Here is a 57,671-nt window from a genome sequence, read left to right as displayed (position 1 = left end):
GGAGATATTTGCTTTAATGTGAGTATAAAATTTTGATTTTGGCTTCTAGCTCAAATTTGTGTGAAATTCGAGCTAGATTAAGACTTTAGCCCTCAATGTAGTTTTTGAGTTTTCTACCAACTTTTGGGTGTTTTAGTTTTTTGATAGCTGAGCTTTCTATCTGGCGAACACGCTCGCGAGTGACATTTAGAGCCTTACCGATCTCTTCAAGTGTGCGGTCGCTCTCATCCTCAAGCAAGCCAAATCTCATCGAAATAACTGCTTTTTCGCGCTCATTTAGCTGTGAAAGCACATCGTCGATCTGCTCTCTAAGGTCACTTTTTAAAATTTGCTCTATCGGAGAAAGTGAGCTTTTATCCTCGACAAAATCTCCAAATTTTCCATCCTCTTCGTTTGCGATCGGAGCTTCGAGGCTGATAGGCTCTTTTGTGATCTTGATGACTTGTTTTACCTTATCAACACTTAGTCCAACCTCTTTTGCGATAACGCTCACATCAGGCTCTTTTCCCTCTTCTTGGAGGTATTTGCGGTTTATTTTGTTGATACGATTTATCGTCTCTATCATGTGGATAGGTATCCTAATCGTCCTTGCTTGATCGGCGATCGCACGCGAAATAGCCTGGCGGATCCACCATGTGGCGTAGGTTGAAAATTTATAACCTTTTCTGTATTCAAATTTATCAACCGCCTTCATAAGGCCGATGTTGCCCTCTTGGATGAGATCCAAAAATGGCAAGCCCCTATTTGTATAGCGTTTCGCAATACTTACAACTAGACGGAGATTTGACTTAGCCATTCTAGCTTTTGCCTCATCAGAAATTTTCTTTCCACGTTTGATCTGCTCTAAAATTTCTTTTAGCCTTGTTGGCTCAAGATCAAAGCCTTGCTTGCTCGCCTCTTTTGTAGTAAATAATTTTTTGATCTCGACGTAAGTTGAAACCATTGTAGCTTCTGGCACACGAGCTGCGATCTCTTCTTTGCTAAGCTTGATGATATCTTTTAGTATGCTTTTATGATTTTTCTTAAGCTCGTCACTAAACATTGGCAAGCGATACTCCAAGCGTTTTAGCTCTCTGTCAAATTCGTCGTCGCTTTTTAGTGCTGTTTCCATTGATTTTACGATCTCGCTAATTAACTTGCTTGTTGGGCCAAGATCCATTAGCTTCTCTTTTAAAATTTTCTTTTTAAATGCAAGAGTCATCTTTGAAGCTGTATCGTCGCTCTCAACTTTATCTTGTTTGTTTGCAGTCTTTAGCCACTCTTTTTTAGCTTTTTCAAGGGCTTTAAAGCTCTCTATGACCTTTTCAGCACGTTTATCGTTTTTAGCTGATTTTTTAGGAGTTTCGTTCTCTTCGTTCTCTTCATCTTCCTCGTCTACATCGTCTTCGCTATCTTCATTTTCTTCGTTTTCACTCTCGTCCTCAAAGCTCTTAAAAAGCTCTTTTACACGGCGTTCTCTGTTGATGAGTGGCTCTTTATAGTCAAGTATGAAATCGATCAAAAATGGTACAGAACAAAATGCGTCGATAATGATATCTTCGCCAAGTTCGATCCTTTTGCTGATCTCTACCTCTTCATCTTTTGTAAGAAGCGCGATCTGACCCATCTCTCTTAGATACATCCTGACAGGACTATCTGATCTTGACCACTCCAAAAGGTCGCTCTCGCCAGAAAGATCGAGATCCTCGTCGATATCTTGATCACTTTTTTGAGCATTTTCTTGACGTTTTTTAGCATCAGCTAAATTTCTAAGCTTTGCAGCCTCAGCAGATGTGATGAGCTGGACTTTATTTGTTTTTGCTAGTTGTTCTATCTTTTTTACTATCGTAGCAGTCGGAGCTTTGTCTAATAATTTTACTAATTTTTCGTATGTCAAAAAGCCTTTTGCATTTTCAGCGAAAAGCTCTTCTATCTGAGAAAAAGAGTCTTTTGCGGCGCTCATAAATTTCCTTTCGAATCGTCTAATTGTGATTTAAGTGTTGTTTAAAAGAAAGTGGATTATACCCAAATTTTTTAAAAAGTGCATCAAAACAGTGAAATTTTATCTATACAAAGCTACCGCAAAAGTCTAAAATTGCGGTAGCTATAAAATTATTAAAACGTCATTTCAAATGTTAGCTTGAAATTTCTGCCAGGTGAGTAAAATCTAGCAAGGCCCCTGCCAGTTTCTTTATTTACCATATTATTTGTGCCAAAAGTCCTTATACTTCTTGCACTATCCCAGCTTGTGTATTTTTTATCTGTGATGTTATACACACCTGCCGTAAATGTGAAATTTTTCATCGGTCTGTAAAATGCTACAAAATCAAATAGACTGTATGTATTACTGACATATCTAACATACGTATTTTTTGCATCCGGATCGTCTTTGGCATAGATATTGTAAGTATCTTCTGGACGTTTTGCTTTTACGTGTGTCATATATAGATTTGCTCCAAATTTATTATTTTTGGTGTGATATCCGACGTTATAGACAAATTTTGCTGGCTGAATGGCATTCATTGGAGCGTCTAGCTTGCCACTTTCATCTACTGACATTCTACCTTTTTGGTATAGGTATTTATAGCCGACATTAAAGCCACTTAGCCCACTATAAACTTGCTCTAGGTCTAGATTTGCACTCAGTTCAACACCTCTTACGCGAGCCTTTGCTCTATTTACGTTTTGGTATTTTTCTACTGGCATTCTACTACCAGCATTTCCGTATGTTAGCGTGCCACGACCGATATACTTTAGATCGATGAAATTTTTATAGTCTGTTTGAAAGAGATTTATCGTAAAAAAGCTAGGTGAGTTATGAAGAGTTACGGCAAATTCTTTTGTTTTTGCGATCTCAGGCTGAAGGGCTAAATTTGGAAATATCGTAAAATCAGGATGCTGAAAAGTAAAATAAATTTCATCAGATGTTGGAGCTCTAAAGCCATTTGCATATTTTGCCTGAAGTCTTATATGCTCAAATGGGTCAAAATTTGTTGAAAGTGAATACGAATGATGTGTAAAATCCCTCTTTTGGCTTGCTAGATAACGTGCATTTTCTTCAGCATTTTTAGTTTTTATCCTTTTTACTTCTTCTGCACTAGAGCCAGGCGGTATAGTAAAAGGTATAAAAACACCAGCAAAAAGATCAGTTGGTAGCTTTGGTGTCTTACCTGGTATGTAGTTTGGATTGTGTGTTATTTTGTCAAACCTATAATTTGCATCTACGCTTAAAATTTCAGTTAAAGATATATCATCACCCAGATAAAATGCCTTTGTCTTAGTATTAACAGGTATTAAAAAGCTAAATTTATTATCTTCATGTCTGCAAAGTGTACTGTAATCATTTCCACCGTGAGGCATGCACTTGTCTGGTTGAAAATTTGGTAGCAAGCCTGTGCCTTTGTTTGCCATGCCAAAGAAATATTTCGCCCACCATTCCTTATTGTGTGCCTCATAGCCTTGCCTATTTACCATACTTTTATCTGTTTGGTTATAAAGTCCACCGTATTTTAAAGTATGATCCATTTTAAATAGGCTAAATTCCTTTGTCGCATCTAAATTTAGCTGTTTTGTATCGGTATTTAGATCCCTATCTTTCCAGTTATTTTCAAGATATCCTGGACTACTTGGCAAAAATAGTTCCTCCCAACTAGTTTTTGGAGTAAGCTCCGCATATTTTCCATTGCCATCTGGCATGTTTTGCGGAGTTAGATTGTAGGTTTCATATCGTTTGGTTGTCTTATTGAAAAGTGTTAAAGGCTTAGAGCAGTCATATTGGTTACAATCAACAAGAAGTTTATCTACTCCACGATTTGACCTTCCATAGAATATTTCATCTACTTCGTTTCCATGACTGTCAAATACAATATCTTTAGGAATAGTAAAACCAGCTCCAGGCCAGGCTTCTTTTTCTACTTGTCTCATTTGCAACTCTCCACCATATTTATCCACCAGTTTACCTTCGTTGTTTAACTTTAATCCTGATGGATTTAGTAGACCTTGACAGTCGTTTTTATCACAGTACTCATCAGTCCTTGCTTTTAGCTGAATCTTTTGTTTTGAGTAGGTTAGTTTCATGCTATCCCAAAGTGGGTTTTCATCGTAGTTTTCATATGTATAAAAGATATTTTCACGTTTGTTTTGATCATTTACGTGCCTTACATCGGTGCTGTAACGTACGTTATTTAACATACCGCCAGTATAAAGAGCAAATTTATACGACCAGTCAGTACCTACTGTCTCTTTTGTGCTTCTATCGATTCCTACGCTAAAGCGGTTCGTTTCATTAAAATTTACACCAAATTTAAATAGCCTGCTATCTGTATTTATGGTATAAGGATCTGGTTTTTCTCTCTCTTTGCCAAGCACGCTATCATCGTATGTGTTGTAACCCCAGTTTTTCATCTCATGACCATCTCTTTTTGTAGTGATAAAGAGTATGTCAAACCATTTTGCTCGTGCGGCCATCGTATGAGAAAATAGTTTTTCATCGTTGGCTGATGATTTTTGTGCTTTAAAGCCGTAGAACCAGTCTTTTTCTGTAAGATAGTCTCTGGCGTCTTTTGTTTCAAACATTACAGAGCCACCAAGTGCACCTGAGCCCGTTTTTATACTATCTGCTCCTTTTGTAATATTTACTTGCTGGATGTTTTCTATCTCTACGCCATTTCTTGTGTTGTTGAAATTTCCATATCCTTCAAAGAGATCCTTAAAACCCTGTGATGAAAGTGTTTCAGCTTGATTAAGTCCATCGATACTGATAGCCACACGGTTTTCGTCAACGCCTCTTATAGCATATCCGCTAGAGCCAAAGCGACCAGTCTCAACTACGCTTACACCAGTGTCATAGCGCACCATATCTCTAGTATCGCTTACTTGTTGTTTGGTAAGCTCACTTGCTGTCTTTTTTACTTCACTAATCTTTTTATTCTTTACGTTTTCTTCTTCCGCAGTTACCTCTACTCCGCCAAGTTCAACTTCTTTTATATTCTCACTTTCTTGGGCCAACAAATTTAAGCCAGCACAAAGTAAAACAACTAGTGAAGTCTTTTTCATAATAATATGTATCCTTTTTTGTATTTTTATTGTTTTTAATAGTCATTATCTATATTGAAGTCGCGAATCTTAACATTAAATAAATAAATTATTTATTAAACTTTATGAAATATTTAATAATTAAAAAATTAAAATTTTGGAACAGCTATTGCTTTAAAAACCGTGACAATAATTAATTTTAGGAAAATGCATGCAAAATGGTTATTATCAAGCCACTGCTGGCATGGTAACGCAGTTTAACAGACTAAATGTGATCTCAAACAATCTTGCAAATGTAAATACGATTGGCTACAAGCGAAATGACGTAGTTATCGGTGACTTTGCGAGAATTTTTAAAGAGACGCAAGATGAGCTCCCACTTAAAAATCACACAAAAGATGGAGCTAAATTTTTAAATAGAACGCTTGACCGCGTACCACAAATAAGTGAAGAATACACTGACTTTAGCGCCGGAGGCTTTAAATACAGCTCAAACACGCTTGATTTTGCGATAAAAAGAGATGACGCATTCTTCTTGGTCGATACTCCAAATGGCGTAAAACTTAGCAAAAATGGCTCTTTTAGCCTTGATGGTGATGGTTATATCGTCACAAAGGAGGGCTATAAGGTGCTGCCAAGTGGTTACGAGGCACAAAATCCTGGCCAAAGAGGTATCCAAGTGCCACAAGGCGAGGTGCTAACTGCTGATAAAAATGGAAATTTATACTCAAATAATAATCAATTTTCTAAATTTTTTATCGCTCAGCCAAGAGAGATAAGAGATCTTAAAAAGGTCGGAGATAATCTCTTTGAGAGTAGAAATTTTGACGACATCACAGAGCTTGACGAAGCTGATAGCGTGATGCAAGGATATGCTCAGATGTCAAACGTAAACCCAGTTTTAGAAATGGTTGGTCTAATAGAAACCCAGCGCTTAGTTGATATGTATCAAAAGGTTATGACAAGCCACATGAACGATCTTAACCAAGATGCTGTTCAAAAACTAGCCCTAAAAGCTTAATAAAAGGATAAAACTATGATGAGATCACTTTACACTGCGGCCACTGGTATGATAGCTCAGCAGACGCAGATAGACGTAACCTCACACAACATCGCAAACGTAAATACTTATGGATACAAGAAAAATAGGGCTGAATTTGCTGATCTTATGTATCAAGTCATGGAGTATGCAGGTACGGCTACGAGTCAGACTACCACAAGCCCAACAGGCATCGAAGTGGGCCTTGGTGTGCGTCCAACGGCGATAAATAAAATTTTCTCTCAGGGTTATTTTAAAGAGACTAGCAACAACCTAGATATGGTAATAGCTGGCAATGGATTTTTTCAGATTCAACTTCCTGACGGCACGACAGCCTATACTAGAAATGGCGCATTTAAGCTTGATGCAAACGGCACTATTGTAAATAGCGATGGCTATCAGCTAATCCCTCAGATTACCGTGCCTGCGAATGCGACGCAAATTTCTATCGGCACAGATGGCACCGTATCAGTGCTCCAAGCAGGTGAGAGAGAGATGGCTCAGATAGGTCAGATCGAGCTAGCAAATTTCATAAACCCAGCCGGCCTTCACTCAATGGGTGATAATAACTACCTAGAAACAAGTGCTAGCGGTAACGTGGTGGTGGGTGTGGCAGGACTTGACGGACTTGGTACGATCAGACAAGGATTTGTCGAGATGAGTAACGTCCAGCTTGTCGAAGAGATGACTGATCTTATCACTGGTCAGCGCGCATACGAGGCAAACTCAAAGGCGATAACTACGAGTGATTCGATGCTTGAAATAGTAAATGGACTTAAAAGGTAGGTAGTATGAACGCGACTTTAGCTATCGTTGGGCTTATACTGCTTTCTTTCATGCTTGAGGTATTTTGCTTTTTAAACAAAACGCCAAAAGGCAAGGACTCGATAAAATAGACTCATTAATTTGGGCGAAATTAAAATTTGGCACATCTCGTCTAAAATTTCTGTTTTTAGGAGCAAGAATGAAAGTTACTGAGAAATTTTTAAGCTACTGCAAGCTTCACCCAAATCAAGCTCGCAGGCTTTTTTATAGTAGTTTTTTGCTCTATTTTTATCTTTTGGTATACCAGTATCTCCGGTTTCGTAGATAAGTGCAAGGGTGTAGCAAGCAAATGCATTTTTTAGTTCGCAAGCCTTATTATAAAGCTTAAGCCCTTCTTCTTTTTCTTGTGCTAGGCTGTCTCTTTGTAGATATGTATTTCCTAAAAATAGACAGCTATGTGGATTGCCTAGCTCACAGGCCTTGTTTGCCATAGCTGCCATTTTATCGCGCTCATTTTTGTCAAGGTAGATATATATAAGATCGGTGCAGCTTTCTACGTTATTTAAAGCGCACTCACTTTCAAGCTTAGTCGTATCAAAATTTTTACCCCAAGAAAAAAGAACACAAAATAAAATTAAAATTATCTTTTTCATCTTTTAACTCCAAAAATTTCTATCATTTTATAAAATTTAACTCTATTTTTACTCTAAATTTTTCAAATTTTGCTAACATTTCGGCTTTTATCAAGGTAAAAATTTGACATTTAAATATGTTTTTAAACTATCCATTCCTATCTTTATGGGCTATTTTCCGCTTGGTGTCGCCTTTGGGATTTTGGCTAAAAGCATGGGCGTTAGCGCGTTTATCGCCGTCGCTCTTAGCACTCTTGCCTACGGCGGCGCGGCTCAGTTTATGATGCTCTCGCTCTTTAGTGTTGGCACGAGCTATGTTGAGGTTTTTATCGTGAGCTACCTTGTAAATTTACGCCATACTTTTTATGGAATTTCACTTTTAAAAGAGTATAGCGGGATCAAATTTAGGCTTTTAAGCATCGCTTTGCTAACGGATGAGACCTTTGCGATATTTAAAAATTTAGGGCTAAAAGATGCAAGTGATCGAAGTTTTGTCTTTGCCTGGCTAAATCTACTTTCGTGGTCATACTGGGCGGCTGGGACGCTGCTTGGAGCACTTCTTGGAGATCTTATAAAGGCCGATACAAAAGGGCTTGAGTTTAGCTTAACGGCACTTTTTATAGTTATTGTGATTGAAATGTTTAAAAATGACAAAAACTACCGCGTGCTCTTTGCTGCAGTCTTTTTTGGCGTGCTTGGAGTGAGCCTCTTTCCAGCTAAATTTGTGCTGGTTGGCTCGATGGCACTTTGTTTTGTATTTTTGCTTTTGTTTAAGGATAAAATTTGATAAGTGCAAGCTCAAGTGAAATGGTGCTTTTTGTGGCAGTGCTTTTAAGCGCCTTGGCTACTTTTATAACGAGGGCGACGCCGTTTTATGCGTTAAGAAACTATAAGCCAAACCCTTATTTAGACGCCATTGAGAAGCATATGGGTATGATGATAATGGTCGTTTTGGTCTGCTACGGTTTAAAAGATACGAAATTTAGCGAGTTTCCTTATGGCTTAAGCGAGATAGTGGCGGTATTTACGGCTATTTTGATGCATTTAAAATTTAAAAATACCCTTCTTAGCATAGTTATTTCAACCGGAATTTATATGTTTTTGATAAGAATTTTTTAAATAAATATAAAATTTGGAAGTTAATAATTTTTTTAAATAAATGGCATTATAATGACTTTGCAAATTTTAATGCAAAGGAGCTAAAATGCGTTTAATCTTTAAGGCGGTGTTACTCATGATTTTAGGTGCTACTTTAGCGGTTGCAAAGCCAACCATCTACATACTAGCTACTGGTGGAACGATAGCAGGAAGCGGCTCAGGATCGCTTGATTCGAGCTATACTTCTGGAACTGTTACGGTCGATAAACTAATCGCAGCCGTGCCAGATATCAACAAAATCGCTACCATAAAAGGCGAGCAAATTTCAAATATCGGCTCACAGGATATGAACAATGAAGTTTGGCTAAAGCTTGCAAATAGAATCAACGAGCTTCTAAATAGCGGCAAAGCTGATGGCATCGTCGTTACTCACGGAACGGATACTATGGAAGAGACGGCGTACTTTCTAAATTTAGTCGTTAAAAGCGACAAACCAGTCGTCCTTGTAGGTGCGATGAGAAATAGCGGCTCACTAAGCGCAGACGGTCCACTAAATTTATTTAACGCTGTAAACGTAGCTATCAGCAAAGATAGCGTAGGCAAGGGCGTTGTGGTTACTATGAATGATGAAATTCACGCTGCTAGAGAGGTGACAAAGACCAACACCACAGGCGTTGATACATTTAAATCACCAAATAGCGGTAAGATCGGCACAGTCTTTTATGGCAACGTAAAATACTATATGAATCCGATTAGAAAACACACAGCAAAATCAGCATTTGATCTAGAGGGTGTAAAAGAGCTTCCAAGAGTCGATATCATCTACTCTCACGCAAATGACAATCCTGACTTTGTAAAAATAGCTGTTAAAAACGGCGCAAAAGGTATCGTTAGCGCTGGTCTTGGCAATGGCAACCCTTACTTTAGCGTGCTTGACGCACTTGGTGAGGCTTCAAAAGCTGGCGTAGTGGTAGTTCGCGACTCACGTGTAGGAAGTGGCGAGACGACTATGAACGGCGAAGTGGACGACGCAAAATACGGCTTTTTAACAAGCGATAACCTAAACGCGCAAAAAGCTAGAGTGCTTTTGATGCTTGCGCTTACAAAAACAAGCGACAAAGCCAAAATTCAAGAGTATTTTTTAACTCACTAAAAAAGGAGGCGGCTTAGTCCGCCTTTTAAATTTAAGCTATAAATTTGATCGCTGGATCTGATTTATAGCTTAAATTTTTATATTTGTTAGCTAAATTTCAAGGCTTTTTATGGACTTCTTGCTCTTTTTCGCCACGCTTGCTCCTATCTCGCTAATGCCAGGCATCAACATGACCTATGCGATGAGTATAGGTATGAGCTTTGGTTATAAACACTCGCTTATTATGATGACCGGACAGCTTCTTTCGCTTGCTTTCGTGGCATTTTGCTGTATGCTTGGCGTGGGTGCGGTGCTTCATCATTTTGAGCACGCATTTAAGGCGCTAAACATCATCGCAGGGCTTTATATGCTCTATCTTGGCGCGATGCTTCTTTTTGGCAAGGGCGAGCTTAGCGTAACAAACGTCTCAAATTTGCCAAGCAAAAAGCAGATGTTTATAAACGGACTCATCGTTTGCGTCACAAATCCAAAGGCATGGATATTTTTCTCGGCTTTACTGCCTACATTTTTAGACAAAGACGATCCATTTAGCCTAACTCGTATGTGCGCGATCGCGGCAACGCTCGTTTTCATCGAGTTTTGCTCGCTAAATATCTACGCGCTTGGCGGAGCTATGCTAAAGAAATTTTTACAAACGCACCTAAGGCTACTTGAAATTTGCACCGCCATTATCGTTTGCATGATCGGCGTACTTTTACTTTTTAGATAAATTTAGCCTCTTTTTATATAGCTTGGCTAAAATTTGCCCGGTTTGCACTACATTTTTGGCAAAAGGAGAAAAAGATGAAAAAATTTCTATTTATACTTACAAATCAACCATACAACGGTACCGACAATGCTTACAACGCATTAAGGCTAGCTAAAACGCTAAAAGAAAAAGGCGAAGAGGTTAGAATTTTTCTAATGAACGACGCGGTCGATCTTGCGCGAAATAGCACCAAAAAGCCGGAAAACTACGACGTAGATCTAGTAGCGATGTTAAAAGAGCTTTACGCTAGTGGCGCTATGTTAAAGGTTTGCGGTAGCTGCCAAACGAGGTGCGGTTTGCATGCGGGAGAGCCTTATTTCGAGGCTGAGGTGAAAGGTAGCATGGATATCTTGTCCGAGTGGGTTAGGCAGTGCGATCAAGTGATGACGTTCTAGAGTAGGCGAAAGAGAATTTATGAGCGTAACATTTAAGGTAAGAAATAAAAAGAAGCTTTTGGGCGGATATGAAAAGGCGCTAAGCGAGCGCGAAATTTCAGAGTTTATAGAGGGATTTTGCTTTTTTAATAGCCAAAACGACGAGCCGAGCGAGCTTTCGCTAAACGAAAACGTGATGATTGCTGGCGTATGGCAAAAGAGCGCTCGCGGCTTTGAGCTAAGCTATGAAGACGGCAAATATATCGTCCGAGTCTGTACTCCAAGCGGCGTCGGCGACTGGCAGACGGCGATTTTGCTTTTATCTAAAATTTCAGCCAAAACCGGCTCGAAAATAGAGTGCGACAACGAGGAAATTTACGATAGCGAGCAAATTTTAAAATTTGATTATGAAGCCGACATAATGTGGGGACTTGAAGCTCTAAAGGACGCAAAAGAGAAAAATCAAACGCTTTATATCTCTGGCCTAGAGCGCGACGTGGCGTTTGACGCGGTTATGATAGATGAAATTTTTGCAAGCGCTAGCCCTGCGGCTAAATTCGATGAGATGATGAGGCGGGTGCAGTATCTTGACGCTTATAGTGCAAGAGAGAATTTATACGAAGATAAAGACGGCAACGAAATTTTTGGCGCGTATACGCTTAGCGAAAATTTATCGACTATCTTGCCTTATGCTCCCTCTCCTTCGTGGCAGGCGCAAGAAATTTTAGGAGAGAGAAAGGTCTCGCGCTGGATGCTTACGCTAGTAGTCGGCGTAGACGATAGGGACGCGCACGTGCTCGGTGAATTCGAATATGGCGCTTTTATGGCAAATCTGCCAAAAGAAAAATATCGCTTCATAGACGCCGCAAATATACTGGTTGAGCCGCTTAGTGAAGAGGAGATGAGAGAAATTTTTAAAAAGGTAAATGAAGCTTAGGTTTAAATTTGATAAACCGCCCGGAAATGAAAATTCACCTCAGGCTTGCTTATAAATTTAAACTTATAAAAGCTGGGATTTTATCGGTATTGCCGCTTTTGGGGCTAAATTAGGCGAAATTTTAACCTAAATTAATCTAGGTTTTGCGTGATTTGAAAAAGGATAAAAATGAAAATTTTAAAGGCTATTTTAGCGGCGGCATCGGCGGTTTGCTATCTAAACTCGGCCGTTTTACCGCAAAACGACTGGAGCAAAAGAGAGCTAAAAGGCGAGGTTAAAAGCATGACGGCTACGGAGTATGAATACTCTACGGACGGCTTTGGGACGCTAGAAAATACGCGCGTAAAGCGGACGGAGTTTAACGAAAACGGCTATATACTGCAAGAAACCGAGCATATAAACGGCGTGCCAAACAGCTCGGTTTTGTTTGAATACGGCAAAGACGGGCTAGTGCGCAAAAAATATCAAGACAGCGCCGTTTATCTCTACGAATACGAATTTGACGGCGAAAATTTAGTCGCGACGGCTAAAGAGCAGCATGTGGAGGATAAATTTTACCCCCGCACGGAGAAAACTACTTACGGCAAGGACGGCAAAACGATCGCTCGGGCGGCGTATTCCGGCGGGACGCTAGTGACGGACGATAGCTACGTCTACGACGAAAATGGCGTTTTAACGCGGATAGAAAATAATATGGAGCCGCGCCACGGCATAGAGATAAGCTTCGAGCGCAAGCCAAACGGCGAATACGAAAAAATCACGCAAGCCCCGAACTCAAAATGGGTTTATTACTACGCCGCAAACGGCGACGAGATGGAGTATACGTCGGTAAATTACTTCGGCTCCGAGGCAAAAATCTGGCAAATCTTGCAGTTTAAAGACATAAGCAGGGACGAGCGGGGAAATTTGACGCGTAAAACCTCGGTCAAATTTAAGCCCGCGGACAAATACTACGAAAACGGCGACATAACGGAAATCGGCCTATATAAAAAGCTAGAAATCAGCTACGAATACTACTAAAGTAAATTTTTGAGCTAAGGCTATTTTTCCGAAAAAATTTCGCCGCTTATTATAGATTTAACCGTTAAAAATCCGACTATCAAAATCGAAGCGACTAAAGCCGCAAAAGCGCCGACTCCTAAAACTAAGTAAAAATCGCTTTGCGTAATTTCGTAAGCTTTTAAAAACGCTATGGAGCTAGCGGCCGTCGGGAAGGTAAAAGCCCACCACGATAGGGCGAATTTGAGTTTAATAAATCTTTTATACGAAAAAAGTATAAGCGCCGCGAAAAATACGTTTATATTAAGCAGTATTGCCGCAAAAGCGTCGAATTGCTCGGTTAATTTTACGTATCCCAAAAACGCCATAGCCGGCGGCGCTAGCGTAATGACTAGCGTCGGGATGAATTTGTCGGCTAACTTATCGCAAAAGACTAGCCTGTAAAATATAACGGTGAATAAAATAATCCAGAAAAATAGCCCCAAACTAAAATAATACCAGATCGCTTGAGATTTTTCGGCTATGATCGGGATTAGCAAGTTGCCCACTACGGGGATAAACCATGCCGGATTTAGCGTCGCGATATCGAATTTTTCGTCGATCCAAAAAGAAATTACGTAAAGCGTAAAAATCGTTTGTAAGCCTAAAGCCGCGTAAAAAAGCGAGTAGTATAGTCTCGGCGCGTCTTTGTAGGCTAGAGCTAAAAGAAAAAGCGAGATGATAAATCCGCCGAAAAAATTTATCCTTATAGGGTGCGAAAATTCGGCCTTTACCTCTTCTTTAAATTTTAAAAGCTTAAAGAAGTAAAACGCCGAAAGCAGGCAAAATACCGTGCAGTCTAACGCTCTAAGCGCCGAGAATATCTCGCCCGGTAAATCAAATATCTCGCTTAATTTCTTATAAGCCGCGCAAAGCCCTCCAAGCCCCATAGTACCGGCAAAAAGCATAATCGGAAGCGATTTTATTTTGCTTTGCGAGTCGTTTTGCTTAACGTCGTGCATTGTTTTTCTTTTCGTATTAAATTTTTATGCAATATTACCTATAATAAGGTTAAATTTTTGTAACGAAGTCACGAAAGGGCAAAATGCTAAGCGAAGAGTTAAAAGAAATTTTGCGCGAGAGATTTACGAATAATTTCGATCTAGCAAGCGAGGATCTAAATGCGATCTTTGCTAACGCGTATCTAAAAACCGTAAAAAAGGGCGATATATTTTACTCCGGAAACGATTGCTTTGGATTTATCCTTATACTAAAAGGCGTTTTAAGGGCGTTTGTGTCGTCTAGTGCAAAGGAAATAACGATATTTAGGCTAACTAAAGATGAGAGTTGCGTGCTGTGCGATACGTGTTCTATAAATTCGCTAGAAAATAAAGTAAGCGTCGAAATCGAACAAGATAGCGAGATTATCGTTATTCCGGCGCGAATTTACAAACCTCTTAAAGAAAAATATCCAAGTATTTTAAATTTTACTCTAAAAATCGTAGCCGATCGGTTTGCCAGAACGATAAACGTTATGGAGCAAGCTTTGTTTTTGCCGCTTTCGGCGCGGATTATGAATTTTTTATCTCAAAGCATCGAAAATCTAAACGAAAATTTTATAAAAATAACTCACGAAGAGCTGGCGAATCATCTAGGAAGCGCTAGAGAAGCGGTATCTAGGGTGCTTAAAGAGCTTGAGAGAAGCGGGCAAATAACGCAAAGCCGCGGTGAAATAAGGCTAGTTTCTTAAAATTCTCGTTTTAAGGTAACTTTGTTACGGAGAGGGCGGTCTTTTTTAGGTAGCATTTCATAAACTCGTTTTAAAGGAGAATTTATGAAAGGACTGCAAAGAAGAGACGCTTTAAAGCTAATGGGGGCCGCGGGACTAGCCACGAGTATGAGCGGTTGCTCGGTAACGGGTGGCGAAAACGACGATATAAATTCTAAAATCGTCATAATGGGCGCAGGACTTAGCGGTATCGCGTTGGCGGCTAAACTTAGAAGAGATATGCCTAACGCCAAGGTAATTCTCGTGGATAAAGACGAGAAATTTTACTACCAGCCGGGCTTTACGCTAATCGCCGTCGGAATTTACGAAGCTAGCGACGTCGTTTACGAAAAAGCGGATTATATCCCGCAAGGAGCCGAGTGGATACGCAAAAACGTATCGGAAATAAAGCCCGAAGCAAATCTACTCGTCCTAGACGACGGGAGCGAGTTGGGATATGATTATCTAATCGTAGCAAGCGGCGTGGAATACGACTTTGAAGCCGTTAAGGGGCTAAGCTTAGAGGATATTAACGATACGAGCGGCAATATATCCTCCGTCTACACTCTACAAGGCGCCGTAAAGAGCAACGAGCTGATGAAAAAATTCTCTCAAAACGGCGGCGCGGCGGTATTTTGCGATCAAAAAACCCCGATGAAATGCAGCGGCGCTAATAAAAAAGTAACATGCATGAGCGAAGATAGGCTGAGGTTGGCCGGCAACCGCGATAAAGGCAGCGTTAATCTTTACGTCGGCGGCGGCAAGCTTTTCGGCGATCCGACTTATGCCGCGGCGATGACTCAAATAATGATAAAAAGAAAGATAAAATTTAATCTTCGCCACCAAATCGTAGCCGTCGATAAAAGCTCAAATACCGCTACTTTCGAGTTTTGGACGGCGTATAGGCAAAACGGCGAAGATAAAATCGCGTCCGAGCTAATCGACGTAAAATACGACTGGCTTCACTTGCCGCCTAAGCAAAAAGGAAGCGAAATTTTAGCTCGCGCCGGCCTAACCAAAGAGGCCGATAAGCTAAATTTTCTAGCCGTCGATAAATACAGCCTGCAAAGTACAAAATTTAAAAATATATTCGGTATCGGCGATATTTGCGGATTTGCGTCCGGCAAAACGGGGGCTAGCGTTAGGAAAATGTATCCGATCTTAGCTAAAAATTTAGCCGATACGATAAAAGGACGAGAACCTAGCGAGAAATTTACCGGATATACGGCTTGCCCTTTTATCACCAAATACGGCAAGGCTATAATGGTAGAGTTCGACTGGGAGGGAACGGCTCCGACGTTGGAGTGCTTCGGCGCTACTAGAGAGAGCTACATGAGTTGGCTGGTTAAAATTTACGGATTTAAACCTATGGTTATGAACGGAATGCTAAAAGCTTTAGCTTAAAGGAGATAAAATGAGCGTTTTAGATAAAACTATACGTTTAATTATAGCGGCGATTTGGTTTTTTATTTTCGGATTTATTTGCGACTGCTGGTTGTGGACGGTCGGGTTAATTCCGCTTTTAACGGGATATTACGGTTACTGCCCGCTTTATAAAATTTTTAAAAAAAGGTAAAAATATGGTAAGCGTAAAAAGTAGAATTATTAGGGTCGTACTGGGGCTAATTTTTACGGTAGCGGTTTGGTATTTTTACGAGAGCTACTGGGCGTTAATCGGGTTAATCCCGATTATCGTCGGCGTTACGGGTTTTTGCCCTGCGTGTAAATTCCTAGGCAGGTGCTCTTTAAATTTAAAAAAATAAAAGGGGCGTTTAGCGCCCTTTGCCTTGCCCTTTAGCCGTTTGGGCCACAAATTTTATTCGCCGTTTGATGAATTATTTAGCTACTTTTGGCTAAAATCTCGAAAATTTAAAAAAGGCGAAACGATGAATAAAGTTTGGAAATTCGGCGACAATATCGATACCGATATAATTATCGCCGCCAGATACTTAAACACCTCCGACGAAAACATTTTGGCAAAACATATTATGGAAGATGCCGATCCTAATTTTAGCTCCAAGATAGATAAGGGCGATATTATCGTAGCGGGCGAGAATTTCGGCTGCGGTAGCTCTCGCGAGCACGCTCCTATCGCGCTTAAAGCCGCCGGTATAGGCGCGGTGATAGCTAAAAGTTATGCGAGAATTTTTTATAGAAATAGCTTTAATACGGGACTTTTGATACTTGAAATCAAAGAAACGGACGAAATAAACGAGGGCGACGAACTAAAAATAGACGTAGATAACGGCGCGATCGTAAATTTAACCAGCGGCAAAGAGTATAAATTTAGCCCCATACCGCCGTTTATGCAAGAGCTTTTAAACGCCGGCGGACTTATAGAATACGCAAAAGTAAAGTTGGATTAAATAATGAGAGAATATAAAATTTGTGTTATAAAAGGCGATGGCATCGGCCCTGAGATCATAGATGAAGCTATAAAAATTTTAGATGTCGTTAGCGCTGAGTTTGGGATAAAATTTGAGTACGACTACAAGCTTATGGGTGGTGCAGCTTATGATGTATTTGGCATGCCTTTGCCAGATGAAACGCTTAACTCTGCTCTAAACTCTGATGCTGTGCTTTTTGGAGCGATAGGCGGCGAGAAGTGGGATAGCTTGCCAAGACATCTAAGGCCAGAGAGCGGGCTTTTAAAGATTAGAAAAGAGCTAGAAGCTTATGCAAATTTACGCCCAGCCATTGTTTTTGATGAGCTAGTGGATGCTAGCACGCTGAAGCCAGAGGTTTTAAGAGGCGTTGATTTTGTCGTGGTTCGTGAGCTAACAGGCGGACTTTATTTTGGACAGCCACGTGAAAAAGGCGAAGATAGAGCGTTTAATACGATGGTTTATACTAAAATGGAGATCGAACGCATCGCAAAGATCGCTTTTGAAACAGCAATGCTTCGCAAGAAAAAGGTCTGCATGGTCGATAAAGCAAATGTGCTTGAGACAAGTCAGCTTTGGCGTGAGGTGACTAGCGAGGTGGCAAAGGGCTATCCTGAAGTAGAGCTTAGCTTTATGTATGTGGATAACGCGGCGATGCAGCTAGTAAGAGCGCCAGCAAATTTTGACGTCATACTTACTGAAAATTTATTCGGCGACATTTTAAGTGATGAAGCGAGTATGGTCTGTGGCTCGATAGGGCTTTTGCCAAGCGCTAGTATGGGCGGTAAAGTGGGAATTTATGAGCCAATACACGGCTCAGCTCCAGACATCGCAGGGCAGGGCATAGCAAATCCAATCGCAACAATTTTAAGTGCAGCGATGATGCTAAGATACGCATTTAGCGAGAGTGACGCCGCAGATGCGATAGAAAATGCTGTGAAAGAGGCACTTGCAAAAGGTTATAGAACAAAAGATATCGCTGCTTTTAATGCGGTTGAAATTTGCTCAACTAGCGAGATAGGCGATGTTATCGCAGGATTTATCAAAAAATGAAAAACACAATCACTGAAGCACTGATCTACGAAGCTCAGGGGCTAAAAGATGACGCACTTGAAATTTATAAAAATATCTTAAAGCAAGATCCGTCAAACAAAGATGCCCTTAGCGCGATAAACCGCCTGAGCGGACTTCGTAAAGAGCGAGCGATAAAAAACGAGCAGATGAAAGAGTTTTTTATAGCGATGAAAAGTGATGAAGAGATAAATGAATTTAAAAGGTGGTTGATAAGATTATGAAGCTTGATGATATCGCTAGAATGGCAATCAGTGAGGTTAGCGCTGAGCTTGAGAAAATAGAAGCATTGCAAAGTAAAAAGCAAGAAGAGCTCGAGCGAGAGAATTTAAAAAAAGAGCTTTTATCCATAGAGACTAATGAAAATGCACTAAATAACGAGCTAAAAGTTGAGACAAATTTACAAAATGAGCAAGCGTTTGAGGTAAAAGAGGAGCCAGCAAGTCTAACAAAAAGTAGAGAGGTGAGCGAAGAGAAAATTTTCTTAGCAAACCTTGCTGAGCGCATAGAAGTGCTTTTTGAAGGGCTTAAACAAACTAGTGAACAAAATCTTGCTTCAAGGCTTGAGCTAACGACAAAATTTTTAGAATTTACCCTTGCAAATATCGAAAATAGACTCCAAAATCTCTCAAAATAAGCCATTAGACGGCTCAAAAAATGAGATAAAAATCAAAAATGAAATTTATAAAAATAGCGAGCTAGACTTTTTTAGATCGCTATTTGCTCCATTTACTTCACGTGTCTATCTAGTTGGTGGCTGCGTGAGAGATGCGTTCTTGGGGCGAGAAATTTATGATTATGACATCGAAGTTTATGACATTGAGCCTTTAAAATTTAATGAGCTAATGGCTAGCATAGGCGCTAGCGGAGTTGGTAAAAGCTACTTCATCTATAAATATAAAAACTACGACATTGGGCTGCCAAGAAGCGAGAGTAAGACTGGAAATTCGCACAAAGACTTTGCGGTAAGCTATATTAATGATCCCAAAATGGCGAGCCTTAGGCGAGATTTTACGATAAATGCCATGATGATGAATATCTTTAATGGAGAAATTTTAGACTTTCATGGTGGGGTGCAAGATTTAGCAAACAAGATATTAAGGCACATTGATAGTGAAAAATTTAAAGAAGATCCACTAAGGGTGCTTAGAGGAGTGCAGTTTAGCGCGAGGCTTGATTTTAGCATAGCTGATGAGACGCTAGCTCTTATGAAAAGCCTTAGTTTGGAGCATCTAAGCAGAGATAGGATAAATACTGAGCTTATTAAATTCTTTCGCGCAAAGTATCTAGAAAAAGGAGCTTACTATCTTTTTGAACTTGGACTTTTTAAAGAAATTTTTGGTGTGCAAATTTATAAAGATGATGAGTTTTTAAGTGATCTTAAGAGTGCTAGAGAATTTGTGGATGATGAGAGGCTATTTTTGTATCTTTTGTTTGGCAAATTTGAGCTTGACGCAAAGGAAATTTTAGAGAAAATGCGTCTGCCAAAGAGCTACTTTTCTATCTTAAAGCAGCCTTATTTTAATGACATGCCAAGCGATAAAGAGCTAATGCAAATTGCTCTAAATATGCCTATAAAATCATGGTTTGGAGCTTATAATAAAGAGCGGATAGAGCGTGCCAAGAAGCTTGGAATTTATGAGATGAAATTTGACGCGAAGGTCGATGTGACAGAAATTTTATCAGCTGGTTTTAAAAACGAAGAGATCGCAAAAGAGATAAAACGTAGGCAAGAGCTTGAAATTTCAAAATATTTAAGCGAGCGTAAGCCTAGAAAAGATTAGTCTTTAAAACTCTTAAAAGCCCATTTTGGCTAAAATAGGCTAGTTTATAACACTTTTTAAGGCAAAGAAAGCTTATGTTTAACATAGTCCTAGTCCATCCTCAGATACCGCAAAATACTGGAGCTATCGGTAGAATGTGCGTTAATGCAAATTTAAAGCTACATATCGTTAAGCCAACGGTCTTTGATCTGAGCGAAAAGGCTGTTAGACGAGCAGGGCTTGACTACTGGAAAATTTTAAATCCAAAAATTTGGGATAGTTTGGAAGAATTTTTAGAAGCAAACTTAAGCCACAAGGATAGATTTTTCTTCGCTACCACAAAGACAAATAGGCTTTACTACGAGGCTAGGTTTAAGCCAGGAGATTTTATATTTTTTGGTGGCGAGAGTACTGGGTTGCCAAGAGAATTTATGGATATAAATTTTAAAAATGCCATAACCATACCAATGGGAAAAGAGGGCAGAAGCTTAAATTTAGCTATGAGTGCTGGCATTATCGCGTATGAGGCGATCAGGCAAAATATCACTGAATTTGACTTTAGGAGTGAGATTTGAGAGTAGTTTTTGCTTTGGTTTTTACCATTTTAGTGGCATTTGCGAGTGAAATTAGCATCGCAACTTATAATGTGCAAAATTTATTTGATTGCAAAGATGATGGTAGCGAGTATCTTGATTTTAAAGTAGGCGTATCCAAATGGGACTGCGATGCAGCTGATTCAAAACTACAAAGAACAAGACAAGTCATAAATGCATTAAATACTGACATTATCGCACTTCAAGAGATCGAAAATGAGCAGGTTTTAAAAGCTCTGGCAAGTGATAGCGAGTATAAATTTGTTAGTTTTACAAAGGAGAAAAACTCGCCTGTTGGGCTTGGGCTTATTTCAAAGTTGCAACCAAGTGGCAGTGAAATTTTTAAAGTTCCAAACGTAAAGACAAGAAATATTTTAAAGGTTGTTTTTGAGAAGGAAGGCAAGAAATTTAGCATATTTGTAAACCACTTTCCAACTTATAAAAATGGCATAAATATGCAAAAAAAGGCTGAAAAAACGTTAAGAACGGCTCTAGGTAAAGAGAAAAATGCAATTATTTTGGGTGATTTTAACTCGCCCTTTGGACAAAAATCCATCCTAAATGACATCATTGCAACGAGAAATTTTTATGATCTTTATAAAGAGCTTGAGCCAAAAGATAGATATTCTCACGCAGTGCATGGCAAAAAAAGAGCGATCGATCATGTTTTGCTTTCACCTAGCTTTATGGAAAATGGCGATCTAAGCTATGTTAGTGGTAGTTTTGAAGTCTTTAAACCAAGCTTTGCAGTCGATGAAAAAGGCTTTGCAAAGAGTGACCTTTATTCGGATCACTTTGCATTAAAGTTTAAAATTTCAACTGATCCAAGTCCAGTGAAAAAAGGCTTTGTGAGTAAAATTTTTAAAAAAGATGAAAATAAAGCCAATAAAAAAACAAGCGAGCAAAACTATAAGACGGCTGATGTAGATACACTTTTTGATCATCCAGGGGCAGTACCAGTCGTGATTGAAAAAGCGGTTGTTATCTTAAAAGATAAACATGGCTTTTTTATCTCGAAAAATCACCGTGGAATTTATGTCTATGATCCTAAAAATAGCGTTACTGTAGGCGAAGAGCTAGATATTTTAGTAAGGCGAATGAAAATTTATAAAGATGCGCTTGAAGTCAGCTCTTATGAGATCATAAATGAGCATGGCACAAAAGATATTAGCGAAAATTTACTAGATGCATCGCAATTAAGTGAAGCTAGAAGTGGCGATGTCTTTGCTAAAATTTCTGGCAGACTAGAGAGAGGCTATCTGCATACACCATACGGTAAGATCAGGGTTTATAGTAAGAAAAAGCTAAGAGATGGCGAGTATAGTTTTGAAAACGCGAGAGTTAAAATTTATAAGAGAGAAAACCAAATCGTTGTGGAGTAGAGAGTGCAAATTTTAGATATTTTTATGATTACGGCGTTTGTTTTATTTTTTATTTTTATGATAAGAGGCGTCGTTTTGCAGTCACAAGAGAAGGAGAGGGCAAGAAAAATGGTAAGAGAAAAAAGAGAAAATTTTAATAAAAAGAGTGAAATATGAAAGAGTTATTGTTAGAAATTGGAGTTGAAGAGCTTCCAGCGATACCATTTTTAAGGGAGCTGCCAAACATCAATGCTAAATGGCAGGCTGTGCTTGAAAAATACAACATCAAAAGCGAGTTTAAATTTTACTACACGCCGCGCCGTTTGGTCTTTTTCCATGAGAAATTCCCGCAGGCTCAGCCAGATAGCGTGGCTAGTTTCGTTGGCGCACCAAAGCAAGTAGCGCTAAAAGACGGAGCTTTTACAAAGGCTGCACTTAGCTTTGCAAATAAATGCGGCATAAGCGAGAGCGAGCTTAAATTTAAAGAGATAGACGGCAAAGAGGTGCTTTATCACGAAAAAGAGGTAAAGGGCGAGCCGGTTGCTAAGATAATGGGCGACATGGTCGAGGAGTTTTTAAAGAGTCTAAATTTTGGCAAGTCTATGCGCTGGGGCAATGGCGAGTTTGAGTTTATCCGACCGATAAGATCGTTTTTGTGTTTGCTTGGCGATGAAGTCATAAAATTTAATAAATTTGGCGTTGAGAGCGGTGATTCAACCTATCCACATAGAAGCATTAGCTATGACAAGATAAAAATTTCAAACATAAAAGAGTATTTTGAAGGCTCAAAGAGCCGTGGTATCGTGCTTAAAGCGGATGAGAGAGAAAAAATAATCCTTGATGAGTTTGAAAATATCAGCCAAAAAAGTGGGCTAAAGATCGAGATAGATAAAGAGCTGCTAGCTGAAGTCGTGGCGATCACCGAGTATCCGACAGCACTTCTTGGCTCGTTTGAAGAGGAATTTTTGGAGGTGCCAAGCGAGGTTATCATCACTTCTATGAAAGAAAATCAGCGCTACTTTCCAGTCTTTAAAGATGGTAAGCTCGCAAATGGCTTTGTAGTCGTTAGTAACGCCATCACAAAAGACTACTCGCTCATCATCAAGGGCAACGAAAAGGTGCTAAGAGCAAGACTAAGTGACGCGATGTTCTTTTGGCAAAGCGACCTAGCGCACGAATTTGGTCCAGAAAAACTAAAAAATATAACATACCTAAAAGAGCTTGGAAGTATCTACGAAAAAGAGCTTAGAGAGCTAAAAGTGGCTAAAAAGCTTGCTAGCAACTATGACGAGCTACTCAAAAAAGAAGTGGGTGAATATGAAGCAAAGCTTGAGCGAGCTGTGATGCTAAGCAAGGCTGATCTTACAACTCAGATGGTTTATGAATTTACCGAGCTTCAAGGCATCATGGGTGCTTACTATGCAAAGGCTAAAAACGAGGATGAAGACGTCGTTTTAGCCATAAAAGAGCAGTATTTGCCAGATGGCGAGGAGGCGCAGTGCCCAAGTAAGGTATTTAGCTCGGTTGTAGCGCTTTCAAATAAGCTTGATACGCTAATGGGACTCTTTAGTATTGGCAAAATCCCAAGCGGCACCAAAGATCCATACGCTTTAAGGCGTGCGGCTAATGGCGTGATAAAGATCGTTTTGGCTCATAATTTGAAATTTAATGTAAAAGAAATTTTAGAAGATATTGCAAAAGAGTATAAGAAATTTGATGTTGAAGTGCTTATAAATTTCATCCTTGATAGGCTTTACACTTTCTTTGACACAAATGCTTCTATCGTAAAAGCGTGCACAAAAAGCGGCGAAAAGGATATCTTGGAGCTAACCAAGATGATAGAGGCACTTGCTAAAATTTCAAGTGAGCCAAGCTTTCGGGAGAATTTCTCGACATTTAAACGCCTTGCAAACATCATAAAAGATGATAAATTTAGCAAGGTCGATGAGAGTCTCTTTGAGATAGACGCTGAAAAAGCCCTAAATGATGCATTTAATGCAGTTGATAAGAGCCTAGCATATGAGCCAAGGCTAAAAGCGCTATTTGCTCTAAAACCGCAGATAGATGAGTTTTTTGACAAAGTTATGATAAATGTTGAAAACGAGAAAGTGCGAAACAACCGCATCGCAATAATTGTTCAAATTTATAGCGAGATACTAAAAGTGGCTGATATAAAAGAGATCAGCTTTTAAATTTGCGCCAGCTTCAGGCTTTGCCTAGGCTGGCTTTAAATTTACTTCCTAAAAATATCAAATTCTGGCTCATAGACCTTAGTTTTTATTCCAAAATATCCAAGAACTGAGCTAAATATAAAATCATGCGAAAGGCTCTCATCTCTCCTAGTTTTTAGCCTTTTCAAAAGTTCGCTATCGCTTGAAAAGACTATGGCTGGGATGTGTTTTTGCTCATCTGGAGCGATGGAATAAGGCAGACCATGTAAATATATGCCATTTTCGCCTAAGCTCTCTCCGTGATCTGAGAAAAAGAACATGGTGACTTCAAATTCATCTTTTCTTGCTTCAAGGGCGTTTATTAGCTCGCTTTGTAGATAGTCCTCATATAAAATGGTATTGTCGTAGGTGTTTGCTATTTCTTCTGGCGTGCATTTGTTTAGCTCGGCAGTATCACAAGTTGGGGTAAATTCTTTAAATTTGCTTGGGTAGCCTTTGTAGTAGATAGGGCCGTGTGAACCTTGCAGGTGTAACACGATAAAGGTGGTGGAATTTGCATCTTTGATGACCTTTTTTGCCTTATCAAATATCACTTCATCAAAGCCTTCTGCTCGATGATCTGAAGTATGGTTTTGATCAAGATTGTCACAAACGCCCTTGCAACCGCCACTATTGTTGCCAAAAAAGTATGTCTTTATACCAAGCTTATTGATGATATCAACTAAATTTTCACGAGCTTTTGCTTCACGGTTGCTAAAATTTTCTCGCTTTAAGTCTGAAAATAGGCAAGGTACACTAGTCTCTGTGGCTGTTCCACATGAGTAGAAATTTGTAAAACTTACCACACCTTTTTGTTTAGTAAATTTATTAGTATCATTTTTGGTATAGCCATTTAGTGAGTAGTTTCTGCTTCTTTGCGTCTCGCCAACTATCAAAACTAAAATTTTCTTTTTATTATCAGCTAGTACCGCATCATCTGCTACATAGGTAAAAGGTAGTGGTTTTTGAGTGATCGATTTTACTAGTTTTATAGCTGAGTAGATGGGATAGTATGGGAGCAATGCGGTTCTTAAATTCGAGTGTTCTCTAAAAAATGGTATAAAAATTTTAGACGTTAATGAAAATATGATAGCTATCGCAACTATAGAAAATGAGATAATTTTTGCTCTTAATTTAAGCTCATTTTTGAAACTATCATAGTTAATCTTTACAAATGCTACATATATGCAAGGTAAGATGGTTGTAAAAATTATCCAAAAAACTAAACCTGTGCTAAAGTAGCTAAAGGCTTCTTTGGTGTCGGTGCGTAGGACGTTTAATAACATATCTTTATCTATAATAACACCATAAGCTTGCATAAAGTAAGCAGATATGCCACTTGCTAAAATCAAAATAATTGCAACTGGCTTTAGCAAAAAAGGCAAAAATAAAATACAAAAAATACTTGCGAAAACCAAGATAAAGACAATTGCAAATATAAGAAAAAAGAATATGGAAAAAGAGAGTTGATTATTTTGTAGAAAGCCTGAAAAAACGCCCTTGTATAAAAATATATAATTTATAAAAAATATATAAGCAGTAAATAAAGTTAGAAACTTTAGAAAACTGATACTTTTAAATTTATTAATATTTAGCATCTCTAACCAGCCTTTATAAAAAGCCATAATAATAGGACTCAAACGTAAATGGCTAGAAATTTTAAATAAAAATAAGATTATTTTTTCTTGCCTTTGGAGTTTTTTGCTTCAGTTTTTTTGGCTTTTGCATTCTCTTTTATGCTAAGTTTTTCTTTAACTTTTTGCATATCGTTAAAGCCGATACCTTGGACTTTTTCAAGCTCATCGATACTTTTAAATTTATGGGCTTTTCTGTATTTTATAATGTTTAACGCTTGACCTTTACTTAGCCCAAGCCCCATTAACTCGTTTTTGCTGGCCGTATTTAGATTAGCGCCATATGCAATACTTGCGACTACTAAACAAAGTAAAATTTTAATCCTCATATTATCTTCCTAAAATAATAATCCATCATTTTCTTGATCTTGTATAATATCATTTGCTGGCATATTTTGAGGTAGTGGTGAGTCGTTTGTGTAGTATTCGTCACTGCCTCCATAATAGCCTTTATAAACACCATCTGGCTGCTCAAATGCACGTCTTAAAGTAGGATAAAGCTTAATATAGCCTTCCATAAATTTCTTAAACACAGGTGCGGCTGTTCTACCACCACCCTCAATCTTTTTCATAGGGCTGTTGTCGTCATTTCCGTACCATATTATCGCTTCAATATCAGGCGAGTAACCACAAAACCAAGCATCGATGTTGTTATTTGTCGTGCCGGTTTTGCCAGCGATCTGAATGCCGTTTATTTTAGCGTTGCGTCCAGTGCCGTTATTTACGACATTTTGAAGAAGTGTCGTCATCAAAAATGCTTGTTCTGGTTTTAGTACCTGCTTTCTTTGTGGTTCATAGTCCATCGACGCACCAAAACTATTTTCTATATGCTTAATAAGTGTCGGCTCAACCATCTGGCCCTCATTTGGGAACATCGAGTAAAATTTCGCAAAGTCAAGTGGCGAAATCCCAAAACTTCCAAGTGCGATAGATAAATTTTCTGGGATATCATTAAAGCCCATATCTGTAAGCTGTTTACGAACCGAGCTAAGACCAAGATCGTTTAGCAAATTTATGGTTGCGAGGTTACGCGACTGGGTTATTGCTGATTTTATAGTGATATAGCCTTGAAAACCGCCGCTATAATTCTTTGGCGTCCACTCTTTGCCATTGCCCATGTCAAATGTCCTGGCGATATCAGCCACTTGAGAAACGACTGAGTAACCGCTATCAAGTGCTATTTGATAGATAAACGGCTTAAAGCTAGATCCTGGCTGGCGCTTGCTTTGAGTGGCACGGTTATAACTGCTTTTTGCGTAGTCAATACCGCCAATTAGAGCTAAAATTTGACCACTTTGTGGATGAGTAACTACTATAGCTCCATTTAGGATTTCTGCATTTGCTTTTTTATCGCGTTTTAAAATTTCATTATAGCCATAGACTAGAGCTTCTTGAGCGATCTTTTGAACATTTAGATCAACTGTGCTTTGTATCTTATAGCCGCCAGTTTTTATATCGTCAAATTTCTTTGAAGCCTCTTTTATTATCTCATCGACTACGTAAGGGGCTTTATTTCTTGTGAGTGTATCGTCAAAGACCGCTGGCTCTTCAAGCACGCCCTTGCGGTACTCATCCTCATTTATCCAGCCGATGCTATACATTCTCTCAAGTACTCTATTTGCACGGCTAAGCGACAAGTCAAGGTGCTTTGTAGGATCATAGGTACTTGGAGCCTTTGGCAAGCCAACTAGCATGGCAACCTCTTTTATGCTTAGCTCATTTAGCTCTTTTCTAAAATATCCCTCAGCTGCTGTTTTTATGCCGTAGTAGCCATGTCCAAAATAGACGTGATTTAGGTATCTTTCGATGATATCTTCTTTGCTAAGCTCGCTTTCAAGCTTCATAGCAAGCACGATCTCTTTTATCTTTCTTGTAAATTTCTTCTCACGGCTTAGAGCCAAATTTTTAATGAGCTGTTGTGTTAGTGTTGAAGCTCCCTCGACTAGTTTTCTGGCCTTGATATCTTTTATGGCAGCCCTTGCCATAGCTTCTACGTTTATGCCACCATGCTCAAAGTAGCTCGTATCTTCGATAGCTACTAGTGCTTCGATGACACGTGGCGGGATGTCGTTATATTTTACGTAAATTCTATTTTCTTCAAAGATATTTGCGATGAGTTCGTTGTTTCTATCAAAAATTTGCGTTGTAAGCTTTGGTTTATAATCAATAATAGCGTAAGCATCAAATCTAACTTGCGAATAAAAATATAAAAATGCTCCGCCAAGCGAAATGGCAACTATAAAGATAAATGCCAGGATATATTTCATAAAAATGCCTTTAATATTTTTAAATTTAGCCCCATAGCGGTGCTGGTTTCGCCGTGTTGGGAGATGATATATTTTTTATTAAAATTTTCTATCGTCATGGCTCCAGCCTTGCCTTGCCACTCATTATTTTTTATGTATTCATTAAGGTCATGCTCGTCAAATTTTTTAAATTTATACGTAGTCTTACTTACGTTTATAAGCTCAAATTCGCCTAAAAATATCATCGCCGTATAGACACTGCATTCGTTGCCACTTTGTAAATTTAGCATGGCAATCGCTTCTTTTTCGTCCTTTGCTTTACCTAAAATTTTATCTCCACACGCCACACAGCTATCTGCAAAGAGCAAATTTTTAAGACCCATGTTTTCTTTTAAAAATTGCTCTTTTTTAGCTTTTACGACGTTTTGGACATAAATTTCAGGCTTTACGTTCTTTTCTATCTTGCTCTCGTCAAACTGGAAAGAAATTTGAGTGAAATTTATGCCAGCATCTTTTAATAAATTTGCCCTTGTTGGCGAGCTTGAAGCGAGTATTATCATAAAAATACCTTATAGCTTATGCCAAGATAAATGGCTGCTAGAGAAGCTAATAAATTTAGCGGTGTGAAGTAATAAATTATAACGATCAAACTCTCATTTAGCTCGATCATTTCATGCGATCTTAGTGCTTTTAAGGCCTTTTTGTATCTATAAAATATATAGCTTAAATTTAATAGTAAAAATAGTTCTATTGCGCATTTTGTTGCTACCATTGCACTTGCCATAGGATTTGTCAAATTTGCATCATAAAATCCAAAAATTATAACCACACTTGTCGCTATCACGCAAAGGATTAGTATGAAAATCGCAATGCCAAAGCGTCTTATAATGTGAAGTAAGATGTGATAGCGTTCCTTGTCTTCAAATTTATTTTTTATAAAGTAGCTTCCAACAAGCACAAGACCGGCTTGTAGCCCCACAAAAAGAGCTACAAAGCATACATGCAAAAATAGTACTACTTGGTCAAATTTTATAAAAGCTATATCGTAATGACTCATTTTTCTAAGGCTTGCCTTGCGTACTCAAGTGAGTCTTTTATCGCATCTTCTATCATCGATGCATCTTTGCCACCGGCTGTTGCAAAGTCATCTTTACCACCGCCATTGCCACCTAGGATTTGTGCTGTAAATTTTACCCAAGCACCTGCCTTTAAAGGAGCATTTTTGACTCCAGCTGCAAGAGAAATTTTGCCACTCTCATCGGCTTGGATTAGCAAAATAGCAGCACTTTCATGCTCATTTTTAAACTCATCTATCAAGGTTTTTATATCTCCACCATCTACGCTTGTGACGCAAAGCTTGGTTTTATTTATGTCTAAATAGACTAGCTCATGAGAATTTTTAGCATTTTTTAGTTTATCTTTTAAAACTCTTAATTCATTTTTTAGCTTTTTGACCGCATTTAGTGGCTCGGCACTCTTTAGCTCATCTTTTAGCTCATCAATCTCAGCTCTAAATGATTTTGCTAAATTTAGCGCAGCCCTTGAGCAAACAGCCTCGATACGCCTAACGCCAGCACTTACGCCGCTCTCTTTTGTGATGAAAAACGATCCGATCTCGTCTATATTTTTAACGTGTGTACCACCGCAAAGCTCTTTGCTGACGTCGCCAAAGCTAACGACTCTTACATTATCAGCGTATTTTTCATTAAATAGTGCGATAGCTCCACTATTTTTAGCATCTTCAAGTTTCATAAGTTCTGTTTTTGAGTTAGCACCATTTAGTATCCACTCATTTACTAAATTTTCAACCTTTGAAATTTCTTCGCTAGTAAGTGCTTTTGGATGAGAGAAGTCAAACCTTAGCCTATCTGCTTCTACACTTGAGCCAGCTTGAGCGATATGCGTGCCAAGCACGTTTCTAAGGGCTGCATGAAGCAAGTGTGTGGCGCTGTGGTGACGTGCAGTTTCTGCTCTATCACTGCCAACTTCAAGCTCTACTTCATCGCCAACTTTTAGCGCTGCGCTAGTTTTTACCAAAGATAAATTTAGCCCATGAAATTTTTGCGTATCAATCACATTTGCTTTGCCTACTATCTTACCGCTATCGCCGCACTGACCGCCACTTTGAGCGTAAAATGGAGTGACATCAAACATCACCCAGCCCTCTTTGCCAGCATCTAAGCTATCTACATTTTTAAATTCTTCATCAAGCAGGGCTAAAATTTTACTTTTACTCTTAAGCTCTTCGTAGCCTACAAATTTATTCTCACCAAATTTCTCAAGTAGCTCTTTAAAATCGCCCTTCGCACTCTTGTCGCCACTGCCTTTCCAAGCAGCTTTTGCACGTGCTTTTTGCTCGCTCATAAGCTCATCAAACCTTGCTTCATCGACCTTTAAGCCCTTTTCTCTAAGCATATCAGCTGTTAGATCAAGTGGAAAACCAAATGTGTCATAAAGCTTAAACGCAGCCTCTCCGCTAAAAATTTCTTTTGTATTTTTAAGCTCGCTCTCAAATAGCTCTAAACCGCTTGCAATAGTCGCTAGAAATCTCTCTTCTTCAAGCTTTATCTGCTCTTTTACAGCCGCTTTTTTCTCATTTAAATAGGTGTAGTGCTCGCCCATTAGCTCGCAAACTTTATCAACAAGCTTATACATAAATGGCTCTTTTATGCCTAGTAAGTATCCATGGCGGATCGCACGGCGTAAGATACGGCGAAGCACGTAGCCACGGCCTTCTTTGTCAAATGTCGTACCCTGAGCTAGCAAAAATGTGACTGAACGGATGTGATCGCTTATGACGCGGTAGCTAGCGCCACTTTCATAGACGTATGGCTTGCCACAAAGCTTTGCTACTTCGCTAATTAGTGGCATAAAAAGTGTGCTGTCGTAGTTGCTAAATTTACCTTGCAAGATAGCAGTAACGCGCTCAAGTCCCATGCCAGTATCGATGCTTGGCTTTGGTAGCGGGCTTAACTTGCCATCAGCGCTTCTTTCATACTGCATGAAAACAAGGTTCCAAATCTCTAAAAATCTATCGCCATCGCCGCCCATGTAGTCCTCAGGCGTGTTAAAGTGCTCAGCGCCTTGATCGTAAAAAATTTCGCTACAAGGGCCGCATGGTCCAGTATCGCCCATCTGCCAGAAGTTATCATGATCGCCAAAGCGGTAAATTCTCTCTTTTGCGATGTGAGTACTCCAAATTTCAAATGCTTCATCGTCGCTTTCGTGAACGGTTACATAAAGTTTGTCTTTTGGTAGTTTTAGTACTTCCGTTACAAATTCCCAAGCATAAGAGATCGCCTCTTTTTTGAAGTATTCGCCAAAGCTAAAATTTCCTAGCATCTCAAAAAACGTGTGGTGGCGTGCTGTGTAGCCGACGTTATCAAGATCGTTATGCTTACCGCCAGCTCTTATGCAGGTCTGACAGCTAGTGCGAATAGGTGGTGTTGGGCGTGGCACTTCGCCTGTGAAAATACTCTTAAATGGCACCATACCAGCGTTTGTGAAAAGTAGCGTTGCATCATTTGGCACGAGTGGTGCAGAAGCTACGACTTCGTGACCTTTTGATTTAAAAAAATCAAGATACGCCTTTCTTATATCTAAATTTTGCATTTTTATCCTCGTTAGTTTTAAAATTTGCTCGATTTTAGCTAAAAATCGTTTGTAAATTTATAAAAAAATACAAAATTAATTTTTGCTTAATATATTTTATAAATTTATTTGTTTAAAAGCGATTTGCAATTAAAATAGCCTAAAAATTTATAACTAAAAGGTCTTTAGTGAAACTCAAAATTGGCATTGTTGGATACAATCTAGCTGGCAAGCGGCACTATATGGAGCTAAGGCGTTCTGACAAATTTGAAGTTTGTGGAGTTTTTGATAAAGAAAATAGAGATGATGCTTGCAGAGCTCCGTTTTTTGATGAGTTTAAGAAATTTATAGAAGTAGCCCAGCCACAAGCTGTCGTGCTTTGTTTGCCTCAACATGAGATTGTAGAGGCCTTTTGTCAGTGTGCAAAATATTGCCAAAATATCTTGATTTCAAGACCGATATTTAAAAACGTGAGCGAGCTAAAAGAGATAAAATATGCTTCAGTGGTAAATAAAGTAAGAGTTTGTACTGGCGTAGATGAGCGCTTTAACCCAACTATCGTTTCATTAAAAAAGGCACTTTTAAAAGAAGAAGAAATTTATAGCATTTCAATTGCGCATTTTAGACCACTTTGTGAGGGAAATATTATAAATGAGCTTTCACTTTGCGATATAGACCTTGCGAAAAATTTAGTAGATAGTGAAATTTGTAGCTTTTTTTATACTCAGGCAAATAAAACAAATACCAAAATATGCGACAATGTTGGAATAAACATTAAAATGAAAAATCAAATTTTGGTGAGTATTACTGATTCTTTTTGTGGATCTTTAGAGCGTTTTAAAATAGAAGTAAATGCCAAAGAAGGTGTTTATTTTGGCGATCTTATTGATTATAAGCTTCATAGGGTTAATGAAAATGGTCAGATGAATTTAAAAACCGATCCTTTAAACAATGAAATAAAAGCCCAATATGATGCCTTTTATGATCTTTGTCAAAGCGGCGAAAGTAGCGAGCTTTCAAGCATTGATGATGCGATAAAAATTAAGGAGTTGTTTTGATGAAAAAGGCACTTTTGCTTTTAAATATGGGTGGGGCAAATAGCCTTGCTGATGTAGAAATTTTTTTAAAAAATATGTTTAATGACCCTTATATTTTGGGTATAAAGAATAAATTTTTAAGAAAATTTGTAGCTTTTATGATCACAAAAGGTAGGCTAAAAACGGCTAAGCATAACTACGAACAAATAGGTGGCAGATCACCTATTTGCGAGCTTACGGCTAAGCTTTGCGATAAAATTTTAAGCTTACAAAATGAGTTTGATGCAGTTGATTTTGCGATGAACTATACTTCACCATTTGCAAAAGATGTGCTTAAAAAATACGAAAATTTTGATGAGATAGTGCTTTTGCCACTTTATCCTCATCATTCACAAACTACAATAACTTCGAGTTTAGATGATTTTAAAAAAGCAAAAGATGAGCTAGAGATAAAGGCTAAAATTTTGCTTTGTGGGCCATTTTACGATGATGAAATTTATAATAAAATCATAATCTCGCACATAAATGAAGCTATAAATAATATAGATGTAGGCGATGTGGAGCTTATCTTTTCGGCTCATTCGTTACCTCAAAAAATTATCGATAAAGGTGATGTCTACGAAAAGCATATAAATGAGCATGTGCAAATTTTAAGCAAAATGATAAAAGATAGCGGATTAAACTTCAAAGAGATAAATTTAGCCTACCAATCGCGTCTTGGGCCTGTAAAATGGCTAGAGCCCTCACTAAATGAAATTTTGGCAAAGTGTAAAAGTAAAAAGGCTCTTATCTATCCACTCTCTTTTTGTATTGATAACTCTGAGACCATTTTTGAGCTAGTTATTGAGTATGCAAAGATCGCAAAAGAGCTAAATTTTAGCTTCTACAAGGTTGTTTGGTGCCCAAATTTTAGTGATGAGTTTGCTAATTTTATCTTACAAAAAGTAAAAACAGCCAAAGAGATTAATTTTTAGGAATAAATCTTGCTTATAAAATATATCTCAATACAGTAAAAGGAGATATATGAAAGTACAAAATAATGACATAATCGATTATTTATTGCAATCAGGCTCAAGCAAAACTAAAGATAAAAAAAATAGTTTTGATGAAATTTTAAGCCTTGCTATGGATAAGATCGCAAGCGATGCAAAAATTTCAGATAAAGTTGAACAGTTTAAAAAAAGGCTTACTGAAATCGGCGCAGTTGGTTTTATAAGCGAGCTAAATTCTAATAAGATAGAAGAGAAAATAGCCCAAAAGAAAAAGGAGCTAACAGAACTTCTAGGTATAGATGATCCCGCAAAAACACAGGATCAAAAGAATGAGCTGCTTAAGATAATGGATAAAATTTTGAGCGATTATCGCAAAGAGCTAAATGTAGCACTTGCCAATCAGGCTCTACTAGAGAAGCAAAAAAATCTTAATAGTAAGAGTAGTAGCTCGGTTAATCTAAGTTCTGTTTTAAATGAGCTAGGACTTGCTTAAAATTTATATAAAAGATATTTAAGCCTATATAACTTTGCCAAAAATCTATATTTTTACGGCAAAGTTATGCCAAATTTTATAGTAGCTCCGTATATTATTGCGCTAATTATTCCAGCAAAAAAGCCAGCCACCATATCATCGCCCATTACGCCAAGGCCACCTTTTACATTGCGGTCGATCCTGCCTATTATCGAAGGCTTTTTAATATCAAGCACTCTAAAAAGCACAAGCGAGAGTATGAGTTGAGAGATCGTAGCTCCGCTAATGGCAATAGCAAGCCAAACTCCAGCAACTTCGTCTATAACGATAAAACTTTCATCGTGAGAATTTACCTTTTTTTCAAAATCATCTATAACGCTAATGCTTACCAAAAATAGCAAAATACTAGCTAGAAAAAGCGTGGTTGATGATAAAAAATAAAGCACAAAATAAGCTACCACAGCGCCAGCGATAGAGCCCCAAGTGCCAGGCGCTTTTGGCAAAAGTCCAAATCCAAAAAAAGTTAAAAATAGTTTTTGCATAAATTTCCTTAAGTCATCGATGATGTTTGATAAAGCTTCATAAGCTCTTCGTAAAAGTCACGGTCAGTTTTGTTTTCAAGTAATCCTGAATTTACAAAAAGATCATCACAAAGCTTCTGTACGTCTTTGAAACGATTTGTAAAGAGCTTGCTTAAAACTATTGCAGAAATTTCTGGCCTCACAAGAATGGCTGGTGGCATAATGCCGTTAAATAGCAGCTCCTTGATAACATCTGGATGATATTTGATCTGATGATGTTGTCCGTGCGGGCAACTTTTGGTGCTAACTAATGTCTTGCATTTATTGCAATAAACTAGCTCTGGCAGCACGATTACCTCTAAATTTAAGTCATTTTTATAAATATCAAGAATCGTATGAGCTTCATTGTGATCAAAAAACATTCCAATCCCTGAGTGGTTTTGTCCGATGACTAGCTTATTTGCCCCAAATCTTGAAGCAGCGATGCACTCAAGTGTTGGGTTTGCATGTGAGCTAAAAAGAGTCGTATTTTTTAGAGCAAAGACAAAGACTTTTTTTGTTGGCAAATAATTTTGTATAAAATAGTCTAGCACTTGCTTTCTAATCTCGTAATCAACGTGCTTTTCTTCGCGTGTTCGTATTAAAAAAATGATTACTAAATCAGCCTTATCGATAGTCATTCTAACAAGGCGCTCGTGAGCTCTATTAAATGGATCAGCCGTTAAAAAAACTGCCGTTATCTTTTTAGCGCCATCTTCTTTTATTAGATCATTTAGTGCATTTTTGCTTATTTGTATACTTTCATCATAAAGCTCAAATTCACCACTAATGCCGTATTTGCCCAAATTTAGCTCTTTATCATTGCTGGCTTCATTTGCTAAAAATATATTCTTAGCTCTCATACTCTCGTCAAATTTAAAGACCTTGGCAACATTGATGTGTCCAACGATCTTATCATCAAGACTTAGATTTACCCTTTGCCCAGGAGTAAGCTTGCTGGCAATATTTTGATTTAGCTCACCAAATGGAGCAAATCCAAAAGAATACGGCATCGGCTCGCCATTAAAATAGCCTTTCTTACTCACCTCTTTTATCTGTTCATCATCCATCAGCGAGTCGTAATCTGAGAGAATCTTGTTTTTTATTAGCTCCAAAGCACCAAAAACTTCGGTATTTATAGAAATTTCACTATTTTTTCTTGCTGACGTCATATTTCTTTCTCTTTTCCCAAAGTGATTTTCTAGAAATTCCAAGCTTTTTGCTAAGTTCTGTATCAGGAAATTTATCTTGATAATTAACGATTATGTACTTTATATATTCATCGATCGTAACGATCTCATCGATATTGAAATTTTTATCGCGTCCTGAAAGTTCAAGCTCGTCAAATGGTGCTTTTTGTGCAAAATCGCTAGTTGATATCGCAACCTTTTTCTTTTTGCAAATTTCTAAAATTTTCTCTTTTTCTTCTTGTTTTAGCTCCTCTAAATTTGTCATATAGATTAGCTCGTCACTATTTTTAGCTAGTGCCTTTTCAAGCTCAGAGAAACAGGCTTTGCCTAAAAATAAAAATGGTAATTTGCAAGCTTTTACATAGCTAAATATAAATTTATCGCTGTATCCGCTTTTGCTTGATTTTAAAAGCAGTGGAAATTTTATCTTTTTTGCTTCAAAACTAGAAATTTCGTACTCTTTTAAAGCGTAATTTACGTAGCTTTCATAGTTTTTGATCTCGTTTTTGAAATTTCTAAATTCCTCAAAATGCTTTATCTTTCTAACTAGCTCTTCTATCATAAATGGCTTTTGGATGTAATCAACCGCACCTGCCTGAATCGGCTTTAGCACAGTGTCGCTATTGATATAAGCGATTAGTAAAATGATGATAGAGCTTTTAAATTTTTCTATGACTGGGTAGAAGTCCTGTCCTGGAAGTGTGGTAGAAAGTAACACTACATCAAAATTTTCAAATTTTAAAGCCTCTTTTACGCTTTTAGCGATCTCGCAGTCGTAGCCAAAATCAGCTAGTTTACTAGCCATCGAGCCAGCTAGGTAAATTTCATTTTCTACTATTAAAATTTTCATATTTGCTTCCAGTTGTAAAATTTAAGGCTTGCACTTGCCATTACGGCGATCCCTTCGCATCTGCCAACAAAGCCAAGCCCTTCAGTAGTCGTCGCCTTTACATTTATGCGGCTTTGGCTTAAATTTAGAGCCTGCGCGATGTTTGCCTCCATTTTTGATTTTAGCCTTGAAAGTTTTGGCTTTTGCGCCATTATCGTGATATCAGCGTTTGTTAGCACAAAGCCCACGCTTTGCACCCTTTTGTAAGCTTCCTCTAGCAAGTAAATGGAGCTAATATCTTTAAATTTAGCATCCGTATCAGGGAAAAGCTCGCCTATGTCGCCAAGCCCAGCAGCCCCCAAGATAGCGTCAGTTAGTGCATGAAGTGCCACGTCGCCGTCGCTGTGAGCCTTTAGCCCAAACTCATAGTCGATCTTCTCGCCACAAAGCACAAGCGGTCTACCCTTTTCAAACTCATGCACATCAAAGCCGTTTCCTACAAAGAGCTCATTTTCTGGTGCTTTTAGGGCTGAAATTTTGGCAAGATCCTCTTTAAAAGTGATCTTTCTAGCCATCTCATCGCCTAAAATTTGCCATACGCTTGCGCCAATGGCTCTCATAGCCGAGCTATCATCTGTGTAAATTTCACCGCTGTTAAGAGCTTTTTTAAGAAGTGCTGTACGAGAGAGTTGTGGTGTTTGGATAAGCTTTACCTTATCTCTATCAACCACATTTTCGCCAAGATAAGCAGTGTCTGCGATCTTTAGCGCTGGAACTACACAATCAGCCTGAGCGGCTGCCTCTATAATTTTGTGAAAAAGCTCGCTTGAAATGCAAGGGCGAGCGATGTCGCTAACTAAGACAAATTCGCTACTTACTAGCTCAAGCGCGTTTTTTAGGCTATCTTGTCTAGTTTCGCCGCCATCAACAAATTTATAATTTGGAGCAAATTTTGACATATATTTGCACTCTTTACTAACGACAATGATCTCTTTAAATGTGTAAAAGTTACTCAAATTTTTAGTGGCAAATAGCCAAAGTGGATCGCTTCCTATTCGAAGCCATTGCTTCTTTACTGGTAGCTCAAAACGGCTAGAATTTCCTGCTCCAAGCATTATAAGTGATATATCAAGCAAGATAACTCCTTTGAAAATTGTTACAGAATTATACATCTCAAAACTTCAAAATTTCTTTTTAAAAAAGTAAATTTTTAAAAGCTTATTTAGTTAGTTTAAATCAAAAAAGGACTAAAATGAGGTTTTTAAAAATCAAAAAAGGCCTTATATGAGAGATAAGACGCAGATGTATTATGCTAGGCGCGGCGAGATAACGCAAGAGATGAGCTATGTGGCAAAGATCGAAGAGCTTAGTGAAAATTTAGTGATGGATGGTGTTGCAAAAGGTAGCATCATCATCCCAGCAAATATAAATCATAAAAATTTAAAGCCAATGGGCATAGGCAGAAAGCTAAAGACAAAGGTCAATGCAAATATTGGCAATTCAAGCTTAAGTAGCGACATTTGCGCTGAGCTTAGAAAGCTTGAAATTTGCCTGGAATTTGGCGCCGATACGGTTATGGATCTAAGCACCGATGGCGATCTAGACGCTATTAGAAGTGCGATCATCGAGCATTCAAGTGTACCAATTGGCACAGTGCCTATGTATGAAATTTTAAAAGAGGCAAAAGAGGTTACAAATATCACAAATGAGCTCATTTTAGAGATACTTGAAAAGCAAGCAAAGCAAGGAGTTAGTTACTTTACGATACACGCTGGCTTTTTGCGTGAGTTTTTGCCACTTGTTAAAAAGCGTAAAATGGGCATAGTAAGCCGCGGTGGCAGTTTAAGCGCAAGCTACATGTCAAAGTTAAATAGACAAAATCCATTTTATGAAATTTTTGATCAAATTTTAGAAATTTGCGCAAAATACGACGTCTCACTCTCGCTTGGCGACGGACTTCGCCCAGGTTGCCTTTATGACGCAACAGACGAGGCACAGCTTAGTGAGCTAAAGGTGCTTGGAGAGCTTACGCTTAGGGCGTGGGAAAAAGATGTGCAGGTGATGATAGAGGGCCCTGGTCATGTGCCATTAAATCAAATTGAGTATAATATGAAAATCGAACAAGAGCTCTGCCATGATGCTCCATTTTACGTGCTTGGACCGCTTGTCTCAGACATCGGTGCAGGATATGATCACATCACCTCGGCGATCGGTGGCACGATGGCAGCATATCACGGCGCTAGCATGCTTTGTTACGTGACGCAAAAAGAGCACCTTGGCTTGCCAAACGAAAATGACGTAAGAGAGGGCATCGTAGCTCACAAGATAGCAGCTCACGCCGCTGACGTCGCACTTGGTAAGGTAGGAGCGATTGAAAAGGATCACGAGATGAGTGATGCTAGATATGCGTTTGACTGGAACAAGCAGTTTGAGCTAAGCTTTGATCCAAAAAAGGCTAGAGAACTTCACGATGAGAGCTTGCCAGAAGATGCGTTTAAGAGCGCTCATTTTTGTTCGATGTGCGGACCAAAATTTTGTGCATATAAAATTTCAAAAGATCTAGAAAAAGGAGAAAAATGTTAAATAAAGAAGATGTCTTAAATAGACTAAAAGGTGTTATATATCCTGGTTTTGAAAAAGATATAGTTAGCTTTGGCTTTGTAAAAAATGTAGAAATCGGCGATAAAATTTTAATCGAAGTCGAGATAGTTAGCTCAAGCCCAGAAGTGGCAAATGAGCTAAAAACGGACATCAAACGTGTCATGGGCTCAAATGAGTATGTGCTAAATTTGATCCAGCCAAAGATTCCTGAAGAAAAAAGTAACACTCAAAGTGGCAAAAACATCGCACCACAAGTTAAAAATTTTGTAATGGTAAGCTCAGGCAAAGGCGGCGTTGGTAAATCAACTACGACTCTAAATTTAGCCATCTCAATGGCAAAACTAGGCAAAAAAGTGGGAATTTTAGACGCTGACATCTACGGACCAAATATCCCAAGAATGCTTGGCGAAGTAAATACCCAGCCACAAGTCGTTGGCAACAAGCTAAAGCCGATACTTAGCCACGGAGTTGAGATGATGAGTATGGGCGTTTTGATGGAAGAGGGCATGAGCCTTATCTGGCGTGGCTCGATGATTATGAAAGCGATCGAGCAGCTACTAAAAGACGTGCTTTGGAGCGAGCTTGATGTCTTGTTTCTTGATATGCCTCCAGGAACGGGCGACGCGCAGCTAACTCTAGCTCAAAGCGTGCCAGTAACGGCAGGTGTCTGCGTCACAACGCCACAAGTGGTAGCGCTTGACGATAGCAAACGTGCGCTTGATATGTTTGAGAAACTTCACATCCCAATCGCTGGCGTCATAGAAAATATGAGTGGATTTATCTGCCCTGAAAGCGGCAAGGAGTATGATATATTCGGCAAAGGCACGACCGAGGAGGTAGCAAAAGCCTATAGTACCGAAGTGTTAGCCGAGATCCCTATCGAGCCGGCTGTGCGTGTGGGTGGTGATAGTGGCAAGCCAGTGAGCTTTTATGAGCCAAACTCAGTCACAGCAAAACGCTATGAGAGCGCAGCTGCTAGACTTTGGGAGATAATAGAAAATATAAATAATGGTGGTGGAGCTGATAATTCTGCTATCCAGCCAGTAAATGACGGCAAGAGTGCTTGCTCGAAGTAATCTCTAAATTAGGAGATTTGATCTATAAATTTGTACGTATAAAATAAAAGTACGTGCAAATTTAGCTTTTAAAAGAAATTTAACAGGAGAAAAGATGAAAGCGATCGTAACTGTAGTCGGAAAAGATAGAGTCGGCATCGTTGCTGGCGTCTCAGCAAAGCTTAGCGAACTAGGACTAAACATAGATGATATCTCACAGACTATTTTAGATGAGTTTTTTACGATGATGGCAGTGGTTTCAAGTGATGAAAATAAAGACTTTACGGCCTTAAGAGCAGAGCTTAACGAGCTTGGAGAGAGCCTAAAAGTAAAGATAAATATCCAAAGTTCTGCTATCTTTGATGCGATGCATACAATCTAAGGAAAAACAATGGACATCAAAAACGTAACCGAAACGATCTCAATGATCGAAGAGCAAAATTTTGACATCAGAACGATCACGATGGGTATTAGTTTGCTTGACTGCATCGACTCTGACATCAACAAAGCTTGCGACAAAATTTACGCAAAAATCACCACTAAAGCCAAAGACCTAGTCAAAGTGGGCAACGAAATTTCTGCTGAGCTAGGCATACCAATCGTCAATAAAAGAGTGAGCGTGACGCCTATCTCGATAATCGGCGCCGCAACGGACGCAAAAGACTACGTGATGATCGCAAAGACGCTTGATAGGGCGGCTATTGAGGTTGGTATTGATTTTATAGGTGGTTTTTCAGCTTTAGTTCAAAAGGGCTATCAAAAGGGCGATGAAATTTTGATAAATTCTATCCCGCAAGCACTTTCTCAGACTTCAAAAGTATGCGCAAGTGTTAATGTCGGCTCAACGAAAACTGGCATAAATATGAGCGCAGTGCGTGATATGGGGCGCATTATAAAAGAGACAGCAGCAGCTTCAGAGATGGGCTGTGCGAAGCTTGTCGTTTTTGCAAACGCAGTCGAAGATAATCCTTTCATGGCTGGTGCATTTCACGGCGTGGGCGAGGCTGATGTGGTGATAAATGTCGGCGTTTCTGGCCCAGGTGTGGTAAAAAGAGCCCTTGAAAAGGTGCGTGGCGAGAGCTTTGACGTGGTAGCTGAGACTGTGAAAAAGACGGCATTTAAGATCACGCGTATCGGCCAGCTAGTTGGCCAGATGGCGAGTGAGCGCCTTGGGGTTAAATTTGGTATCGTCGATCTCTCTCTTGCTCCGACGCCTGCTGTGGGCGACTCGGTCGCTCGTGTGCTTGAGGAGATGGGGCTTGAGGCTGTTGGTACGCATGGCACGACTGCGGCACTTGCTTTGCTAAATGACGCAGTAAAAAAAGGTGGCGTCATGGCGTGCAATCAAGTGGGCGGCTTAAGCGGTGCATTTATACCAGTTTCTGAGGATGAGGGTATGATAGCGGCGGTGCGCGCGGGATCGCTAAATTTAGAAAAGCTTGAAGCGATGACGGCGATATGCTCGGTTGGTCTTGATATGATCGCCATACCTGCGGATACGCCAAGTGAGAGTATAGCTGCGATGATAGCTGATGAGGCGGCTATCGGCGTTATAAATCAAAAAACAACGGCCGTTCGTATCATACCTCTTGGACGTGAGGGCGATATGATCGAGTTTGGCGGCCTTTTAGGAAGAGCGCCTGTGATGAAGATAAACAAAGCCTCAAGTGCCGACTTCATCGCTCGTGGCGGACAAATTCCAGCACCTATCCATAGTTTTAAAAACTAATATTCAAAGTCTGCTTTAAATTTGCGGACTTTTTCTTAAATTTATCCTAATCTTTTCAACTGCTTTTAGTTAAAATAATAAAAATTTTAAGCCAAGGAGCTAAAATGAAAATTTTATCACTGCTTACGGCGCTACTTTTTGGAGCGGTATGTGGCTTTGCAAATGATGGCAAAGTAAGAAGTATCGACATCTACGTCACGCCATACTACTCAGCAAATGCTGGCAAGGTGGAGTACGTAAAGGTCTATGATAAGATAGATGAGCTTTTAAAAAGTGGCAAAGAAGAGGACTTTAAAAAGGCTGAAAAGATCGTGCAAGACGCCCCACAAATGGTCTCTCCGATAACTCTTTTTGTTCTTTCAGCTCGCGCATACGATCTTGGACTTCGCGATGATGCGGTATTTTGGTTTTATGCGGCAAAAAACCGCGCGATCTTGCTAAGAGGCGTTATAGACATGGAGGGCGAGAAATTTACTGACGTGGTGGCTGCGATAGGGGCGTTTATGAAGCTTGTTGGCGACGTGGTCAATCCTTATGCATTTTGCGATATCAAAAAGCAACAAGAGATCGCTGATAAAGCGCTTGAATGGACTAAGAAAAATGCCTATGAAGCGATGTTCTCGCCAGAATTTAGCTCGCCTCACGAAGATAGAAAGGCAGCCCTTATAAAAGGCATAGAAAAGCTAGAGGCCCGCAATAAAAAAGAGAAAGATTACTTTTTAGATAAAGATAATCTTGCTAACTTTAAAGCTATGCGCAAGCAAAATGACACTGATGAGAAATTTTGCTTCTAAATAGCGAGAAAAACTAAAAATTTGCTTGTAAATTTAGCTTTTGCTTTATGCTAAAAGGGCAAATTTACAAGCTATCTCTATTTTAGATGATAAATTTTAGCTCACTACAAATCTGCTTAAATTTCGCTCTTTTTCGTAAGAGTAGCAAAACCACAAAAATGAGAATAAAAAATGACTTTAAAATTTGGCAAGCTTGAAAAAGTTGCAACAGATGAGGGCTTTATTTGGTACGCGGAGACGGAGCTAAAAAGCGAAATTTTTGGACAGGTGCCATTTTGCCTTGTTAGCACAGATGGGGCAGACGTGGATAATGAGACGATTTTGCTTGTGCAGAGTATCGGCCAGGATATTAACTGGTACATAAAAGAGGCGCTTACATTTTTACAAGATGAGCTTAGGCGAGGGTGCCTTTTGAGCAAGGACGAGCTTAGAGCGCTTGATGTGCCAGTTTGCGATCTGCCGTTTGAGTCCCCACAGTGCACCTTTTATGCGCAAGATAGGCAGTGGCTGATGAGATTTGCTGAGGGTGCGCTTGATATTTGCGAACCTTTCGGTATTGGGGTGGTTTTTGAAGGTGAAAAGCCACTTCGTTTAGAAAATTTAGAGCTTAGTCAAGAGTGCTAATCGCGGATAAATTTTGCTTTTAAATGGTGAGATAAATTTAGTTGCTGTTTTAGGTTTTTGGTCCAAAACAGCAAAAATTTGCATTTATGCGTTGCAGCAGCAATAATCACTTGGATCTTTTTCTTTTGTGATCCTAGCTCTTAAGTCGTGACGGATGATCTCTATCGACCAGAACCATATCATGTGGCCGACAAATTCAGATACATGCTCGTACCAAGGAAGTGTCCAAAGTGGTGGAGTAAGCCCCAAAATAGGCAATGTGATCACGTGGACAGCGATATTTACGATAACGCCAACTAGTAAGCCTTGCCATATTGTAATCTTTGGAAATTTCTCAGCCAAAACACAATAAGCAACCGCAAAAACGATCGAAAATAATATATGCGTCATCATTACGTAGTTAAAAGCATGCCCTGCAAACTCGTAAATAGCGGCATTTGGATCGGCCACTCCCAAATAATCTCTTAAAAATACATAAGGCGGATTTAAGAAATTTCTAGAGCAATCGATCGCATCGGCTGCTCTAATGGCACTCTCTGGCCCGCAAGCAGCGTTAAACATATCCATCGGACTTCTTGGAGGAAGTGGGAATTCCGCTCCCCATTTGACAAAGGCTGAGACAACACCAGCGATAAGGCCGATTAACGCAGCCAGAGCAAATCTAGGTTTTGTTACTAAATTTGACATTTAAACCCCTTCTTTAAATTTGCAAAATCTTATTGCAATTTACTTTATGATAAGATTAATCATTATTAAAAATATAAAAATATTTAAAAATCTTAATGGACTTAAAATCATAAAATTTTTAGCCATTTTTGGCTAGACTAAGAAAAAATTTAAAGGAGAATAGATGTCTAAAGAGTTTAAAGATGCAAATGAATTTAAGGAATTTTTTGAAGAATTTAGAAAAAAAGATGGCTATAAAGATCCGCTTGCTTTTGGTATCGCAAGAGTCGATCGTGGACAAAAAAATACAGATAAAATTTTGCAAGCGACTTTTGCTGTTGTAAATTACAAAGAGAGCTTTTTAAGCGCGGCTGCTTATATTTATGCTTTGCAAAAATGTGATGTTAAAGTTGATTTTAATGGCTCTGAATTTATAGCTGATCTTACGCCAAAAGTGGTGAAAAAAGCTAGCAAGCTCTTTAGTGTCTTTGAAAAAGAGATAAGCTCTCATAAAAATGTACAAAATTTGCATGCCGTAAAAATGGCATTTGATGACGATCTTGAACTAAATGAGAATAAATTTAAGCTTGTGTTTTTGTTTGATGATGCAAAACCACTTAGCGTGGAGGCCGTATATCTCAAGCTTTACTTGATATCGCTTGGTAAGGTCGCACCTAGGACGATTGTACTTGATGGAGCCTTTGGTGCGTTACCAAATGTTGCATGGACTAGCCAAAATACGCCAATTGAGCTTGAATGGCTAAGAGAAAATGAAATTTCTCTAAAGATGTTTGGCGAATATCCAGCGATCGTGAGCGTGGATAAATTCCCAAGATTTTTAAGCCATATCATCCCAGCTGATAATACGAGAATTTTGGACTCAGCCAAGGTTCGCATGGGCGCTGCCGTGCATCCTGGCACAGTCGTTATGCCTGGTGCTGCTTACATCAACTTTAATGCAGGTACAATCGGTGGGGTGATGGTTGAAGGCAGAGTCAGCAGCTCTGTCGTAGTTGGCGAGGGTAGTGACGTAGGTGGCGGAGCTAGCATACTTGGCGTGCTAAGTGGCACAAACGGCAACCCTGTAAGCATCGGCAAACACTGCTTGCTTGGGGCAAACTCAGTTACGGGCGTGCCTCTTGGCGATAACTGCATCGTGGATGCTGGCATAGCAGTGCTTGAGGGCACAAAGGTCTATATATCAGCTAGCGAGCGCGAAAAGTTAGCTAAGCTAAATCCAGAGTTTAAATTTGAAGCTGAAATTTACAAAGCGCTTGAGCTTGGCGGGCTAAACGGACTTCATTTTAGACAAAATAGCCAAACAGGCCAGATCACTGCAAGTGCGAGCAAAAGGGCGATCAAGCTAAATGAGGCACTTCACTAAAAGGAGCTAGCATGAAAGTTGGCATTTTGATGTTTGACAAGCTAAATCTACTAAGCTTTGCCAAAATTTATGATTTTTTACATAAATTTGAGGATTTTAATATCAAGACCTACGCACTAAAGCCTGAGGTTGTCGATGAATTTGGCGTCAGGCTTCATCCAGAAATTTATGCAGAGAGCCTTTATGGTGTGGATATCTTAGTCGTGCCAGATGGCGTTGGAGCACTTGGATTAAGATACGATGAGATATTTTTAAGCTGGGTTAAAAGCTCAGCGAGTGCGAAATTTAAGATAGGTTTTGATCTTGGCGTGCTTATCCTTGGTGGGGCTGGATTTTTAGAAGACAGAGAGGCTTGCATAAGGGGCGGATACAAAAACGCACTTAGTGACTACTGTGATGTTAATGATGCTAAGATGTGCGAAAGTAGGGGTGTCATAAGCGTTAGTGAATTTGATGATAGAATCAAAGAACAGCTGACAACGATACTAGGTAAAGATAAATTTTAATGGCTTTGACTCTTAAATTACGATAGAAATTTTATATTTTTAGTAAGCTTATAGCTTGTTTATAGCGCTATTTACCGCTTGTAGGTGTGCTACATTATCCACTCTGTGAAATCAAAATTTAAATTATTTCCAAGCTTTGTTATCTGCTCTAAAATTTCATAATAATTTTTTCTATTTGCTTAAATAATGCTAGAGATAGAAAATGGCTTAACACCATCTTCTCTTAAAAAGTAGTGTGTCAAAGCCCTTGTTATGCGTCCATTACCGTCATCATAAGGATGGATAAAAAACTAAAGATGTGCAATAAAACTTTTTAGATATGCGTTTTCAAGGCTTTTGTTGATAAAATTTTAAAAGTTCTCATCTCATCTTCTATACCTCTACTGGCAAGGCTTCATAGTGGATTTGCACATTTTCTGGAGAGCCTGAGACGACGCTCATCTCATCATCTCTAAACTTGGCTCGTTTTATCTTGTAAGTTTTGCTTTGGATATATTCAAACAAGGTATTGTGCCAGCCATGTAGCCGCTCGAGGTTCATATAGTCTTTGTTTAAATTTACTTCAAACATTGGCGAGACTAGATTAACACTGTGTCTAGTCGCATGAGTATCAGCTAGCCAGTCAAAATTTTCATCTAGCCTCTTTTTTATCTATGAGCGAATGCTTGATCTTTTAAGCCTTTCGCCCCCTATGAGAGATGAACTTATTATTTCATCTTCAAGTGCACTAATTTGCACCTTTAAAAGATCGTCTCTGCTGATATTGCTTGTTAGCTCTTTTAAATTTTTATGGTCTTGCTCTAGCTTATTTGTAAGGGTGTCTATTATTCTTTTATAGAAAGAAAATTTTGTGTAATTAGGATGTTGCCATGTCAACTAGTTTTGCATTATTTTCTAAAGGTAAGAGTAGTATTTTATATTTTTTGCTCAACGTATGGAACTTATTTATAGCAGTAAAATTTGGTATATGTATTGTTTTTGATTTACTATTTGTAGAAGTCGTTTTTTGTTAAAAAAGAGCCAGTTAAAGTTAAGGCTAGATAAGCTATCTACCTAACCTATAATCTCTTCTAGCATCCTTATAACCACGTCTATATCCACGCTCAAAACCATCATCGTAGTCGTCATCGTTATAGTAGCCTCCACGGTAACCACGCTGAAATCTATCATATCTATTTTGATAGTATGGACGGTACTCAGGAGGATATGGCGCATAGTTTGGATCAACAGGATAGTAGCCATTTGTACGGCAACTATCCTCATCGAATTTTTCTATTCCATTACGAAATTTATAGCTTTCTATTTTTTTATCAAAGCTATCAATACTTTTTATGTCGCCATAAAATTTAGCCATTTCTCTTTGGTTTATAAGATTGCAAAGTCTAGCTTCAACTTTTTTTTCATAACTCATAGCAAGCAAAAAAGTTAATGAACAAAATAAAATGGCTATAAATTTCATATTAATCTCCTACTTTTAAACTTCCGCCTTTGCCAAGACCGCCTTTTACATTTTGCGCTTTGTAGTCTTTTAGAGCAATAACTAATTGATTCATTGAATCAAGGAAAGCATTTACAAGTGTTTTTCCCTCAGGTGTTCTTGAATATACGCCAAGTCCCGCGCCAAGAGAAGCACCAGCGCCGCCACCCATACCAAAGAAGTCAGTGCTAGAAGCCGAGCCAATAGCTGCTGCTAATTGAACACCTGAACGGTTTTCTATAAGAACCAATGTGGTCTGCGTCTCTTTTGTTGAAAAACCACCAGCTATAGCACCTGCTACACTACCAAAAAGTGCTTCAACAAGAGCGCCTGCTCCGCCTGTATCTTCGTTGCTAAAGAAAATTTCAGGGCGAATAGTATAATCAGCTGCTACCATTTTACCTTTACCAAAGCCAGAACCACCACGTAGTTCGCCTGATCTATCAAGTGCACGCTCTTGCATCATATTATCCATCATAGCGCCACGTTCAACTATAACAAAACAACCAGTTTGTTGCGCAAGAAGACGCAAAACCGGAATAGTTGATGTGAGCTTGTAGTTGTGTGTTAAATATGAATACCAATCAGAATTTTGGTCTTCATAAAACGCAAGTGTTCCAAGGGTGCTACTACATTTTTCTATTTTTGTGTTAGCATTATTGTTATTGCTTCCAGCAGCACTGCCAGTTACACCGTTGCTATTGCCAGTTGCACAACCGCTTAAAAGTAAAACTCCAAGGCCTACGCTTAGTAAAGATGAATTTAACTTCATTTTTATCCTTAATATTTAAGTTTGTTTTTTAACATTATATATAAGCAAATATTATAAAAATATTAATATAAGATTTATGTTTAGTAGCATAATGCAAAACTATTTTTATAAAAATTTAAGTAGCTAGCAAGATGCCAGCCACACGAGCTATTCGACAGTCACGCTTTTTGCGAGATTTCTTGGCATATCGACGTTGTTGCCAAGTCTAACAGAAATTTCAAGTGCAAGTAGCTGAAGTACAAGCATCATCTCAAAAAATTCGCTCATATAATGATCTTGAACGCTTGTTTTTACGTAGTCATCGCTTAGCTCAAACTCAAGTGGGCTTATTGCTAGGATGTACGCATCTCTTGCAGCAAGCTCTTCTACATTGCTCTTTGTTTTTTCGTAAAGTAAATTTTGAGGCATTAAAGCGATCGTAAATAGCTTCTCATCTGCAAGCGCGATAGGGCCGTGCTTCATCTCGCCTGATGGATAGCCCTCGGCGTGAAGATATGAAATTTCTTTAAGTTTTAACGCACCTTCAAGTGCTAGCGGATAAAAGATGTCTCTGCCGATAAAGAAGAAGCCATGACCGTGTAAATAATGCTTGCTTAGGCGGTGAAGCTTCTCTTGAAGAGAGTTATTAATATTTAAAATTTGTGGAATGTGAAGAAGAGTTTTGATCTCGTGATCAAGCTCTTTTTTGCTGATAGATCCCTTTGCTGATGCCATTTGAAGCACAAGCATCCAAAGCACGATGATCTGCGTTGCAAATGCCTTTGTACTTGCCACACCTTTTTCGATGCCAGCGCGAGTTAAAAGCGTATTGTCAGCTAGTCTAACGATAGATGAGTTATCGACGTTGCAAATCGCAAGCGTTCTAAGCCCAGCCTCTTTTGCTATCCTAAGCGCTTCAAGAGTGTCGGCTGTCTCACCACTTTGTGAGATTACGATGAAGAGCGAGTTTTTGTTTAGATAAGGCTTTCTGTATCTAAATTCACTTGCCACTTCGACCTTTGTTCTAACTTTGGCAAGTCTTTCAAAAAGATAACTTGCGGTTAGCGCTGCATGGTAGCTCGTACCGCACGCACAAAGCACGACATCATCGATACTTTTTAGGTATTCATCGTCTAAATTTTCAAGAGTGACTTTGTGGTTTTTAACCCTGCCCATGATAGTTTCAGATACGACTGCTCCTTGCTCGTAAATTTCTTTCTCCATGAAAAATGTATAGCCCTCTTTTTGGGCATAGCTTTTGTCTTTTGGAAGTGCGTTAAAGGTTATGTTGGCTTTTTTACCATCTTTAAAAACAGCGATCTCATCAAGGCTCACGTAGCCGTAGTTATTATCATCCAAGTATGCTACTTCTGTTGCATTGCCAATTAAAGGTGCGTCAGATGAGGCAAAATATAGCTCTTTTTCATTACTCTTTCCTATCGCCATAGGAGCGGCGTCTTTTGCAAAAAATATCTTATCAGGCGCAGTTTTGGTGATAAGTAGTGTCGCGTATGCACCTCTTAGCTTTGCGATAGTCGCCTCATAAGCTTTAAATGGGTCTTTTTTCTCTTTTAAAATTTCTTCAAAAAGGTGCACGATCACCTCAGTATCAGTCTGGCTTACAAATTTCACACCTTTTGCTTCGAGTTCATCTTTAAGCTCTTTGTAGTTTTCGATGATGCCGTTGTGAACGACAAATGAGTGCTCACCAAGGTGTGGGTGAGCGTTTATCTCAGTTGGCTTACCGTGAGTTGCCCAGCGTGTATGACCTATTGCCACACCAAAGCCTTCTGAAGCAAAGTCTTTTGTTTTTAGGGCTAAATTTTCAAGCTTACCAACTGCTTTGAAAAAGTCGATCTTGTTGTCACTCATTACAGCCATACCAGCACTATCATATCCACGGTATTCTAGCTCTTTAAGTCCACCCAGTATGATCTCTTTTTTCTCTTTATTTCCGATGTATCCTACGATTCCACACATTTTTTACTCGCTTATTAATAAATTTAATATCTCATCACCCTTGCTCTCAAGTCGCTCGTTTTTCTCGATCAAAAAGAGATTTCTTGTTCTATTTTTGACCGTTTGGATTCTAGCACTCGTGACTTGAAAATGAAGCCTATCAAAAACACTCATCACATAAGCCATTAGTCCGCGCTGATCTTTTGCGTTAATGCTAAGTTTGGCGTAATCTTTTGAGTGATTTAGTTCGAAGTTTATCTCATCTTTGTTAATATTTGGTTTCAAAGGCTCTTTTAAAACCTCGCTATTTAAGGATTTTAGAGCTAAATTTTTAGTATTTTCAAGCTCCTCTTTTTTAACATTTTGGTTAAAATCAAGCCTGATATAAAATTTCTTCTCAAATAGCTCAAAAATTTCCATGTATGCTAGGTCAAATTTAGCAAATTCATAGAGCAGGGCGCTTAAATTTAGGCTCTTTTTTGTATAAATCTGAATGCTTAAATTTTTAGAGTTATTTATAAAAATTTCTGTCGCATCTAAGCTATCTGCGACCTTGCTTAAATTTATGATTTCACTCGCACTATATTTTATAAAGACAAGATTTGATGTGATTTTAAAAATTTTATCTTGCAAGTTTGACTCAAGCGCCAAAAACTCGCTATTTCGTTTTATAGACTGCTCTTTTTTTACGCGCCTTGTCGCTTCATCTAGTAAATTTTCATCGCTAAATGCACTAAGAGAAATTTCATAAAGTTCCCTTAAAAGCTTTGCTGTGTAGGCGTTATAGAGCCTCTCGTTTGTGGCATTTATCACGCAGTAGCTAAGGATGTAAAGCAGTTTTAAAACCTGCTTGTCGCCAAGCTTTGAGATAAAAGCAAATATAACGCGTTGGGAATAAATGTCTTCTCTATTTGAGACGTTGCTCATTAGCGTGTGGTATTTTATCAAGATGACGCCGATATTTACGGCTTTTTGGCTTAAATTTAGCTTGTTTGCGTATGCTCTAAAGATATTTGCTCCGATATTTGCATGATCTTTACCAAGCCCCTTGCCAACGTCGTGCATTAAAGTCACGATCTTTAGCATCGTCTTGCCCTCCAAGCAAAGCTCGGTATAGAGATTTTTTATAAATTTATCTTTTATATTTTCAAGAAATTTTACACTTAAAATACTATGCTCATCGACCGTAAATTCGTGATAGCCGTCGTACTGAGCTAGCTGGCTGATGTGTTCCATTGGCTTTATTAAAATTTGTATCATTTGCGCATCGAGCAATGACTTTAAAATTGCGTAGGAATTTTTTCTTAAAAATATCTTTTTAAACTCGCTGATAGCGCGCTCTAAGCCACTTTTTGTGATGATGGCTCGCTTGATGTAAAAGATCGCGCTTATATCAAATTTATAATCCACATCTTTTAGTTCTAAAAGCTCGGTTATTAGATTTTCAATGAGAGCTGGCTTTTTATGAAGTGGCACGTAAATAACGCCATTTATCTCGTAAAAGCCATTTTTTAGCCTTGCAAATTTTCTCTGATCAAAATTTAGCTCACTTTTGAAAAATGGCCTGCAAAGAGAAGCGACGATAAACCTCGAATAAATGGCGACATTGTTCATCGAACTTAGCATCTTTTGGCTGATAACGCTTTCGTTATCTTGAAGCTTTTTAGACTTTGTTTGCATGAAATTTGTCGTGATCTCAACGCTTGAAGCGCTAAAAGTATCAGAATTTTGCGTCAAATTTAAGGTGGTTAGTAGGCTTAGTAAAAAGTCTACATTTAGGTTAAAGCTAGCGATCTCTTTTTCATTCATCACTTTTAGGGCTTGTGATCTAACTGAAATGTCGCTATCAAGGCAATTTAGTATGCAGTTTAGGTGATAAATTTCATCTATCCCGCCAAAGCCACTTTTTAAATTTGGCTCTTGGGCTAAGTAGCTGATGCTAGAAAACGGCAAAAATGCCTTTAAATGGTAGTTTAAAAAGGCTTTTTTATCAAATTCTTTTAATTTTACGATCTCGCTTTTTACTAAGCGGTAGAGACTTTTTGAACCACAGATATATCGGACTTGTGATGTTTCGCTTTTAAATTTGAGATCGTCTTTGTAATTTGTAAAAATTTCATCTATTTCAACGCTTTTTATATAAAAATTTATTCCAGAGCTACTTAAAATTTCGCTAAATTCTTTTAAGAAATTCTTTATGTTATAGCCTTTTAAATTTTTATAAACTAGTAAAATTTCAAGCTCACTATTTGCGCTAAGTAAGGTTTGGGCATATTTTCCAGTAGCTAAAACACTAAAGGCAAAGCTGTCATTTTGCGGCACAAAATCATCAAAAAAATCTCGCATAGTTTCATTTAAATAAGATTTTATAAAATCATCATATTCTTTGGCTAAAAAATTTGCAAAATTTCTACCCTGATTTTTTTGAAAATGTTTTGGTAAATTTGCCTTAAAATCAAGAAATTTCTCTTTGATTTTTAAATAATTATCGCTATATTTGGTACTTTTATCAGCCAGCATTTAATGTTTCCATTGTTAAAAATATCTTGGCAAATGTTACATAATTTTTGCAAAAACAAAGCTTTATTTGCCTATAATAAAGCCTTAAGTTCAGCTTTAGGACGATACAAATAATGAATCTATTACAAAAACTAGAAAGTGGCGAGAGATTAAGCAAGCAAGAGGCTTTTTCGCTTTATGAGCTTGATCTTTTTACCTTGGCTAAATTTGCCGACAAAAAGCGCAGAAAGCTGCACGGCAACAAGGTCTTTTTTAATGTAAATCGCCATATCAATCCAACAAATATCTGTGCTGATATCTGTAAATTTTGCGCATTTTCAGCTCACAGAAAAAATCCAAATCCATACTTAATGAGCCACGAAGAAATTTTAAAGATCGTTGATGAGAGCGTAAGCCACGGCGTAAAGGAGATACACATCGTATCAGCTCACAACGCAAAAAGTGGCTGGCAGTGGTATTTAGAAATTTTTAAAAAGATAAAGGCAGCTCATCCAGAGCTTCACGTAAAGGCGATGACGGCAGCTGAGATCGACTTTTTATCAAGACATTACGGCTTAAGCTATGATGAGGTGATAGAGAAGATGCTCGAATACGGCGTCGATAGCATGCCAGGCGGCGGGGCTGAAATTTTTGATGAAGAGGTCAGAGCTAAAATTTGCAAAGGCAAAGTAAGTAGCGAAAACTGGCTCAAAATCCACAAAATGTGGCATGATAAAGGCAGACAAAGCAACGCAACAATGCTTTTTGGCCACATAGAAAGCCGTGAAAATAGGATCGATCACATGCTAAGGATCAGAGACTTGCAGGACAAAACTGGCGGATTTAACGCGTTTATCCCACTAGTCTATCAAAGAGAAAACAACTACTTAAAAGATGTGAAATTTCTAGGATCAGCTGAAATTTTAAAGACCATGGCGATATCTCGCTTGGTGCTTGATAATATCCCACACATAAAGGCCTATTGGGCTACTTCGACGCTAAATTTAGCGATGATCGCTCAGGAATTTGGAGCTGATGATCTTGATGGTACGATAGAAAAAGAGAGTATTCAAAGTGCAGCTGGTGCAAATAGCGCAAACGGCGTTACACTAAAGACATTTTGTGATCTTATTAAAACATCTGGTTTTACGCCGGTTGAGCGCGATAGCTTATATAACGAACTTAAAATTTACTAAAAGGAGCTTGGGGTGAAATTTTTTGACTTAGCACAAAACAAAACGAGTGTGAAGCAGGAATTTGGTGCAGGTCTTACGACGTTTTTGGCGATGATGTATATCGTGCCGGTAAATGCGATCGTTATGAGCAAAACTGGTATGCCATACGAGGCACTCATCACGGCAACTGCGCTAATTACCATATTTTCTACGATATTAAATGGTCTTTGGGCAAACACACCAGTTGCTATGAGCGTTGGTATGGGACTTAATGCTTATTTTACATCTGGTCTTTGCATCGGTATGAAAGTGCCTTGGCAAACGGCTCTTGGCGTTGTTTTCTTAAGCGGCGTGATATTTGTTATCTTATCTTTTACAAATTTTAGAATGTGGATAATTAGATCCATCTCACTTGATCTAAGAAGGGCTATAAGCGCTGGCATAGGCACCTTTATCAGCTTTGTGGCATTTCAGCAAATGGGCTTTATCGTAAATAGCGACTCAGTTTTGGTTGGTATAGGAAATTTCAAAGATCCAAACGTACTTCTTGGCGTTTTAGGACTATTTTTAGTTATTTGCTTTTGGGCGTGGAAGATAAAGGGCGCGTTTATCCTAGCTGTGCTTGCTACTTCAGTGATAGCTTGGGCGCTTGGTATCGCTCCTCATCCAACAGAAATTTTCTCAACTCCAGCCTCTATCTCACCGATATTTTTAGAGCTTGACATAAAAGGCGCGCTTAGTCTAGCCTTGCTGCCAGTTGTTATCACATTTTTTGTGACCGATCTTTTTGACTCGATAGGCACACTAGCTGGTGTAGGCACGAGAGCTGGAATTTTTGATGAAAACAAAAAAGATGGCGTCGTAAAACTTGAAAAAACTCTTGAAGCTGACGCTATTGCTACGGCAGCTGGCTCACTAGTAGGTGTAAGTACGACCACATCGTTTGTAGAGAGTGCTAGCGGTGTAGAAGATGGCGGTAGAACTGGTCTAACGGCTGTATTTTGCGGACTTTTATTTATACTTACATTATTTATGTTGCCACTTTTTAAAGCGATTCCTGGCAATGCCATTTATCCGATCCTTGTGATGGTTGGCGTGCTTATGTTTGCTGAGCTTGCTAGTATAAATTTTAAAGATCCAGCCATTGCTGTTGCGACATTTTTCATAGTTGTGCTCATCCCGCTTACTTATTCGATCACAAACGGCCTTGCATTTGGCTTTATGTCATACGTTATAGTTAAGCTCATAAAGAGAGAATTTAGCGATATAAATTTAGGCGTAGTCGCGCTAGCGCTCATTAGTTTTATCGTATTTTTAGTGCATTGATAAGGATGAAAGATGATATTTTATAGCTATGATGAATTTGCTGTTGATACTAAAAAGATGGCAAAACAGATAAAAGACGAGTTTGATCCAGAGGTGATACTAGCTGTGGCAAGAGGCGGTCTAACGCTTGGCCACTCGCTAGCTGTTGCGCTTAATAATAGAAATTTATTTACCCTAAATTCTATCCATTATGAAGATACAAATAAGCTTGATACGATTAATATCTTTAACGTGCCAGATCTTAGCAAATACACTAAAATTTTGCTCGTCGATGACATCATCGACAGTGGTGAGAGCATGGTCGAGATAAAAAGAGAACTGCTTAAGCGTTATCCAAATTTAGATATAAAAATAGCGACCGTCTTTTATAAAGAGAAAGCTCTGCTTTTGCCAGAATTTAAGGTAAAAGAGGCTCACGATTGGATCGAGTTTTTTTGGGATATACATATTTAAGGAAAATTTTTGCTAGATAAATTTAGAGAATTTGTTGGATATCACGTCGCTTTTAGCGTATTTTTAATATGTTTGATCGATTGTATGTTTTTACTTTATACGGCAAATTCTCTTAGTATAAGTTATAGTGAAGCTGAAATTTTTTTTAACAAACAAAATTTTCTTAGCCATGTTTTAAACTTAAGCGTTCAAATTTTTGGTCAAACAGATCTTGCTCTAAGATCTGTGATGATCGCGTTTCATGTCATAAGCGTCGTTTTAATGTATAAGGTAAGCAAATTTTACATTAAATTAGAGTTTGACAGACTTATTGCGGTATTGCTTTTTATCTTACTTCCTGGCACGATAGCTTCAGCTCTTATTGTCAATAATGCTGGGCTTTGCGTTATGCTGGCGCTTCTATGTATATACTTTTTCCATATTAAAAATAAAATTTTATTTGTAACATTTTTTTGTCTTTCTTTTTTTATAGATGGCGATTTTTTGATATTTTACGTAGGATTTTTTATATTTGCACTTTACAAAAGAAAGCCGCCTCTTGCTTGGCTAAGTGCTATTTTGTTTTTACTCACGCTTTACTTTTTTGGTTTTGATACAAATGGTAGGCCAAGTGGGCACTTTATCGATACTTTTGGTATCTTTGCCGCTGTTTTTTCGCCGTTTATTTTTATCTTTTTTGTCTATACGATTTATAGAATTTGGGTTAAAGAGAAAAAAGATCTTTTGTGGTTTATCGCAATTTGCTCATTTTGCTTTTGTATGATAGTCTCAGTGCGCCAAAGGCTGGAACTTGAGCAGTTCTTGCCATTTTGCGTGATCGCAACACCACTTATGGTAAGAGTTTTTTTTAATTCGTATCGTGTAAGATTGCCAAAATTTAGAAAAGGCTATAAAATTTGTACGACCTTAGTGATGCTTTTTCTGGCCCTAAACTGGTCGATGATTGTATTTAATCAAATTTTTTACCTTTTTTTAGATAATCCAACAAAGCATTTTGTCTATAAATTTGATGTTGTAAAAGAGCTTGCAGCCAAATTAAAAGAAGCGGAAATTAAGGATTTATACACTGATAATAAAAAGCTTGCATTAAGACTTAAATTTTATGGTATAGATGTAAGAGATGAGTCTAAAAATTTATTAGTAAGTGCCGATCTAGATGGAAAATCAAAATTTTGCATAGAAAAAATTGGAAAAGTAATTGCAAATTTTGATGTAAGAGGTAAGTAGATGCATAAAAATAAGGGTTTTACCGTTATAGAGCTTATCTTTGTAATTATTGCCGTTGGCATACTTGCAGCAATGATCATACCAAGGCTAGAAATAAACGGAGCCAGAGAGGCAGCTACACAGATGCTAACGCATATAAGATACGCCCAACACCTTGCCATGCAAGATGATAAATTTGTTCATTCAGAAAATGAAAAATTTTGGTTTAAAATGAGATGGGGGATAGCTATTAATGACACTAGTTTGCAAGAGTGCTCTGTAGATGAGCCTGGGATTAAATCTTGGAAATATAGTATTTTTTATGATAAGAGAGGTAGTGGTAATAAATTTAGTGGTAACTTAAATTCCAAAGAAGAGGTTGCCATCGATACGCAAAAGTCAAATAAATTTTTAAGTGCGGGCTGGAGAGGCATTCCTCAGTCCTATTGCAATAAAATTAATATAGATTTAAATATTGAAAAAAAATATGGCATAAAATCAGTTAAATTTGTCGGTAGTTGCGGAAAAGGCAAAATGCAAACCATTGATTTTGACGAATTAGGTAGGCCTATGAGAGTGGTAAGTGTTACTAACAATAAAGGAGCAAAAAGGCCTTATTCAAGACTATTGAAAGGCAATTGCAAGATAGTTTTAACAGATAAAAATAACAATGTAGCCTCTATAAATATAGAAAAAAGAAGTGGATACGCATATATAAACTAAACCCTTAAACCTATAATAAAAATACATACTTTAAAATTTTAAAGTGACAAACAAATTTTTCTAAAATTCCCTAATTATTTCAACTATCTTTAAGTATTGCTCGTATATAATTCCAGCTCACGAAACGAGAAACCACCTTTAACTTCATTGGTTAATAAAGCCTTTTCTTTTTATCGTTGTTCTTTTAACTTACAATTGTTAAACTATTAGTCAATCTTTGAAATCTAAACAAGTGATCGATTGAGCCAGTCTATTATTTTATAATTTATAATAGATTAGACAAACTAATAAATAAAACTAAAAGT

Annotated in this window: 60 protein-coding genes; 38 read left to right on the top strand and 22 right to left on the bottom strand. The window is 38.5% G+C overall.

Annotated elements, in window-relative coordinates; genetic code table 11:
- Positions 1-85 precede the first annotated feature (85 nt).
- Both rpoD and CVS93_RS05750 read right to left on the bottom strand, forming a co-directional pair.
- On the bottom strand, positions 86-1,942 hold the full coding sequence (rpoD, locus tag CVS93_RS05755) for an RNA polymerase sigma factor RpoD (RefSeq protein ID WP_107686922.1): 1,857 nt from the start codon (positions 1,940-1,942) through the stop codon (positions 86-88).
- Between the two features lie 152 nt (positions 1,943-2,094).
- Positions 2,095-5,034, bottom strand: coding sequence for a TonB-dependent hemoglobin/transferrin/lactoferrin family receptor (locus tag CVS93_RS05750; protein ID WP_107686921.1), 2,940 nt, complete (start codon positions 5,032-5,034; stop codon positions 2,095-2,097).
- 190 nt (positions 5,035-5,224) lie between these two features.
- Between CVS93_RS05750 and CVS93_RS05745 the strand changes: the two genes are divergently transcribed.
- Both CVS93_RS05745 and flgG read left to right on the top strand, forming a co-directional pair.
- Positions 5,225-6,034: a flagellar hook-basal body protein gene (locus CVS93_RS05745; RefSeq protein ID WP_107686920.1), complete on the top strand. Its 810-nt coding sequence runs from the start codon at positions 5,225-5,227 to the stop codon at positions 6,032-6,034.
- A 15-nt stretch (positions 6,035-6,049) separates the two neighbouring features.
- Positions 6,050-6,838, top strand: a complete 789-nt coding sequence (gene flgG, locus CVS93_RS05740; RefSeq protein ID WP_021091447.1) for a flagellar basal-body rod protein FlgG — start codon at positions 6,050-6,052, stop codon at positions 6,836-6,838.
- A 185-nt stretch (positions 6,839-7,023) separates the two neighbouring features.
- Here the strand turns inward: flgG and CVS93_RS05730 are convergent, their stop codons facing one another.
- Positions 7,024-7,470, bottom strand: coding sequence for a tetratricopeptide repeat protein (locus tag CVS93_RS05730; RefSeq protein WP_107686919.1), 447 nt, complete (start codon positions 7,468-7,470; stop codon positions 7,024-7,026).
- Between the two features lie 103 nt (positions 7,471-7,573).
- On the opposite strand from CVS93_RS05730, the gene CVS93_RS05725 reads away from it, so the two are divergent.
- From CVS93_RS05725 to CVS93_RS05695, 7 genes are all read left to right on the top strand, one after another.
- Positions 7,574-8,236: an AzlC family ABC transporter permease gene (locus tag CVS93_RS05725; RefSeq protein ID WP_107686918.1), complete on the top strand. Its 663-nt coding sequence runs from the start codon at positions 7,574-7,576 to the stop codon at positions 8,234-8,236.
- On the top strand, positions 8,233-8,568 hold the full coding sequence (locus CVS93_RS05720) for a branched-chain amino acid transporter permease (RefSeq protein ID WP_107686917.1): 336 nt from the start codon (positions 8,233-8,235) through the stop codon (positions 8,566-8,568). Before CVS93_RS05725 ends, CVS93_RS05720 begins: the two co-directional genes overlap by 4 nt.
- An 85-nt stretch (positions 8,569-8,653) precedes the next feature.
- Complete coding sequence (locus tag CVS93_RS05715) at positions 8,654-9,700, top strand: type II asparaginase (protein ID WP_107686916.1); 1,047 nt, start codon at positions 8,654-8,656, stop codon at positions 9,698-9,700.
- Between the two features lie 109 nt (positions 9,701-9,809).
- Positions 9,810-10,409, top strand: coding sequence for a LysE family translocator (locus tag CVS93_RS05710; protein ID WP_107686915.1), 600 nt, complete (start codon positions 9,810-9,812; stop codon positions 10,407-10,409).
- A gap of 74 nt (positions 10,410-10,483) precedes the next feature.
- Positions 10,484-10,843, top strand: coding sequence for a DsrE/DsrF/TusD sulfur relay family protein (locus CVS93_RS05705; RefSeq protein ID WP_085658300.1), 360 nt, complete (start codon positions 10,484-10,486; stop codon positions 10,841-10,843).
- A 19-nt stretch (positions 10,844-10,862) separates the two neighbouring features.
- Complete coding sequence (locus CVS93_RS05700) at positions 10,863-11,759, top strand: DUF4299 family protein (RefSeq protein ID WP_107686914.1); 897 nt, start codon at positions 10,863-10,865, stop codon at positions 11,757-11,759.
- 168 nt (positions 11,760-11,927) lie between these two features.
- Positions 11,928-12,779 carry a hypothetical protein gene (locus tag CVS93_RS05695; protein WP_107686913.1) on the top strand — a complete coding sequence of 284 codons (852 nt, stop codon included), beginning with the start codon at positions 11,928-11,930 and terminating at the stop codon, positions 12,777-12,779.
- 20 nt (positions 12,780-12,799) lie between these two features.
- Here the strand turns inward: CVS93_RS05695 and CVS93_RS05690 are convergent, their stop codons facing one another.
- A complete protein-coding gene (locus CVS93_RS05690; RefSeq protein ID WP_107686912.1) occupies positions 12,800-13,759 on the bottom strand; it encodes an SLAC1 anion channel family protein in 960 nt (319 codons plus the stop codon).
- An 83-nt stretch (positions 13,760-13,842) separates the two neighbouring features.
- Here CVS93_RS05690 and CVS93_RS05685 point away from each other — a divergent pair, with 83 nt between their 5' ends.
- The 13 genes from CVS93_RS05685 (at position 13,843) to glyS (ending at position 23,869) form a co-directional block, all read left to right on the top strand.
- Positions 13,843-14,487, top strand: a complete 645-nt coding sequence (locus tag CVS93_RS05685) for a Crp/Fnr family transcriptional regulator (protein ID WP_087580643.1) — start codon at positions 13,843-13,845, stop codon at positions 14,485-14,487.
- An 84-nt stretch (positions 14,488-14,571) separates the two neighbouring features.
- Positions 14,572-15,909: an NAD(P)/FAD-dependent oxidoreductase gene (locus tag CVS93_RS05680; protein WP_107686911.1), complete on the top strand. Its 1,338-nt coding sequence runs from the start codon at positions 14,572-14,574 to the stop codon at positions 15,907-15,909.
- Positions 15,910-15,919: 10 nt separating this feature from the next.
- Entirely contained in the window at positions 15,920-16,081 is a 162-nt protein-coding gene (locus CVS93_RS05675) for a DUF2892 domain-containing protein (protein WP_021091464.1), read from the top strand.
- Positions 16,082-16,085: 4 nt separating this feature from the next.
- Positions 16,086-16,268: a DUF2892 domain-containing protein gene (locus CVS93_RS05670; protein ID WP_072594653.1), complete on the top strand. Its 183-nt coding sequence runs from the start codon at positions 16,086-16,088 to the stop codon at positions 16,266-16,268.
- Between the two features lie 123 nt (positions 16,269-16,391).
- The gene (locus CVS93_RS05665) at positions 16,392-16,871 is read left to right on the top strand and encodes a 3-isopropylmalate dehydratase small subunit (protein WP_054196874.1); all 480 of its coding nucleotides are present in this window, start codon (positions 16,392-16,394) and stop codon (positions 16,869-16,871) included.
- A gap of 3 nt (positions 16,872-16,874) precedes the next feature.
- Positions 16,875-17,942, top strand: coding sequence for a 3-isopropylmalate dehydrogenase (leuB, locus tag CVS93_RS05660; protein ID WP_107686910.1), 1,068 nt, complete (start codon positions 16,875-16,877; stop codon positions 17,940-17,942).
- A complete protein-coding gene (locus tag CVS93_RS05655) occupies positions 17,939-18,184 on the top strand; it encodes a hypothetical protein (protein ID WP_021091490.1) in 246 nt (81 codons plus the stop codon). The genes leuB and CVS93_RS05655 overlap by 4 nt, the downstream gene beginning before the upstream one ends.
- Positions 18,181-18,597 carry a CiaD-like domain-containing protein gene (locus CVS93_RS05650; protein WP_107686909.1) on the top strand — a complete coding sequence of 139 codons (417 nt, stop codon included), beginning with the start codon at positions 18,181-18,183 and terminating at the stop codon, positions 18,595-18,597. The genes CVS93_RS05655 and CVS93_RS05650 overlap by 4 nt, the downstream gene beginning before the upstream one ends.
- Complete coding sequence (locus CVS93_RS05645) at positions 18,557-19,744, top strand: CCA tRNA nucleotidyltransferase (protein ID WP_107686908.1); 1,188 nt, start codon at positions 18,557-18,559, stop codon at positions 19,742-19,744. The genes CVS93_RS05650 and CVS93_RS05645 overlap by 41 nt, the downstream gene beginning before the upstream one ends.
- A gap of 74 nt (positions 19,745-19,818) precedes the next feature.
- The gene (locus CVS93_RS05640) at positions 19,819-20,298 is read left to right on the top strand and encodes a tRNA (cytidine(34)-2'-O)-methyltransferase (protein WP_072594657.1); all 480 of its coding nucleotides are present in this window, start codon (positions 19,819-19,821) and stop codon (positions 20,296-20,298) included.
- Positions 20,295-21,698: an endonuclease/exonuclease/phosphatase family protein gene (locus CVS93_RS05635; RefSeq protein ID WP_107686907.1), complete on the top strand. Its 1,404-nt coding sequence runs from the start codon at positions 20,295-20,297 to the stop codon at positions 21,696-21,698. Before CVS93_RS05640 ends, CVS93_RS05635 begins: the two co-directional genes overlap by 4 nt.
- A gap of 3 nt (positions 21,699-21,701) precedes the next feature.
- A complete protein-coding gene (locus tag CVS93_RS09765; RefSeq protein ID WP_159071526.1) occupies positions 21,702-21,854 on the top strand; it encodes a hypothetical protein in 153 nt (50 codons plus the stop codon).
- Positions 21,851-23,869, top strand: a complete 2,019-nt coding sequence (gene glyS, locus CVS93_RS05630; RefSeq protein ID WP_107686906.1) for a glycine--tRNA ligase subunit beta — start codon at positions 21,851-21,853, stop codon at positions 23,867-23,869. The genes CVS93_RS09765 and glyS overlap by 4 nt, the downstream gene beginning before the upstream one ends.
- Positions 23,870-23,910: 41 nt before the next feature.
- On the opposite strand, the gene CVS93_RS05625 is transcribed toward glyS, so the two are convergent.
- The 6 genes from CVS93_RS05625 to alaS all read right to left on the bottom strand — a co-directional run bounded on the left by CVS93_RS05625 (position 23,911) and on the right by alaS (position 31,379).
- Positions 23,911-25,485 (bottom strand): phosphoethanolamine transferase, encoded by a 1,575-nt coding sequence (locus tag CVS93_RS05625; RefSeq protein ID WP_107686905.1) that lies wholly within the window; start codon positions 25,483-25,485, stop codon positions 23,911-23,913.
- A gap of 77 nt (positions 25,486-25,562) precedes the next feature.
- A complete protein-coding gene (locus CVS93_RS05620; RefSeq protein ID WP_107686904.1) occupies positions 25,563-25,850 on the bottom strand; it encodes a ComEA family DNA-binding protein in 288 nt (95 codons plus the stop codon).
- Positions 25,851-25,859: 9 nt separating this feature from the next.
- A complete protein-coding gene (locus tag CVS93_RS05615; RefSeq protein ID WP_107686903.1) occupies positions 25,860-27,788 on the bottom strand; it encodes a transglycosylase domain-containing protein in 1,929 nt (642 codons plus the stop codon).
- Positions 27,785-28,327: a septum formation inhibitor Maf gene (maf, locus tag CVS93_RS05610; protein WP_107686902.1), complete on the bottom strand. Its 543-nt coding sequence runs from the start codon at positions 28,325-28,327 to the stop codon at positions 27,785-27,787. Before maf ends, CVS93_RS05615 begins: the two co-directional genes overlap by 4 nt.
- Positions 28,324-28,824, bottom strand: coding sequence for a 3-isopropylmalate dehydratase (locus CVS93_RS05605; protein WP_084042051.1), 501 nt, complete (start codon positions 28,822-28,824; stop codon positions 28,324-28,326). The genes maf and CVS93_RS05605 overlap by 4 nt, the downstream gene beginning before the upstream one ends.
- Positions 28,821-31,379 (bottom strand): alanine--tRNA ligase, encoded by a 2,559-nt coding sequence (alaS, locus tag CVS93_RS05600; RefSeq protein WP_107686901.1) that lies wholly within the window; start codon positions 31,377-31,379, stop codon positions 28,821-28,823. The genes CVS93_RS05605 and alaS overlap by 4 nt, the downstream gene beginning before the upstream one ends.
- A 167-nt stretch (positions 31,380-31,546) precedes the next feature.
- Here alaS and CVS93_RS05595 point away from each other — a divergent pair, with 167 nt between their 5' ends.
- Genes CVS93_RS05595 through CVS93_RS05585 form a run of 3 tightly spaced genes read left to right on the top strand, consistent with a single transcriptional unit; the run spans position 31,547 to position 33,880 of the window.
- Positions 31,547-32,416 (top strand): Gfo/Idh/MocA family protein, encoded by an 870-nt coding sequence (locus tag CVS93_RS05595; protein WP_107686900.1) that lies wholly within the window; start codon positions 31,547-31,549, stop codon positions 32,414-32,416.
- Complete coding sequence (gene hemH, locus CVS93_RS05590; protein ID WP_107686899.1) at positions 32,416-33,369, top strand: ferrochelatase; 954 nt, start codon at positions 32,416-32,418, stop codon at positions 33,367-33,369. The genes CVS93_RS05595 and hemH overlap by 1 nt, the downstream gene beginning before the upstream one ends.
- Positions 33,370-33,418: 49 nt before the next feature.
- Positions 33,419-33,880 carry a response regulator gene (locus tag CVS93_RS05585; protein ID WP_107686898.1) on the top strand — a complete coding sequence of 154 codons (462 nt, stop codon included), beginning with the start codon at positions 33,419-33,421 and terminating at the stop codon, positions 33,878-33,880.
- A gap of 53 nt (positions 33,881-33,933) precedes the next feature.
- Here the strand turns inward: CVS93_RS05585 and CVS93_RS05580 are convergent, their stop codons facing one another.
- From CVS93_RS05580 to CVS93_RS05565, 4 genes are read right to left on the bottom strand one after another with little or no spacing between them, the layout of a single operon-like run.
- Positions 33,934-34,401, bottom strand: a complete 468-nt coding sequence (locus CVS93_RS05580; protein ID WP_103648224.1) for a phosphatidylglycerophosphatase A — start codon at positions 34,399-34,401, stop codon at positions 33,934-33,936.
- A gap of 8 nt (positions 34,402-34,409) precedes the next feature.
- On the bottom strand, positions 34,410-35,591 hold the full coding sequence (locus CVS93_RS05575; protein ID WP_107686897.1) for a sulfate adenylyltransferase: 1,182 nt from the start codon (positions 35,589-35,591) through the stop codon (positions 34,410-34,412).
- The gene (locus CVS93_RS05570) at positions 35,569-36,459 is read right to left on the bottom strand and encodes a response regulator (protein WP_107686896.1); all 891 of its coding nucleotides are present in this window, start codon (positions 36,457-36,459) and stop codon (positions 35,569-35,571) included. Before CVS93_RS05570 ends, CVS93_RS05575 begins: the two co-directional genes overlap by 23 nt.
- On the bottom strand, positions 36,456-37,574 hold the full coding sequence (locus CVS93_RS05565) for a bifunctional 2-C-methyl-D-erythritol 4-phosphate cytidylyltransferase/2-C-methyl-D-erythritol 2,4-cyclodiphosphate synthase (protein WP_107686895.1): 1,119 nt from the start codon (positions 37,572-37,574) through the stop codon (positions 36,456-36,458). Before CVS93_RS05565 ends, CVS93_RS05570 begins: the two co-directional genes overlap by 4 nt.
- Positions 37,575-37,722: 148 nt before the next feature.
- Here CVS93_RS05565 and thiC point away from each other — a divergent pair, with 148 nt between their 5' ends.
- The 6 genes from thiC to CVS93_RS05535 all read left to right on the top strand — a co-directional run bounded on the left by thiC (position 37,723) and on the right by CVS93_RS05535 (position 43,241).
- A complete protein-coding gene (thiC, locus tag CVS93_RS05560; RefSeq protein WP_107686894.1) occupies positions 37,723-39,021 on the top strand; it encodes a phosphomethylpyrimidine synthase ThiC in 1,299 nt (432 codons plus the stop codon).
- Entirely contained in the window at positions 39,015-40,115 is a 1,101-nt protein-coding gene (locus CVS93_RS05555) for an Mrp/NBP35 family ATP-binding protein (protein ID WP_107686893.1), read from the top strand. Before thiC ends, CVS93_RS05555 begins: the two co-directional genes overlap by 7 nt.
- 94 nt (positions 40,116-40,209) lie before the next feature.
- Positions 40,210-40,476: an ACT domain-containing protein gene (locus CVS93_RS05550; protein ID WP_021091480.1), complete on the top strand. Its 267-nt coding sequence runs from the start codon at positions 40,210-40,212 to the stop codon at positions 40,474-40,476.
- Positions 40,477-40,485: 9 nt separating this feature from the next.
- Positions 40,486-41,823, top strand: coding sequence for a PFL family protein (locus CVS93_RS05545; RefSeq protein WP_107686892.1), 1,338 nt, complete (start codon positions 40,486-40,488; stop codon positions 41,821-41,823).
- A 104-nt stretch (positions 41,824-41,927) separates the two neighbouring features.
- Positions 41,928-42,617, top strand: coding sequence for a cytochrome-c oxidase (locus CVS93_RS05540; RefSeq protein ID WP_107686891.1), 690 nt, complete (start codon positions 41,928-41,930; stop codon positions 42,615-42,617).
- Positions 42,618-42,788: 171 nt separating this feature from the next.
- Positions 42,789-43,241 (top strand): hypothetical protein, encoded by a 453-nt coding sequence (locus tag CVS93_RS05535; protein WP_107686890.1) that lies wholly within the window; start codon positions 42,789-42,791, stop codon positions 43,239-43,241.
- Positions 43,242-43,325: 84 nt separating this feature from the next.
- On the opposite strand, the gene CVS93_RS05530 is transcribed toward CVS93_RS05535, so the two are convergent.
- Complete coding sequence (locus tag CVS93_RS05530) at positions 43,326-43,928, bottom strand: YagU family protein (protein ID WP_084109298.1); 603 nt, start codon at positions 43,926-43,928, stop codon at positions 43,326-43,328.
- Positions 43,929-44,091: 163 nt separating this feature from the next.
- On the opposite strand from CVS93_RS05530, the gene CVS93_RS05525 reads away from it, so the two are divergent.
- Complete coding sequence (locus CVS93_RS05525; protein ID WP_107686889.1) at positions 44,092-45,291, top strand: 2,3,4,5-tetrahydropyridine-2,6-carboxylate N-succinyltransferase; 1,200 nt, start codon at positions 44,092-44,094, stop codon at positions 45,289-45,291.
- A gap of 11 nt (positions 45,292-45,302) precedes the next feature.
- Positions 45,303-45,797 (top strand): hypothetical protein, encoded by a 495-nt coding sequence (locus tag CVS93_RS05520; RefSeq protein ID WP_107686888.1) that lies wholly within the window; start codon positions 45,303-45,305, stop codon positions 45,795-45,797.
- Positions 45,798-45,976: 179 nt separating this feature from the next.
- On the opposite strand, the gene CVS93_RS10100 is transcribed toward CVS93_RS05520, so the two are convergent.
- The 7 genes from CVS93_RS10100 to CVS93_RS05490 form a co-directional block, all read right to left on the bottom strand.
- Positions 45,977-46,081 (bottom strand): Fic family protein, encoded by a 105-nt coding sequence (locus CVS93_RS10100; RefSeq protein WP_107687006.1) that lies wholly within the window; start codon positions 46,079-46,081, stop codon positions 45,977-45,979.
- An 88-nt stretch (positions 46,082-46,169) separates the two neighbouring features.
- Positions 46,170-46,367, bottom strand: coding sequence for a hypothetical protein (locus CVS93_RS09760; protein ID WP_141081831.1), 198 nt, complete (start codon positions 46,365-46,367; stop codon positions 46,170-46,172).
- Between the two features lie 81 nt (positions 46,368-46,448).
- Complete coding sequence (locus tag CVS93_RS05510) at positions 46,449-46,673, bottom strand: DUF4172 domain-containing protein (protein ID WP_107686887.1); 225 nt, start codon at positions 46,671-46,673, stop codon at positions 46,449-46,451.
- Between the two features lie 169 nt (positions 46,674-46,842).
- A complete protein-coding gene (locus tag CVS93_RS05505; RefSeq protein WP_107686886.1) occupies positions 46,843-47,256 on the bottom strand; it encodes a gamma-glutamyl phosphate reductase in 414 nt (137 codons plus the stop codon).
- A 1-nt stretch (position 47,257) separates the two neighbouring features.
- A complete protein-coding gene (locus CVS93_RS05500; protein ID WP_107686885.1) occupies positions 47,258-48,046 on the bottom strand; it encodes a peptidoglycan-binding protein in 789 nt (262 codons plus the stop codon).
- 147 nt (positions 48,047-48,193) lie between these two features.
- A complete protein-coding gene (gene glmS, locus CVS93_RS05495) occupies positions 48,194-50,005 on the bottom strand; it encodes a glutamine--fructose-6-phosphate transaminase (isomerizing) (RefSeq protein WP_107686884.1) in 1,812 nt (603 codons plus the stop codon).
- Positions 50,006-50,008: 3 nt separating this feature from the next.
- Positions 50,009-52,504 carry an HD domain-containing protein gene (locus tag CVS93_RS05490; RefSeq protein WP_107686883.1) on the bottom strand — a complete coding sequence of 832 codons (2,496 nt, stop codon included), beginning with the start codon at positions 52,502-52,504 and terminating at the stop codon, positions 50,009-50,011.
- A 110-nt stretch (positions 52,505-52,614) separates the two neighbouring features.
- Here CVS93_RS05490 and mqnE point away from each other — a divergent pair, with 110 nt between their 5' ends.
- From mqnE to CVS93_RS05465, 5 genes are read left to right on the top strand one after another with little or no spacing between them, the layout of a single operon-like run.
- The gene (mqnE, locus tag CVS93_RS05485) at positions 52,615-53,679 is read left to right on the top strand and encodes an aminofutalosine synthase MqnE (protein WP_107686882.1); all 1,065 of its coding nucleotides are present in this window, start codon (positions 52,615-52,617) and stop codon (positions 53,677-53,679) included.
- A gap of 12 nt (positions 53,680-53,691) precedes the next feature.
- Positions 53,692-54,984 (top strand): NCS2 family permease, encoded by a 1,293-nt coding sequence (locus tag CVS93_RS05480; protein ID WP_107686881.1) that lies wholly within the window; start codon positions 53,692-53,694, stop codon positions 54,982-54,984.
- 12 nt (positions 54,985-54,996) lie between these two features.
- Entirely contained in the window at positions 54,997-55,437 is a 441-nt protein-coding gene (locus tag CVS93_RS05475; protein ID WP_054196841.1) for a phosphoribosyltransferase, read from the top strand.
- A gap of 9 nt (positions 55,438-55,446) precedes the next feature.
- Positions 55,447-56,664 carry a glycosyltransferase family 39 protein gene (locus CVS93_RS05470; RefSeq protein WP_107686880.1) on the top strand — a complete coding sequence of 406 codons (1,218 nt, stop codon included), beginning with the start codon at positions 55,447-55,449 and terminating at the stop codon, positions 56,662-56,664.
- Positions 56,665-57,366: a Tfp pilus assembly protein FimT/FimU gene (locus CVS93_RS05465; protein WP_107686879.1), complete on the top strand. Its 702-nt coding sequence runs from the start codon at positions 56,665-56,667 to the stop codon at positions 57,364-57,366.
- Positions 57,367-57,671 lie beyond the last annotated feature (305 nt).

It is taken from the genome of Campylobacter concisus (genome assembly GCF_003048535.1).
Taxonomy (GTDB): domain Bacteria; phylum Campylobacterota; class Campylobacteria; order Campylobacterales; family Campylobacteraceae; genus Campylobacter_A; species Campylobacter_A concisus_S.
This window is presented reverse-complemented; position numbering and strand designations above follow the sequence as displayed.

Bases quoted from the DNA above. Each gene is read 5' to 3' on its own strand.
- rpoD (WP_107686922.1), bottom strand. From the start codon at position 1,942: ATGAGCGCCGCAAAAGACTCTTTTTCTCAGATAGAAGAGCTTTTCGCT.
- CVS93_RS05750 (WP_107686921.1), bottom strand. From the start codon at position 5,034: ATGAAAAAGACTTCACTAGTTGTTTTACTTTGTGCTGGCTTAAATTTG.
- CVS93_RS05745 (WP_107686920.1), top strand. From the start codon at position 5,225: ATGCAAAATGGTTATTATCAAGCCACTGCTGGCATGGTAACGCAGTTT.
- flgG (WP_021091447.1), top strand. From the start codon at position 6,050: ATGATGAGATCACTTTACACTGCGGCCACTGGTATGATAGCTCAGCAG.
- CVS93_RS05730 (WP_107686919.1), bottom strand. From the start codon at position 7,470: ATGAAAAAGATAATTTTAATTTTATTTTGTGTTCTTTTTTCTTGGGGT.
- CVS93_RS05715 (WP_107686916.1), top strand. From the start codon at position 8,654: ATGCGTTTAATCTTTAAGGCGGTGTTACTCATGATTTTAGGTGCTACT.
- CVS93_RS05710 (WP_107686915.1), top strand. From the start codon at position 9,810: ATGGACTTCTTGCTCTTTTTCGCCACGCTTGCTCCTATCTCGCTAATG.
- CVS93_RS05705 (WP_085658300.1), top strand. From the start codon at position 10,484: ATGAAAAAATTTCTATTTATACTTACAAATCAACCATACAACGGTACC.
- CVS93_RS05700 (WP_107686914.1), top strand. From the start codon at position 10,863: ATGAGCGTAACATTTAAGGTAAGAAATAAAAAGAAGCTTTTGGGCGGA.
- CVS93_RS05695 (WP_107686913.1), top strand. From the start codon at position 11,928: ATGAAAATTTTAAAGGCTATTTTAGCGGCGGCATCGGCGGTTTGCTAT.
- CVS93_RS05690 (WP_107686912.1), bottom strand. From the start codon at position 13,759: ATGCACGACGTTAAGCAAAACGACTCGCAAAGCAAAATAAAATCGCTT.
- CVS93_RS05685 (WP_087580643.1), top strand. From the start codon at position 13,843: ATGCTAAGCGAAGAGTTAAAAGAAATTTTGCGCGAGAGATTTACGAAT.
- CVS93_RS05680 (WP_107686911.1), top strand. From the start codon at position 14,572: ATGAAAGGACTGCAAAGAAGAGACGCTTTAAAGCTAATGGGGGCCGCG.
- CVS93_RS05675 (WP_021091464.1), top strand. From the start codon at position 15,920: ATGAGCGTTTTAGATAAAACTATACGTTTAATTATAGCGGCGATTTGG.
- CVS93_RS05670 (WP_072594653.1), top strand. From the start codon at position 16,086: ATGGTAAGCGTAAAAAGTAGAATTATTAGGGTCGTACTGGGGCTAATT.
- CVS93_RS05665 (WP_054196874.1), top strand. From the start codon at position 16,392: ATGAATAAAGTTTGGAAATTCGGCGACAATATCGATACCGATATAATT.
- leuB (WP_107686910.1), top strand. From the start codon at position 16,875: ATGAGAGAATATAAAATTTGTGTTATAAAAGGCGATGGCATCGGCCCT.
- CVS93_RS05655 (WP_021091490.1), top strand. From the start codon at position 17,939: ATGAAAAACACAATCACTGAAGCACTGATCTACGAAGCTCAGGGGCTA.
- CVS93_RS05650 (WP_107686909.1), top strand. From the start codon at position 18,181: ATGAAGCTTGATGATATCGCTAGAATGGCAATCAGTGAGGTTAGCGCT.
- CVS93_RS05640 (WP_072594657.1), top strand. From the start codon at position 19,819: ATGTTTAACATAGTCCTAGTCCATCCTCAGATACCGCAAAATACTGGA.
- glyS (WP_107686906.1), top strand. From the start codon at position 21,851: ATGAAAGAGTTATTGTTAGAAATTGGAGTTGAAGAGCTTCCAGCGATA.
- CVS93_RS05625 (WP_107686905.1), bottom strand. From the start codon at position 25,485: ATGCTAAATATTAATAAATTTAAAAGTATCAGTTTTCTAAAGTTTCTA.
- CVS93_RS05620 (WP_107686904.1), bottom strand. From the start codon at position 25,850: ATGAGGATTAAAATTTTACTTTGTTTAGTAGTCGCAAGTATTGCATAT.
- CVS93_RS05615 (WP_107686903.1), bottom strand. From the start codon at position 27,788: ATGAAATATATCCTGGCATTTATCTTTATAGTTGCCATTTCGCTTGGC.
- maf (WP_107686902.1), bottom strand. From the start codon at position 28,327: ATGATAATACTCGCTTCAAGCTCGCCAACAAGGGCAAATTTATTAAAA.
- CVS93_RS05605 (WP_084042051.1), bottom strand. From the start codon at position 28,824: ATGAGTCATTACGATATAGCTTTTATAAAATTTGACCAAGTAGTACTA.
- alaS (WP_107686901.1), bottom strand. From the start codon at position 31,379: ATGCAAAATTTAGATATAAGAAAGGCGTATCTTGATTTTTTTAAATCA.
- hemH (WP_107686899.1), top strand. From the start codon at position 32,416: ATGAAAAAGGCACTTTTGCTTTTAAATATGGGTGGGGCAAATAGCCTT.
- CVS93_RS05585 (WP_107686898.1), top strand. From the start codon at position 33,419: ATGAAAGTACAAAATAATGACATAATCGATTATTTATTGCAATCAGGC.
- CVS93_RS05580 (WP_103648224.1), bottom strand. From the start codon at position 34,401: ATGCAAAAACTATTTTTAACTTTTTTTGGATTTGGACTTTTGCCAAAA.
- CVS93_RS05575 (WP_107686897.1), bottom strand. From the start codon at position 35,591: ATGACGTCAGCAAGAAAAAATAGTGAAATTTCTATAAATACCGAAGTT.
- CVS93_RS05570 (WP_107686896.1), bottom strand. From the start codon at position 36,459: ATGAAAATTTTAATAGTAGAAAATGAAATTTACCTAGCTGGCTCGATG.
- thiC (WP_107686894.1), top strand. From the start codon at position 37,723: ATGAGAGATAAGACGCAGATGTATTATGCTAGGCGCGGCGAGATAACG.
- CVS93_RS05555 (WP_107686893.1), top strand. From the start codon at position 39,015: ATGTTAAATAAAGAAGATGTCTTAAATAGACTAAAAGGTGTTATATAT.
- CVS93_RS05550 (WP_021091480.1), top strand. From the start codon at position 40,210: ATGAAAGCGATCGTAACTGTAGTCGGAAAAGATAGAGTCGGCATCGTT.
- CVS93_RS05545 (WP_107686892.1), top strand. From the start codon at position 40,486: ATGGACATCAAAAACGTAACCGAAACGATCTCAATGATCGAAGAGCAA.
- CVS93_RS05540 (WP_107686891.1), top strand. From the start codon at position 41,928: ATGAAAATTTTATCACTGCTTACGGCGCTACTTTTTGGAGCGGTATGT.
- CVS93_RS05535 (WP_107686890.1), top strand. From the start codon at position 42,789: ATGACTTTAAAATTTGGCAAGCTTGAAAAAGTTGCAACAGATGAGGGC.
- CVS93_RS05530 (WP_084109298.1), bottom strand. From the start codon at position 43,928: ATGTCAAATTTAGTAACAAAACCTAGATTTGCTCTGGCTGCGTTAATC.
- CVS93_RS05525 (WP_107686889.1), top strand. From the start codon at position 44,092: ATGTCTAAAGAGTTTAAAGATGCAAATGAATTTAAGGAATTTTTTGAA.
- CVS93_RS05520 (WP_107686888.1), top strand. From the start codon at position 45,303: ATGAAAGTTGGCATTTTGATGTTTGACAAGCTAAATCTACTAAGCTTT.
- CVS93_RS09760 (WP_141081831.1), bottom strand. From the start codon at position 46,367: ATGTTTGAAGTAAATTTAAACAAAGACTATATGAACCTCGAGCGGCTA.
- CVS93_RS05505 (WP_107686886.1), bottom strand. From the start codon at position 47,256: ATGAAATTTATAGCCATTTTATTTTGTTCATTAACTTTTTTGCTTGCT.
- CVS93_RS05500 (WP_107686885.1), bottom strand. From the start codon at position 48,046: ATGAAGTTAAATTCATCTTTACTAAGCGTAGGCCTTGGAGTTTTACTT.
- glmS (WP_107686884.1), bottom strand. From the start codon at position 50,005: ATGTGTGGAATCGTAGGATACATCGGAAATAAAGAGAAAAAAGAGATC.
- CVS93_RS05490 (WP_107686883.1), bottom strand. From the start codon at position 52,504: ATGCTGGCTGATAAAAGTACCAAATATAGCGATAATTATTTAAAAATC.
- CVS93_RS05475 (WP_054196841.1), top strand. From the start codon at position 54,997: ATGATATTTTATAGCTATGATGAATTTGCTGTTGATACTAAAAAGATG.
- CVS93_RS05465 (WP_107686879.1), top strand. From the start codon at position 56,665: ATGCATAAAAATAAGGGTTTTACCGTTATAGAGCTTATCTTTGTAATT.